Annotated in this window: 51 protein-coding genes and 1 tRNA gene; 22 read left to right on the forward strand and 30 right to left on the reverse strand. The window is 39.3% G+C overall.

Translation table 11 applies throughout. The features are described from left to right. Window positions 1-94: 94 nt before the first annotated feature. Window positions 95-787 (reverse strand): SprT family zinc-dependent metalloprotease, encoded by a 693-nt coding sequence (locus tag QL984_RS06520; RefSeq protein ID WP_036954315.1) that lies wholly within the window; start codon window positions 785-787, stop codon window positions 95-97. Between the two features lie 245 nt (window positions 788-1,032). On the opposite strand from QL984_RS06520, the gene QL984_RS06525 reads away from it, so the two are divergent. Then, window positions 1,033-4,344, forward strand: coding sequence for a PAS domain S-box protein (locus tag QL984_RS06525; RefSeq protein WP_036954312.1), 3,312 nt, complete (start codon window positions 1,033-1,035; stop codon window positions 4,342-4,344). A 17-nt stretch (window positions 4,345-4,361) separates the two neighbouring features. Continuing rightward, on the forward strand, window positions 4,362-5,357 hold the full coding sequence (locus tag QL984_RS06530) for a two-component system response regulator (RefSeq protein WP_036954309.1): 996 nt from the start codon (window positions 4,362-4,364) through the stop codon (window positions 5,355-5,357). A gap of 47 nt (window positions 5,358-5,404) precedes the next feature. Here the strand turns inward: QL984_RS06530 and QL984_RS06535 are convergent, their stop codons facing one another. Beyond that, on the reverse strand, window positions 5,405-5,833 hold the full coding sequence (locus QL984_RS06535) for a VOC family protein (protein WP_232311316.1): 429 nt from the start codon (window positions 5,831-5,833) through the stop codon (window positions 5,405-5,407). A 4-nt stretch (window positions 5,834-5,837) separates the two neighbouring features. Next, on the reverse strand, window positions 5,838-6,494 hold the full coding sequence (locus QL984_RS06540) for an HD domain-containing protein (protein WP_028835036.1): 657 nt from the start codon (window positions 6,492-6,494) through the stop codon (window positions 5,838-5,840). A gap of 139 nt (window positions 6,495-6,633) precedes the next feature. Here QL984_RS06540 and QL984_RS06545 point away from each other — a divergent pair, with 139 nt between their 5' ends. Continuing rightward, a complete protein-coding gene (locus tag QL984_RS06545) occupies window positions 6,634-7,824 on the forward strand; it encodes a class I SAM-dependent methyltransferase (RefSeq protein WP_013465236.1) in 1,191 nt (396 codons plus the stop codon). A gap of 9 nt (window positions 7,825-7,833) precedes the next feature. Here QL984_RS06545 and QL984_RS06550 read toward each other — a convergent pair whose 3' ends face one another. From QL984_RS06550 to QL984_RS06570, 5 genes are all read right to left on the reverse strand, one after another. Continuing rightward, window positions 7,834-8,130: a PilZ domain-containing protein gene (locus tag QL984_RS06550; protein WP_013465237.1), complete on the reverse strand. Its 297-nt coding sequence runs from the start codon at window positions 8,128-8,130 to the stop codon at window positions 7,834-7,836. An 8-nt stretch (window positions 8,131-8,138) separates the two neighbouring features. Continuing rightward, on the reverse strand, window positions 8,139-8,519 hold the full coding sequence (locus tag QL984_RS06555) for a response regulator (RefSeq protein WP_036954303.1): 381 nt from the start codon (window positions 8,517-8,519) through the stop codon (window positions 8,139-8,141). Window positions 8,520-8,745: 226 nt separating this feature from the next. Further along, window positions 8,746-12,633, reverse strand: a complete 3,888-nt coding sequence (gene hrpA / locus QL984_RS06560; RefSeq protein WP_171046525.1) for an ATP-dependent RNA helicase HrpA — start codon at window positions 12,631-12,633, stop codon at window positions 8,746-8,748. A 128-nt stretch (window positions 12,634-12,761) separates the two neighbouring features. Continuing rightward, window positions 12,762-13,796, reverse strand: coding sequence for an isoaspartyl peptidase/L-asparaginase (locus tag QL984_RS06565; RefSeq protein ID WP_036954298.1), 1,035 nt, complete (start codon window positions 13,794-13,796; stop codon window positions 12,762-12,764). 124 nt (window positions 13,797-13,920) lie between these two features. Beyond that, on the reverse strand, window positions 13,921-14,625 hold the full coding sequence (locus QL984_RS06570) for a SapC family protein (protein WP_138764060.1): 705 nt from the start codon (window positions 14,623-14,625) through the stop codon (window positions 13,921-13,923). A 296-nt stretch (window positions 14,626-14,921) separates the two neighbouring features. Between QL984_RS06570 and QL984_RS06575 the strand changes: the two genes are divergently transcribed. Further along, on the forward strand, window positions 14,922-15,632 hold the full coding sequence (locus QL984_RS06575) for a DUF6445 family protein (protein WP_036954296.1): 711 nt from the start codon (window positions 14,922-14,924) through the stop codon (window positions 15,630-15,632). A 37-nt stretch (window positions 15,633-15,669) separates the two neighbouring features. On the opposite strand, the gene QL984_RS06580 is transcribed toward QL984_RS06575, so the two are convergent. From QL984_RS06580 to QL984_RS06615, 8 genes are all read right to left on the reverse strand, one after another. Next, the gene (locus tag QL984_RS06580; RefSeq protein ID WP_036954294.1) at window positions 15,670-17,205 is read right to left on the reverse strand and encodes a tryptophan halogenase family protein; all 1,536 of its coding nucleotides are present in this window, start codon (window positions 17,203-17,205) and stop codon (window positions 15,670-15,672) included. A gap of 76 nt (window positions 17,206-17,281) precedes the next feature. Then, window positions 17,282-19,900 carry a TonB-dependent receptor gene (locus QL984_RS06585; protein ID WP_033104402.1) on the reverse strand — a complete coding sequence of 873 codons (2,619 nt, stop codon included), beginning with the start codon at window positions 19,898-19,900 and terminating at the stop codon, window positions 17,282-17,284. A 579-nt stretch (window positions 19,901-20,479) separates the two neighbouring features. Continuing rightward, window positions 20,480-21,190, reverse strand: coding sequence for a 6-phosphogluconolactonase (gene pgl / locus QL984_RS06590; protein WP_013465246.1), 711 nt, complete (start codon window positions 21,188-21,190; stop codon window positions 20,480-20,482). Window positions 21,191-21,193: 3 nt separating this feature from the next. Beyond that, entirely contained in the window at window positions 21,194-22,666 is a 1,473-nt protein-coding gene (zwf, locus tag QL984_RS06595) for a glucose-6-phosphate dehydrogenase (RefSeq protein WP_013465247.1), read from the reverse strand. A 234-nt stretch (window positions 22,667-22,900) separates the two neighbouring features. After that, window positions 22,901-24,547, reverse strand: a complete 1,647-nt coding sequence (pgi, locus tag QL984_RS06600; RefSeq protein WP_036954292.1) for a glucose-6-phosphate isomerase — start codon at window positions 24,545-24,547, stop codon at window positions 22,901-22,903. A gap of 319 nt (window positions 24,548-24,866) precedes the next feature. After that, window positions 24,867-27,122: an aminotransferase class V-fold PLP-dependent enzyme gene (locus QL984_RS06605; RefSeq protein WP_036954289.1), complete on the reverse strand. Its 2,256-nt coding sequence runs from the start codon at window positions 27,120-27,122 to the stop codon at window positions 24,867-24,869. Window positions 27,123-27,229: 107 nt separating this feature from the next. Next, complete coding sequence (locus tag QL984_RS06610) at window positions 27,230-28,306, reverse strand: AI-2E family transporter (RefSeq protein ID WP_016900418.1); 1,077 nt, start codon at window positions 28,304-28,306, stop codon at window positions 27,230-27,232. Further along, complete coding sequence (locus tag QL984_RS06615; RefSeq protein ID WP_013465251.1) at window positions 28,299-28,517, reverse strand: hypothetical protein; 219 nt, start codon at window positions 28,515-28,517, stop codon at window positions 28,299-28,301. Before QL984_RS06615 ends, QL984_RS06610 begins: the two co-directional genes overlap by 8 nt. Before the next feature lie 143 nt (window positions 28,518-28,660). Here QL984_RS06615 and QL984_RS06620 point away from each other — a divergent pair, with 143 nt between their 5' ends. From QL984_RS06620 to QL984_RS06640, 5 genes are read left to right on the forward strand one after another with little or no spacing between them, the layout of a single operon-like run. Beyond that, window positions 28,661-29,311 carry a hypothetical protein gene (locus QL984_RS06620; protein ID WP_016900419.1) on the forward strand — a complete coding sequence of 217 codons (651 nt, stop codon included), beginning with the start codon at window positions 28,661-28,663 and terminating at the stop codon, window positions 29,309-29,311. Between the two features lie 12 nt (window positions 29,312-29,323). After that, on the forward strand, window positions 29,324-30,781 hold the full coding sequence (locus QL984_RS06625; protein ID WP_013465253.1) for a M48 family metalloprotease: 1,458 nt from the start codon (window positions 29,324-29,326) through the stop codon (window positions 30,779-30,781). 54 nt (window positions 30,782-30,835) lie between these two features. Next, complete coding sequence (gene arsC / locus QL984_RS06630) at window positions 30,836-31,183, forward strand: arsenate reductase (glutaredoxin) (RefSeq protein WP_013465254.1); 348 nt, start codon at window positions 30,836-30,838, stop codon at window positions 31,181-31,183. Next, window positions 31,183-31,737 (forward strand): NAD(P)H:quinone oxidoreductase, encoded by a 555-nt coding sequence (gene wrbA / locus QL984_RS06635; protein ID WP_013465255.1) that lies wholly within the window; start codon window positions 31,183-31,185, stop codon window positions 31,735-31,737. Before arsC ends, wrbA begins: the two co-directional genes overlap by 1 nt. After that, window positions 31,734-32,186: a DUF2069 domain-containing protein gene (locus tag QL984_RS06640; RefSeq protein ID WP_013465256.1), complete on the forward strand. Its 453-nt coding sequence runs from the start codon at window positions 31,734-31,736 to the stop codon at window positions 32,184-32,186. Before wrbA ends, QL984_RS06640 begins: the two co-directional genes overlap by 4 nt. A gap of 63 nt (window positions 32,187-32,249) precedes the next feature. Here the strand turns inward: QL984_RS06640 and QL984_RS06645 are convergent, their stop codons facing one another. Continuing rightward, window positions 32,250-33,587 (reverse strand): ankyrin repeat domain-containing protein, encoded by a 1,338-nt coding sequence (locus QL984_RS06645; protein WP_138764059.1) that lies wholly within the window; start codon window positions 33,585-33,587, stop codon window positions 32,250-32,252. Between the two features lie 209 nt (window positions 33,588-33,796). Next, window positions 33,797-34,390 carry an ABC transporter substrate-binding protein gene (locus QL984_RS06650; protein ID WP_013465258.1) on the reverse strand — a complete coding sequence of 198 codons (594 nt, stop codon included), beginning with the start codon at window positions 34,388-34,390 and terminating at the stop codon, window positions 33,797-33,799. Between the two features lie 246 nt (window positions 34,391-34,636). On the opposite strand from QL984_RS06650, the gene QL984_RS06655 reads away from it, so the two are divergent. Together QL984_RS06655 and QL984_RS06660 are read left to right on the forward strand one after the other, a co-directional pair. After that, a complete protein-coding gene (locus tag QL984_RS06655) occupies window positions 34,637-35,173 on the forward strand; it encodes an acyloxyacyl hydrolase (RefSeq protein WP_036954276.1) in 537 nt (178 codons plus the stop codon). Window positions 35,174-35,258: 85 nt separating this feature from the next. Beyond that, window positions 35,259-35,408: a DUF2897 family protein gene (locus QL984_RS06660; RefSeq protein WP_076916055.1), complete on the forward strand. Its 150-nt coding sequence runs from the start codon at window positions 35,259-35,261 to the stop codon at window positions 35,406-35,408. 34 nt (window positions 35,409-35,442) lie between these two features. Here the strand turns inward: QL984_RS06660 and QL984_RS06665 are convergent, their stop codons facing one another. Together QL984_RS06665 and bamC are read right to left on the reverse strand one after the other, a co-directional pair. Then, complete coding sequence (locus QL984_RS06665; protein ID WP_024601116.1) at window positions 35,443-36,831, reverse strand: YjiH family protein; 1,389 nt, start codon at window positions 36,829-36,831, stop codon at window positions 35,443-35,445. A gap of 65 nt (window positions 36,832-36,896) precedes the next feature. Beyond that, window positions 36,897-37,955: an outer membrane protein assembly factor BamC gene (bamC, locus tag QL984_RS06670; RefSeq protein WP_033104412.1), complete on the reverse strand. Its 1,059-nt coding sequence runs from the start codon at window positions 37,953-37,955 to the stop codon at window positions 36,897-36,899. Window positions 37,956-38,310: 355 nt separating this feature from the next. Between bamC and QL984_RS06675 the strand changes: the two genes are divergently transcribed. After that, window positions 38,311-38,844, forward strand: coding sequence for an ACT domain-containing protein (locus QL984_RS06675; protein ID WP_013465263.1), 534 nt, complete (start codon window positions 38,311-38,313; stop codon window positions 38,842-38,844). Between the two features lie 10 nt (window positions 38,845-38,854). After that, the gene (gene bcp, locus QL984_RS06680) at window positions 38,855-39,334 is read left to right on the forward strand and encodes a thioredoxin-dependent thiol peroxidase (protein WP_024601114.1); all 480 of its coding nucleotides are present in this window, start codon (window positions 38,855-38,857) and stop codon (window positions 39,332-39,334) included. Between the two features lie 132 nt (window positions 39,335-39,466). On the opposite strand, the gene QL984_RS06685 is transcribed toward bcp, so the two are convergent. Both QL984_RS06685 and QL984_RS06690 read right to left on the reverse strand, forming a co-directional pair. Then, window positions 39,467-41,071: a M56 family metallopeptidase gene (locus QL984_RS06685; protein ID WP_138764058.1), complete on the reverse strand. Its 1,605-nt coding sequence runs from the start codon at window positions 41,069-41,071 to the stop codon at window positions 39,467-39,469. 11 nt (window positions 41,072-41,082) lie between these two features. After that, complete coding sequence (locus tag QL984_RS06690) at window positions 41,083-41,463, reverse strand: BlaI/MecI/CopY family transcriptional regulator (RefSeq protein ID WP_036982191.1); 381 nt, start codon at window positions 41,461-41,463, stop codon at window positions 41,083-41,085. A 248-nt stretch (window positions 41,464-41,711) separates the two neighbouring features. Between QL984_RS06690 and QL984_RS06695 the strand changes: the two genes are divergently transcribed. Beyond that, a complete protein-coding gene (locus QL984_RS06695) occupies window positions 41,712-42,158 on the forward strand; it encodes a hypothetical protein (RefSeq protein WP_138764057.1) in 447 nt (148 codons plus the stop codon). 133 nt (window positions 42,159-42,291) lie between these two features. On the opposite strand, the gene QL984_RS06700 is transcribed toward QL984_RS06695, so the two are convergent. Continuing rightward, entirely contained in the window at window positions 42,292-43,770 is a 1,479-nt protein-coding gene (locus QL984_RS06700; RefSeq protein ID WP_138764056.1) for a transporter substrate-binding domain-containing protein, read from the reverse strand. A 307-nt stretch (window positions 43,771-44,077) separates the two neighbouring features. On the opposite strand from QL984_RS06700, the gene QL984_RS06705 reads away from it, so the two are divergent. Genes QL984_RS06705 through QL984_RS06720 form a run of 4 tightly spaced genes read left to right on the forward strand, consistent with a single transcriptional unit; the run spans window position 44,078 to window position 45,817 of the window. Further along, window positions 44,078-44,758, forward strand: a complete 681-nt coding sequence (locus QL984_RS06705) for a hypothetical protein (RefSeq protein ID WP_138764233.1) — start codon at window positions 44,078-44,080, stop codon at window positions 44,756-44,758. Window positions 44,759-44,794: 36 nt separating this feature from the next. Further along, on the forward strand, window positions 44,795-45,205 hold the full coding sequence (locus QL984_RS06710; RefSeq protein WP_236613509.1) for a hypothetical protein: 411 nt from the start codon (window positions 44,795-44,797) through the stop codon (window positions 45,203-45,205). Between the two features lie 21 nt (window positions 45,206-45,226). Then, window positions 45,227-45,529, forward strand: a complete 303-nt coding sequence (locus QL984_RS06715) for a hypothetical protein (RefSeq protein ID WP_138764234.1) — start codon at window positions 45,227-45,229, stop codon at window positions 45,527-45,529. A gap of 15 nt (window positions 45,530-45,544) precedes the next feature. Next, complete coding sequence (locus QL984_RS06720) at window positions 45,545-45,817, forward strand: hypothetical protein (RefSeq protein WP_138764235.1); 273 nt, start codon at window positions 45,545-45,547, stop codon at window positions 45,815-45,817. 107 nt (window positions 45,818-45,924) lie between these two features. Here the strand turns inward: QL984_RS06720 and queE are convergent, their stop codons facing one another. Then, complete coding sequence (queE, locus tag QL984_RS06725) at window positions 45,925-46,590, reverse strand: 7-carboxy-7-deazaguanine synthase QueE (RefSeq protein WP_138764275.1); 666 nt, start codon at window positions 46,588-46,590, stop codon at window positions 45,925-45,927. 145 nt (window positions 46,591-46,735) lie between these two features. Here queE and queC point away from each other — a divergent pair, with 145 nt between their 5' ends. Then, on the forward strand, window positions 46,736-47,392 hold the full coding sequence (queC, locus tag QL984_RS06730; RefSeq protein ID WP_013465272.1) for a 7-cyano-7-deazaguanine synthase QueC: 657 nt from the start codon (window positions 46,736-46,738) through the stop codon (window positions 47,390-47,392). 60 nt (window positions 47,393-47,452) lie between these two features. On the opposite strand, the gene QL984_RS06735 is transcribed toward queC, so the two are convergent. Beyond that, entirely contained in the window at window positions 47,453-47,902 is a 450-nt protein-coding gene (locus QL984_RS06735) for an isoprenylcysteine carboxylmethyltransferase family protein (protein ID WP_013465273.1), read from the reverse strand. Between the two features lie 165 nt (window positions 47,903-48,067). Between QL984_RS06735 and QL984_RS06740 the strand changes: the two genes are divergently transcribed. Further along, window positions 48,068-48,310, forward strand: coding sequence for a hypothetical protein (locus QL984_RS06740; RefSeq protein WP_013465274.1), 243 nt, complete (start codon window positions 48,068-48,070; stop codon window positions 48,308-48,310). An 11-nt stretch (window positions 48,311-48,321) separates the two neighbouring features. Here the strand turns inward: QL984_RS06740 and QL984_RS06745 are convergent, their stop codons facing one another. The 5 genes from QL984_RS06745 to QL984_RS06765 form a co-directional block, all read right to left on the reverse strand. Continuing rightward, the gene (locus QL984_RS06745; protein WP_138764236.1) at window positions 48,322-49,335 is read right to left on the reverse strand and encodes a hypothetical protein; all 1,014 of its coding nucleotides are present in this window, start codon (window positions 49,333-49,335) and stop codon (window positions 48,322-48,324) included. A gap of 94 nt (window positions 49,336-49,429) precedes the next feature. After that, on the reverse strand, window positions 49,430-50,095 hold the full coding sequence (locus tag QL984_RS06750; protein ID WP_033104420.1) for a tRNA (adenine(22)-N(1))-methyltransferase TrmK: 666 nt from the start codon (window positions 50,093-50,095) through the stop codon (window positions 49,430-49,432). An 8-nt stretch (window positions 50,096-50,103) separates the two neighbouring features. After that, window positions 50,104-51,033: a class I SAM-dependent methyltransferase gene (locus QL984_RS06755; protein ID WP_138764237.1), complete on the reverse strand. Its 930-nt coding sequence runs from the start codon at window positions 51,031-51,033 to the stop codon at window positions 50,104-50,106. After that, complete coding sequence (gene uvrB / locus QL984_RS06760; protein WP_013465278.1) at window positions 51,034-53,028, reverse strand: excinuclease ABC subunit UvrB; 1,995 nt, start codon at window positions 53,026-53,028, stop codon at window positions 51,034-51,036. After that, the gene (locus QL984_RS06765; protein ID WP_290172198.1) at window positions 53,025-54,404 is read right to left on the reverse strand and encodes an MATE family efflux transporter; all 1,380 of its coding nucleotides are present in this window, start codon (window positions 54,402-54,404) and stop codon (window positions 53,025-53,027) included. The genes uvrB and QL984_RS06765 overlap by 4 nt, the downstream gene beginning before the upstream one ends. Window positions 54,405-55,442: 1,038 nt before the next feature. Here QL984_RS06765 and QL984_RS06770 point away from each other — a divergent pair. Next, a tRNA-Asn gene (locus QL984_RS06770) sits at window positions 55,443-55,519 on the forward strand. A gap of 173 nt (window positions 55,520-55,692) precedes the next feature. Then, window positions 55,693-57,636, forward strand: coding sequence for a GGDEF domain-containing protein (locus QL984_RS06775; RefSeq protein WP_013465281.1), 1,944 nt, complete (start codon window positions 55,693-55,695; stop codon window positions 57,634-57,636). The last annotated feature ends 35 nt before the right edge of the window (window positions 57,637-57,671 follow it).

Below are 57,671 nucleotides of genomic sequence, written 5' to 3' on the forward strand. Positions count from 1 at the left end.
CGAGCGGCCAAAGGGATCAGACTGTAAATCTGACGGCTCAGCCTTCGCTGGTTCGAATCCAGCTCCCTCCACCACTTCTCTACCTTATTTCTTTTTATTCAAATACCCACTGTAAACTCATACCATGATTGTTTAACCAGTTACTTGCTTGTTTATAATCTGAATAAAATAATTCCACACGTTGCCAAAATTGAGCGCTGTGATTTAAATATTTTAAATGTGCTAATTCATGAACAATCACGTAGTCAATGACCCATGTCGGTGCACTTGCCAAGTGTAAGTTGAAGGTTACTTCACGCCTGCGATTACAACTACCCCAGCGACGTTTATACAATTGAATACGAATATTACTCGGTAGCTTTTCACCCATCAGCTGACAATAATCGTTAACTCGCATTTCAATATAACTTTCTAATTTCTCATGCAAAAACTGCTCTAGCAAACTTTGATACATTTGCGTTTGATGCTTTACACGTGAAGAAATACTCAGTAACAGCGTTTGGCTTTCATTGTGCTGCTGCCATTGAGTGCGTGCTGCGTTTTCAAATTGCACATTAACAGCTTCATTAAATAATTTAATACTCTGGGTTTTGAGTGGAAACTGTCGTGTATCGGCTTGAATTTGTTGCTTATGTAACTGAGCATCAATCCAGTTCTGTTTACTTAACAGCCATTCATTAATTTGTGTTTTCGTTACAAAATGGGGCGCATATACCGTAAGCTCACGTTGTGCGACTTTGATAGCCACTGTTTTTCTTTGCTTACTTCGCTTTAAAGTGTAATCCAACAATGAATGCTGCCTATTTATAATTAACCACTGGGTTTTATTTTACCTTGTACCATAACGGCTGATCTATAAATAATCCCCACTAAATGCCATTTTAATAACAATGCATTTAGTGCTACTCAATAAATAGTATGGTTTAGAGCTTAAAACACTTACGTTGCTTTTGTAATTTATAACTCAATACCTTGTGATTATTATTGTATTTTATATTAGACTGAATTTAAGAGTTATTATGTGAATGATTGATGTTAGCTAATTTTTTTATAAACGAACCAGATCCAAGCCTAATTATTAATGGTGTATACGACCCAAGTTTAGTGACACTATCTATACTCACCGCAATTTTTGCAGCTTATTTTTCTTTGCACGTTATCGATTTAGCAAATAATACACATTTTAAATCTTATCGAAAGTTAGCCAATATAACCGCAGCCTTAGTCCTTGCCGGAGGGGTCTGGAGCATGCACTTTATTGCTATGCTCGCATTTTCTTTGTGCACTACAATTGAATACGACCCCACACTCACTTTTGTGTCGTTTATACCGGCGTTACTGGCATGTACCATTGCTTTTTCTTGTTTGAAAACATATAGCTCTCACCCTCGTATTATCAATTTAATTCTAAGCTCTCTTTTATTTGGCGCGGGTGTTGGCACCATGCATTACAGCGGTATGGCAGCGATGCAATTAAGTCCTTTACTTCGTTATGATCCAATATGGTTTGGCGCTTCAATTGTTGTTGCAGTGCTGCTGTCTTTTATAAGTCTCTATGCACGTTTTCATTTACCAGCACACTTTAAAAAATTAACGCCTGTGCATAATCGTATTATTTGCGCCCTTATTCTTGGCCTTGCCGTGGCTGGTATGCATTATATGGGCATGGCTGCTACGCGATTTATTGCAACAAGCCCGATAATTAACGAGCAAACAAACCAATCACATCTAACCTTTATTGCTATTAGTGTGTCGTTCGCCACGCTTTTATTAACAGCGGTGGTTGTGATCATCAATGGCATGATCCGTTACAGAATGCTGTTGGGGAAAAAATCAGCTGAAGAGTCTCGCCTTGATGCTATTTTATCAACTGCCATTGACGGCATCGTTACTATCAATATTAAAGGCACTATTTTGAGCTTTAATAAAGCCGCAGAAACAATTTTTGGCTGGCAAGATAATGAGGTCATTGGCCAGAATGTAAAAATATTAATGGCTGATGATATTGCTAATCAACACGATGCTTTTTTAAAAAATACAACAAACCATGAGGTAAAACGTGTTATTGGTGTTAATCGCGATGTGTGGGCAAAACATAAAAATGGTCATCAATTTCCAATTCGCTTAGGGATTGGTGAAGTAAAGCAATTACAAACTGAAACATTGTTTGTGGGCTTTATTACCGATTTAACTGAGCAAAAAGCATTACAACAAAGCTTAATTGAAAAAGAGCGACAATATCGTACCTTGATGAACAATATGCCCGGTGTTGTATTTCGCTGCTTGTTAGATGAACACTGGAGTATGTTGTTTATAAGCCCAAGCGTCTATGAACTAACGGGTTATCGCGCTGAAGAGTTTACTGAGCAGCGTATTACCTTTGCCGAGCTGATTGTTAAAGAAGATGAAGCGGCTATTTCTTTAGCCATTGATCAAGCGGTTGCATCAACCAATCAATACTCAATTGAATACCGCATTCGCCATCGCAACGGCAATATTATTTGGGTACTGGATCAAGCAAGTATTGTCACAGGCTCTAAAAATGATGCCCGCTGGGTTGATGGCGTTTTGGTTGATATAACCAAACGCTATGAATATGAGCAAAGCTTAAAACAAGCTAAATACGAGGCTGAAGTAGCCGCGCAAGCTAAACAGTCTTTTATGGCAAATATGAGTCATGAGATACGTACCCCCATGAATGCAATTATTGGCTTTAGTGATATTTTGATAGATAGCCCGCTTAATAAAGATCAACAGAAGCAAATAATTACTGTTAATAACGCCGCGCGTTCTTTGTTGCACTTACTTAACGATATCCTCGACTCAGCAAAGTTAGAAAAAGGTAAACTCGAAATTCAAAATGTACATTTTAACTTGCAAGAATTACTCGACAATATTGTGTCGACATTTTGGCTGGATGCAAAACGTAAAGACCTAAAACTCAATTTAAAAATAGCTGACAATGTGAATCCATTTTATTTTGGTGACGATACGCGTTTACGCCAAGTGCTAACCAATTTAATCGGCAATGCGATAAAGTTTACCGAACGAGGCCATGTTACTTTGTCGGTTACTCATAACCCCAATCATCCTATTTTATTTGAAGTACAAGACACAGGTATAGGTATTGAAAAAGATCGTCTTGAGGCTATCTTTAAACCTTTTGAGCAAGCAGACGGCACCACAACTCGCCGATTTGGTGGCACAGGGCTTGGAACAACGATTAGTAAACAGCTGGTTGAGTTAATGGGTGGCCATATATATGCACAAAGTACCCTTGGCCAAGGTAGCTGCTTTTGCTTTACTGTCGCGCTTGAAAAAGGCGAGAAAAGTCAGGTACAGACCATTAGTAAAAACGTATTTAATTTACCAACATTAAAAATCTTAGTGGTCGATGACATTGAACAAAATATTGAGCTACTCACCATTATGCTCTCACAAGCTGGGCATCAGGTAAGAAAGGCTAATAATGGCTTTGAGGCCATTGAAATATTTAATCAACATCGCTTTGATATTATTTTAATGGATATTCATATGCCTAAATGCGATGGGATCAGTGCTACGGCATCAATTCGCTCTTTAGAGCAGCAAAAGCAACTAGAGCAAACCCCAATAATTGCTTTAACGGCCAGTGTGCTACAGCAAGACAAGCTAACAGCCAAACAAGCGGGTATGAATGGATTTACAACTAAACCCGTTGACATAAACCAGCTCAACTACGAAATAGCAAGAGTGCTTGGGCTTGCTATAAGCCAGTTAGAAACTGCAGATCCGATTAACTCAAAACTCCGTATAGATTTAGCTAAAGGTGAGAAAATGTGGGGCAGTAAAGAAAAGCACCTCAAAGAAGTCGCGCTCTTTTTAGCTCAGCATCAAAATAGTATGCAAACCTTAGCGGCCATTAAGCTAAACGATAAACATCATGCTCATATTTTGCATAATTTAAAAGGTCTTGCCGGTAATTTAGCGCTCAATAATTTATCTTACTTAATTACGCAAGCTGAAAAACAACGTGATATAACAAGTTATACTCAGTGCATATTAAAATGTCAGCAAGAGTGGCAGCAGCTAGCAGATGAATTATCACACTTACACATTGCTTTTAAAGAGAATAAATTACAAAAAGTAACCGTGTCAAATGCTGAATTTATTCACCAATTAACGCTTTTACTTAGCCAAGCTAAACGAGCAGAGTTGGACGATACGTTATTAAGTTATATTGAGAAAATAACACCAGAACAGCATAAAAATGCTATTTTAAGCATTTGTGAACAGTTTAATGAATTTGAATTTGATAATGCAAAAATAGAGCTCAATGCATTATTAACCACACTTAATAATTAGCTCTTCTGAGGACGACGATGGCTCAATCTATAAATCAGGCGCGAATATTAATCGTCGATGATGAACCTGCAAATTTAAAAGTAATGCGCGAGGTTTTAGCGAGTAACTACCGTTTGTCGTTCGCTAAATCGGGGCCATTAGCACTGCAATTAATTGAAAACGATCCACCGAACCTCATTTTACTTGATGTTATGATGCCAGATATGAATGGCTTTGAAGTGTGCAAAATTTTAAAAGCTAATCCTAAAACCGCACACATTCCGGTCATTTTTGTCACCGCACTCACGCAAGAACAAGATGAATCGGAAGGGTTTTCGCTAGGTGCGGTTGACTATATAACCAAACCTATTAGCCCTGCGATAGTAAAGGCAAGGGTAAAAACTCATCTTTCTTTAGTACAAGCCGAGCAACTAAAACAAGCACATGTAGATTTAGTTGAGCGATTGGGTCGCGCGGCAGAGTACAAAGATACCGATACGGGTGAACATATTGCTCGAATGAGTCAATACAGCAAGGTACTTGCTTTAGCGCTAGGAATGAATGAACAACACGCTGAGTTATTACGCCAAGCTGCACCAATGCACGATGTCGGAAAAATAGGCATTCCTGATTCAATATTATTAAAACCAGGAAAATTAACTCCAGACGAATTTGCACACATGAAGGAGCATGCTGCTATAGGAGCTAAAATATTGGCCAACTCACCCTCCCCTTTGTTGCAACTTGCCCACGTACTGGCAATTGAACATCATGAGAAATGGGATGGCACAGGCTATCCTAATGGATTGAAAGGCGAAGAAATTTCGATTGAGGGACGGATTGTGGCGATTGCTGATGTATTTGATGCACTCACATCAAAACGTCCTTATAAAGAGCCGTGGAGCATTGAGCAAACAATAGAACATATGCAGCACCAAGCGGGAAAACATTTTGACCCACATCTAGTTGAGCTTTTTATTGGTCAGATAGACGCTGTTCTAGCGATAAAAAAGGCTCATCAAGAACGCGATTAAATCGTCTCTTTTTTGAACAAATATTACTGCACAAAGTTCAACAGGACCTAGCCTCTTTTGGCATTGTGAGAGCCTAACGCTACAGCTGGAAAATGCTGTTTTATAATGCGGTAGTCATGGGAAGTGATCTCATGGCTATTCCCACTGTTATCTTTAAAATACATAGAAAAAGTCACGCCATGATCAGCCAGTATCGTTTTAATTTCAAGCTGCTCAAAATGTGCTAACCACGCTATAAATTGCTCACCGGTTGCAGCAAAAGCGATTCCTTTACTTCGCCCTGGCGCCTCAAATAAAGCTAAACGTGTCGATCCGTTTTCATCTTCAAGCGTTAAAGGGCCTTTGCCTTCTTCATTCCAAAATGCTAATTCCTCTACTACAGTAAAACCAAGCACCTTTTCATACCAATCAACGGCTTGGGTGAGGCTTTGAACATTTAAATGACAATGATCAATACCGCTCAATTTTGGCCTCACTGTCTTACCCTCCAATTTCAGATTTTAACTGCTCTAAAAAGTCATACATATAATCTGTTCTTCTAAGTGCTTCAGCTTTAGCTGAAGGTGTATTCATACTTTTTGCAATATGCAGCAACTTTATAAAAAAATGATCTAAGGTGTACTGTTTATCATCAGGTTCACGCTCTAAACAAAATGGATCATTAGGATTGTATAAAAGTCGGCTTATTGAGCCCCCCACTTTCATACAACGACTAACACCAATAGCCCCTAAAGCATCCATTCTGTCAGCATCTTGTACAATCTGTGCTTCAACGGTTTTAATAGCAATATTGGCGCTAAAACTATGCGCGGCAATAGCATGGTGAATATCATCAAATAGCGCTTCATCATAGCCAATAGACGCTAAAAAACTAATCGCTTTATCGGCAGCCATCGTTGAAGCTTTTGCCCTATCGGGATGGTTTTTTGCTACGGCCACACAATCATGTAACCACGCAGCAGGTAAAACAACATTCATATTGGCTTTTTCAGCAGTGCATAATTTAACTGCGACACGGACAACGCGTTCAATATGAGTGATATCATGGGCTACATCAGCATGGATAAGCGCTGTTATAAATTCTCTGCATTGCTGATCAAGTTGCTTTAATGAAGGGCTAAGGGCTAAATTGTTCACCGAGCTTCCAAAAATCTATTTAAACGAGGTTATATCCCCTACTTTAACGCGATTTATAAGGCCCTTGCAAAACATTCATTGTATGTTGCGCGTGGCTTGACTAAAATACAGCGCTTATTTATTACTACAGAGAAGCCCTATGTCATCTGCCGTTTACCTGCAAGCTGGTCGCGATAAATCATTAAAAAGAAAACACCCTTGGTTATTTTCTAAAGCCATCAAAAAAATTAAAGGTAAACCTGGATTAGGTGACACGGTAACCATACACGACAGTGAAGGTAAGTTTTTAGCCACCGCGGCTTACAGCCCGCATTCACAAATTCGCGCGCGCGTATGGAGCTTTGATGAAAAAGAAGTCATAGATCAACATTTTTTCGAGCGTCGCCTACGTCGTGCTTTAGAAGCTCGCAGTCATGCGATTGAAGAAGGTGGACTGACCGGTTTTAGGCTTTGCGCCGCTGAATCAGATTATTTACCGGGTGTTACCATAGATAAATTTGATAACACCTTGGTTTGTCAGTTACTCAGTGCCGGTGCTGAGCGCCACAAAGGTGAAATTGTTGGCGCATTAATGGCTATTTTCCCAGGCTCAAATATTTATGAGCGCTCAGATGTAGATGTGCGCACTAAAGAAGGCTTGGAGCCAATTAAAGGAGTGCTTTGGGGTAATGAACCCACAGCGCCAGTTATCATTGAAGAAAATGGTTTAAAAATTGAAGTTGATATTCTTGAAGGCCATAAAACCGGCTTTTATTTAGATCAACGTGATAGCCGTGCTGCGCTGGAGCGTTTTTCAAAAGATAAAACCGTATTAAATTGCTTTAGTTATACGGGGACGTTTTCTCTTTATGCCCTGCGTGGTGGCTGTAAGCATGTAACCAATGTCGATGTTTCACAACCAGCTCTTGATACAGCAAAGCGCAATGTTGAACATAACAACCTTGATTTAAATAAAGTCGACTTTGTAAAACAAGATGTATTTAAGTTATTGCGCCAATACCGTGAAGACGGCGTGATGTTTGATACGATTGTGATGGATCCGCCTAAATTTGCTGATAATAAAGCGCAGTTAACTGGGGCGTGTCGGGGTTACAAAGATATTAATATGATTGCGATGCAAATATTAAAACCAGGCGGCACACTGCTTACTTTCTCATGCTCTGGTTTAATGGAACAAAATTTGTTTCAAAAAGTGGTTGCAGATGCAGCACTTGATGCAGGTAAAGATTTACTGATCATGGAGCGCTTAAATCAAGCAGCTGACCACCCTATTGCGGGCAGCTACCCTGAAGGCTTTTATCTTAAAGGCCTTATTTGTAAGGTTTACTAAACACTAATTTTAGTTAAACTCAATAATTTCTAGCCCTGCGGTTATCGTGCCATCCTCTTCTGTGCTGGCACGTATCACCTTTGCAGTGGCTTTTAACGGTGCAATGCTTGGATGGGTTGATGCAATATCAACCGATAAAATTGAGTTAAGCTCTAATAAATCATCGAGCTGCAAGGAGAGCCCTGTTGCACTTAAGTCAAGGCAGGTGCCTGTGTAACTTAGTCCTGCGACGGGCTCAATCGAGGTTAACTTAGCGGGTGTGTTAACCTGCATACGTCTGTAGTTTCGCTTATCTTCAGTAAACATAATTCCCTCTACACAATATTATTAATTTTTTCTCGTAGTACGGCGATAGAAAAAGGTTTTACAACGTAAGCATCACACCCTGAGTCAAAGCCTGCTTGTTGCTCAAGCTCTGACTCAAGTCCTGATATCATCACCACCGGAATGTGTTTTGTCTCTGGCGTATGTTTAAGTAGGCGACAGGTATCATAACCATCAAGCCCCGGCATACATACATCAAGCAAAATAATATCAGGCGGATTAGCAATGGCAGATGCTAAACAACTTTTACCAGAATCAGCATAGCTTAAATCAAATGTTGATGCTAACCCTGCTTTGAGTATTTCAAAATTGAAATACTCATCATCAACCACTAACAATTGTCGCGCTTGGTGTTTTAGTAATGAGGACATAGCAATGTCATTTCCTTCTCAAGTTAGTCCCTTAGGGTCTGTTGACCGTTCAAGGTTGAATTTGCAGTAGCCTGTTTGGTATTTAGGCAAGGCAGAGCCTATGTGGTGTGGTTTTTACTTAGCCCACTAGGTTACAAACCTCGCGCCGCGATTAAACCGCCCTTAGTTTGAACGAATTTTAATCCAAAAAGGTCAACAGACCCTAGCTTAATAGCGAATAAAGGGATTATTCAATTTCTTTTATCGCATTTAACACACGTTTTGTTGAAATTGGATAAGGTGTACCTAAGGTTTGCGCAAATAAGGATACGCGTAATTCTTGCTGCATCCAAAAAATAGCCTCAACATCATCAGGCAATGGCATTCCTTTAGGGGTTTTATTCGTCAGTTTTTTATATTCTTGCGCCACTTTTTCAAGCTCTAGTACACATAATCTATCACGATTTGGGTCAACGGGTAGCTTTTCTAGTCGTTTTTGAATCGCTTTTAAGTAACGAATTAAATCGCCGAGCTTATCCGCCCCATGCTGGCTCACAAAACCTTTAAAAATAAGCGATTCTAACTGAGATTTAATATCGCCATGGGCAGTGATCATGGTTAAATCTACTCGCCCTTTCATTTTTTTATGCAGCGCATGAGCAATACTCAGTACTTGCTCTACTTGGGTTGCAATTGCTACTACGGTGTCGCCTAATTCGCCGCGAATATGCTCTTTAACCGTTTCAAATGCATCACTTGTACGAATATCACCATATTTAACTAATAGGCTATCAACACCCGATGCAATGCAGTCATCTATTAAATCGGCAATTTTACCAAAAGGATTAAAGTACAACCCTAGCTTAGCCTTGTTTGGTAAATTTTGCTGCAGGTATTTAATGGGTGATGGCACGTTTAATAACACTAAACGACGCAACCCCTGCTGGTGCGCTAATTGCGCTTTAATTTCGTTATCGAATAACTCCACTGCCGCCGTTGATTTTTTATCCACCAGCGCAGGGTACGCTTTAATTTCGTACTGACCTTGCTTTTTCACATAGGATGTTGGTAACTCTCCAAAATCCCACTGTGTTAAATCGGTTTTTTCTATGCCTTTGTCGGCGACTTTAGATAAGGTGTCGGAGACCTTGCCTTGTAGCTGCGCTTTAAGTTTAGCTAAATCGAGTCCACGTGCCAGTAGCTTGTCGTGTTCATCGCGCACTTCAAATTGTAGCCTTAAATGCGGAGCAAGCGCAGTTAAATCCCACGCCTCAGGGTCTACACGGACGCCGGTCATACGCAGTAATCGATTGCTTAGCGAGTCGATTAACGAGCCTTGTAATGGCTCTATAGCCGCTAACACCGCATCGGCATAATTGGGCGCAGGGACAAAGTTACGACGCAATGACTTTGGTAATGACTTAATTAACCCACAAATTAACTCATGACGAAATGCCGGTATATGCCAATCAAAGCCACTTTCTTGCACTTGGTTTAACAGTGCAACGGGTATTTGTACGGCAACGCCATCAACCGCTTGGCCTGGATCAAAATGATAAGTAAGCGGCAACATTAAGTTATCTTGTTGCCATGTATCTGGATAGTCAAATTCGGTAATGCTACTTGCACCATGCTGCATGAGCTCTTCACGCGTCATGTGCAGATAGCGTTTGTCTTGCTGTTTTTGTGTTTTATACCACTTAATAAACGCAGCACGATTGTTAATATCGCTGGGTATTTTCTTCTCGTAAAACTCAAACAAGGTTTGCTCATCAACTAAAATATCGCGCCTACGAGATTTGTTCTCGAGCACTTGAATATCTTCAATTAATTCGCGGTTATACGCTAAAAATGCTTCATTGAGTCCCAGCTCTTGTTCAACCAGCGCTGTGCGAATAAATAACTCTCGGCTTACTTTAGGGTCAATATTGCTGTACACACAGCGGCGTTTATTAACAATTAATAAGCCATACAAAGTTTGCTGCTCAAAGGCAATCACTGCACCGGGCTTTTTCTCCCAATGAGGCTCTGTGTAGCTGCGTTTTACTAAATGCTGAGCAAACGGTTCTACCCAGTTCACATCTATTTTGGCATTAATACGGGCATAGAGTTTACTGGTTTCTACCAATTCAGCCGACATCATCCACTTGGGGCTCTTTTTAAACAAGCCTGATCCTGGAAAAATATGAAATTGGCTATTACGTGCGCCTTTATACAGCTGCTTTTCGTCTTTAAAACCGATATGACTGAGCATGCCACTTAACAGTGCTTTGTGAATAAGCTCGCTGTCTGCAACATTAGTGGTGGCTTTCATTTTCATTTCATTGCACACAGTGCTGATTTGATAAACGATGTCTTGCCATTCACGAATACGCATATAGGCTAAAAAGTCTTTTTGACATAGCTTTCTAAACTGGCTATTGGTCAGCTCACTTTGCTGCTCTTCGAGGTAATTCCACAAGTTTAAAAAGGCGATAAAGTCAGAGTCTGGATCGTCAAAGCGACCGTGTTTTTCATTCGCGGCTTGACGTTTTTCTTGTGGTCGCTCGCGGGGGTCTTGAATTGAAAGCGCGGCAACAATAACGATCACCTCACGCAATGCACCCAGTTTATGTGCAGTTAGCACCATTTTTGCTAAACGCGGATCAACCGGCAAACGACTTAGCTCTCGCCCAGATTGTGTTAGGCTGGTTTTTTGATGACGCTTAGCCGCTTTTACCGCTTCTAACTCTTCAAGCAATGTTAAACCATCATTAATATTTCGGCTATCTGGAGCTTGCACAAAAGGAAATTGCGCCATATCACCCAGCCCTAATGCCAGCATTTGTAAAATAACTGACGCTAAGTTAGTACGCAATATTTCAGGGTCGGTAAATTCAGGACGTGATAAAAAATCGTCCTCTGAATACAAGCGAATACAAATACCCGCTTCAACACGTCCACAACGCCCCATTCGCTGATTAGCACTGGCTTGCGAAATAGGCTCTATAGGTAAGCGTTGAACCTTTGTACGGTAACTGTAACGACTAATACGCGCCGTACCCGGGTCAATAACATAACGAATACCTGGCACCGTTAGCGATGTTTCAGCCACGTTGGTTGAGAGAATAATGTGGCGGCGCGAATGCGGCGCAAAAATACGATTTTGCTCAGCGTTCGATAGCCTTGAATACAAAGGTAATATATCGGTGTGTTTTAAATTACGCTTACTTAGCGCATCTGCGGTATCGCGTATTTCTCGCTCACCGTTTAAAAAGATCAGAATATCACCGGGGCCTTCAGCGCAAAGTTCATCGACCGCATCAAAAATCCCCTGTAACTGGTCGCCTTCGGCTTCCATGTCTTCTTTTTGGATATCACTGATGGGGTTATAGCGTACATCCACAGGGAATGTCCGGCCTGATACTTCAATAATTGGCGCATCATCAAAGTGCTTAGAAAAACGTTCTGGATCAATGGTCGCTGAGGTAATAATAACTTTTAAGTCAGGACGTTTAGGAAGTAAATTTTTAAGGTAACCTAAAATAAAATCAATGTTTAAACTGCGCTCATGCGCCTCATCAATAATAATGGTGTCGTATTGATTCAAAAAACGGTCTTGTTGTATTTCAGCTAATAAAATACCGTCGGTCATCAGTTTTATATAACTGTTATTAGAAACCTGATCGCTAAAGCGAATTTTAAAACCCACTTGCTGACCAAGCTCGCATTGCATTTCTTCTGCAATACGATTGGCAACGCTACGTGCAGCTAAACGTCTAGGTTGAGTATGGCCTATATACCCATCAACCCCACGTCCTAACTCTAAACACATTTTAGGAATTTGTGTGGTTTTACCTGAGCCGGTTTCACCAGCAATAATCACCACTTGATTATTAGCAATGGCCTCTTTAATGGTGTCTTTTTTTTGACTGACCGGTAATTGCTCAGGATAAGTAACTTTAGGTAGCCCAGCTAAACGCTGCTCGCGAAGCGATTGACTGCGACTGATATCAGCCGTAATTTTTTCAAGCGCACTGGTAAGTTTTGCCTCGTCGGTAATTTTTTTTACGCCATGAAGGCGCTTTTTAAAACTGAATTGATCTTTTTTTAAGCACGTTTTTAGCTCGCCAAACAACTGACCTAGGTTTACCACCTGCATACCTTATAAAAATTAGTCAAAGAGCCCCGATTGTAGCAAATTAAATGGCTGGGGTTAATCCTGTAAAGGACATAACAATCAGCAGATTATTATATAAACCTCCAGCCACTAAAGAAAAACGCTTATTCGTCGCTAAAAATACCTACATAAGTCGCTTGCGTATTCGATTTACTCGCACGGTACATGCCTGTGGTGTTAAACGGCAGGCTAATATTGCCTTTTGTATCAACAATAATAACACCGCCTGTGCCGCCAATCGGTTTAAGCACCCCATTTATTACTTCATCCCCAGCTTGAGCAATGGTTTTACCTTGATATTTTACTCGTGCGCAAATATCGCTTGCCACATTATAACGAATAAAATATTCGCCATGGCCGGTTGCCGATACCGCACACGAGGCGTTTTCTGCAAAGGTACCCGCGCCAATAACTGGTGCATCACCAATACGGCCAAAACGTTTTGCGGTCATTCCGCCAGTTGACGTACCCGCGGCTAAATTACCTTGTTTATCCAGTGCCACCGCACCCACAGTCCCCATTTTATAATTAGCGGGTAACGCCTTGTGCGCTGCTTGATAATCTTTATTGGTGCTTTTGCTCGCCTCTAGTTTTTCCTTTGCTTTTAATAAAGCTTCATAGCGATGCTTTGTATCAAATATATTATTCTCTACTAAGCTAACGCCTTGCTCTTTAGCAAACTCTTCTGCACCTTGGCCACTTAGCATCACATGCACCGATTTTTCCATCACTAAACGGGCAAGTTTAATTGGACTTTCTATGTGCTTAATGCCCGAAACTGCTCCAGCTTGGCGGTTACGACCATCCATAATAGAGGCATCTAACTCATGGCTACCATCATAGGTGTATACCGCGCCGCGTCCGGCGTTAAAATAAGGCGATTGCTCTAACACTTCAATGGCTGCTGTGACTGCATCAAGGCTTTCTCCGCCTTGTTCAAGTACCTTATACCCGGCCTCAACAGCTTGAGCTAATTTATCGCGGTAAGCTTGCTCTTGATCAGCCGTAAATTTACTTTTTTCGATTGTGCCCGCCCCGCCATGAATCGCAATAGCAAACGGCGTGCTCGCACTCAATGCAGATGAGCTCACACTCATTAAACTACCGCAAAGCAGTCCTAGTAATAGTGATTTTTTCATTGTGCGTTCTTTTGTTAGTTAATATTAAAACTAATGTGAATGGTTACGTGGGGTTTTTCAAGTGAACTGAGTTTAATGGCATAAAAAAAGCGCCCTGAGGCGCTTTTTAAATTCTGTTTAAAAATTACGCTTGTTGCGCTTTTAAACGTGCTAAACGTGCTACTTGGTGAGTAGACGTTAAGAAAGAATAGATAGGTGCTAAATAACCGCGTTTACGAAGCTCTAGAAAGTCTGCATCGCTTAGCTCATTTAGTTTTTTCTCATCGATAAGGTAAATACCGTTGATGTCTTTTTTCTCGCCTTTAATATCAACCGTTAGCGTTTGTGCTACTAGTAATTCTTTATCAGCAAGGAATTTAGTGAACGCATCAGTGACTTGTGAAAACTCAATGAACGATACTAACGCTTCTTTACGATGCTTAAGGTAATCAGTTTCTTCACCGTTTTCGAATAATGCATTACCCTCTTCTTCACCAACTAATGAGCTCGCTTCGTCAATTACAATACCAAATTGATCTTGCTCAGGGTGCTTTACTAAACCTAATGGGTAACGCGTTGTTGCCATAGGTGCAAACGCAGCTGTCCATTTGTCGCCATCAACAAATAAGTTTTCACCTGGCTCTAGGCCAAACATAGCAACCGCTTGAAAAGTACCTGTTTCGTTATTTTTAACAAAAGACATTGGAAACTCATTGGCGATACGCGCAAACTCGTGTGCTACAACTGGCACTAAGTGTTGAGTTTTCATAAATTCGATATTGATGCCATTTTTAATTTTAGTGTTGGCATGTTTTTCGTTGTGTAAAGGCTGTACTTGTTGCTCCGCCATGTTACTGCTCCGTTATTTATTAATTTGATTTATTACTGTTAGTGGCCTAAGGCTAATGGTTTTGGTGACAAAAAGGAAGTGAAAATTTTGTGTCATTTTGTACGTTAATAATTAACAAAAACATTATCGCTGATTATTTCAACAAATAACCAATAAAAGCCACTGAAGAAGAAATTCGTAAACACAATTAGCTCAAAAAGCGCCCTTTGACAACGCTGTCTTCGGTGGTATATTACTTTTGTGCCTAAATAAAAAGTTCTCACTTAAATAAGCCCATCAAAAATAGACATTAAATAATGAAAAATTTAACTGTAAACCCAAACTTAGTAATTAAAAAGGTGATGATCCCAGGCACTAAACTATCAGCCTTCGTTGTAGATGATTTTCTTTTAGATACCAAGAGTGTATTGAATTTTGCTCACAACATAGCCTACTTTAACCCTATGTTTTCAGACAACTCCTTCTACCCTGGTATTCGCGACAATATGCCGCAACCTTATTTAAGGGTTTTACATGCATTTTTTCAAAATGAAATACTGCCTAAAATAGACAATAAAGATTATCAGCAGTCTGTTCTACATAAAAGTTTACTTTCATTAGTTTCATGCAAACCTGCGAATTTAATTGTTGATCAAAAAGTACCGCATATTGATTCTTGTGATGAGAGAGATTACGCATTTGTACATTACTTATCGCCAGAGGAGCTTGGTGGAACAAGTATTTATAAGTATATACCTCAAAACATTATTGAATTTAAACAACAGCACAAACCACTGCTCGCAGATATAGTTAATGATGTTAAAAAAGCCCCTAATGAGCATCAAGGCTATTTAGCTGGCAGCACAAGTTTATTTGAACAGGTTTTTAAAGTTGATGCTAAATTTAACCGCCTTGTTATTTACCAAGGTAACTTATTACACAGTGCCAATATTTATTCTGAACAAAGCTGCTTAGCGGATGCTAAAAAAGGCCGTCTTTCGATAGCCTCTTTCGCAAGTGTGAGATGAGCTGTTTGAATATACCGCTTACGCCTTTCACAAATCATTAGATTGACTGCAGTCCATATTGTTTAATTTTATCTAAAAGCGCTCTGTGATTGGGTAGCTTATTTATTAAGTATTGATCTATCTCAGCTCGTTGTTGTAAACGTACTAAACAGTGTTCATGTTCTGCACTGGTACAAGGCGGTGCCTTAGTGTTGAAATGCATTCCATAAAGTACAAATAAAAAGTTTTCTAAGTAAAACACTTCAAACTGGCTGAAAAAGTCATCTCTAACCGGAATGAACTCTTCCCACAAACTAAGCTTTTCTTTTAATGACTCAGAAATAGTGTCATCACTTTTATTGGCCACCCAAAAAGCTGAATCTGTTCTATCTGAAATACAGTAGTGCAATTTAATAAAATCAATAGTACGTTCCCACGCATACCCCATAGCGTGATTAAACCGCGTTTCTAACTGTTCAAGCTGCTCAGTTGATGATGGGAAGCGCAACGTTAAAAATTTAGCTGAAAAGTCAGTTAATAATATTGACGTTGCCTCTAATGGTTCTAAAAAGCCTTGCGCTAAGCCAAGTACAATACAATTTTTATGCCAAAACTTTTTCCGGTAACCGACCCGCATTGGTATTTTTCTGTAGGTAAGATCTTGCTTACTGTCACCTAAATAACGGTCAAGTTTTTCATGTGCCTGTTCATCCGTCATATGCTTATCTGAATAAACAAAACCGACTCCACGCCTATTGGTGAGCGCTATATCCCAAATCCAGCCAGCTTGATGAGCGGTGGCAAGTGTGTAAGGAGGAATAGCATCATCGGCTTTGGTTGGTACTTGCACCACTAATGCGCTGTTAATTAATAAACTCTCAGATACATCAACAAAAGGAATCTTTAACGCTTTACTCATAAGTAAAGATTCAAAGCCTGAGCAGTCAATATAAAAATCAAACTCAAGCTCTTCATTGTTATCTGTAATAAGTGCAGCAATAGCGCCGTCATCGCCAAGCTTTACCTGTGTAACATGGGTGTGTATATGCTCTACAGAAAACTTTTCTTTTGCATTACAAGCGAGTAGCTGTGCAAACTTGCCTGCATTAAAATGATACGCGTAAGCCAACTCCCCTTCATATTGAGCATTAGTGATATTTTTAGGTGCTAAGCCTGCCTCACAAATAACATGCTGAGAAGATAAGCCCTGCGCATAACTTTGACTTTTCTCTTTGTTATTTAACCAATAAGAAGTTAAATGCTTGGCATCATAAGAGCTTGGCACATCAAATAAATGATGAAAAAAGTTGCCTTCGCCATGTTTTTTCTTATCCATCCAGTTAATAAACTTTATTGACTGCTTGAACGTTGCATCACATTGCCTAATAAATTCATCTTCACGAATACCAAAGCTTTTTAGGGTATTCCTTATATCGGGGACTGTGCCTTCACCGACACCAATTGGCGGTATATCTGGGGACTCTATTAAAGTAACAGATATACCTTTACGATTGAGCATCTCTTTGCCAATGTGGTTTGCAGCTAACCAACCGGCTGTTCCACCACCTACAATTGCAACTTTTTTTATATCCATAAATCACCAATAAAGTTTAACCTTGTAAAAAAGCCCAGCAATGCTGGGCCTAGGTTATTTTTACTCATTTAGCGTATTAAAAACGCATTGTTACACCAAGCTTGTAACGTGCTTCACCTTCAAAACTCCACACTGGGAAGTCATTCAGTAAATCAGGGTTTGGTAATGAGGTAGATGCATCATTGTTACCCAACTGAACGCTGTCTTCCTCTGTTAGGTTAATACCTTCGAAAGTAACATCTAAGTAATCAGTTACAGAGTATGTTGCACTGAAATCTAGCTGTCCGTAGTCTTGATGCTCGCGGTTACCGTACCAACCTGGTGCTTCACGAATAATAAACTCTGAACGCCAGTTATATGCTAAACGGGCAGAGAAATCATCATTTTCATAAAAACCAACTACGTTATAGCTGTTTTTCGATGAATCAGAGAATACCCCAACACGGTCTGGGTAGTTTTCTGCTGGTGCTTTCGCATCTGAATAGGTGTAGTTAAATGAATAACCAAAGCCGTTATCGAATGAATCTTGAATTTGGAACTCAATACCTTCGATTGAACCACCCGTACCATTTGTTGATGAGCTTACTGTCCAACAGTCATATTGCTGAGCACCACACGGTGGCTCGCCGGCATCTGGGTTAGTCGTATAAACTGGGATGTCGATACCAATTTGTTGGTTTGTTTGTTGTTGGGTAGAAATAAATGAGCTTACTTCTTTAGTGAAGTATGTGACGCTTAACATAGCATCGTCATCAAAATACCATTCAACACCAATGTCTGCTTGGAACGCTTTAAATGGACTTAAACCTACATTACCCGTATTTAACACTTCATTTAAAGGACGGTTATCTGTATAACCCGCTAGATTACGCGTTGCAAATAAATCTGCGTAATTAGGGCGAGAGATAACTTGTGCTGCTGAGGTACGTAAGATTAAGTCGTCAGCTAAGTCCATAACCACGTTTAAGCTTGGTAAGAACTCACTGTAATCGGCTTTGTCTGTAGATAACGTCGAGTCGTAAACACCTTCATCACTTAAATCATAGTAATCTGACGAAATATCAGTTGATATATAACGAACACCTAAATTACCGCGAATACCACCGGTGTCAAAATCAGCCATCGCATATAAAGCAAAATTTTCTTCTTCTATGGTGCCGTATGCTTGTGGACGCGCTGTATAACCTTCTGTCATTGCTAATGAATCAGCAATCATTAGATCCATATCAGGTTCAGGTATTACAAAACCACCACCCGCAGTCACAGTACCTGGGTAGTATTCATTAGCATTACGTACAGGTACTAAATCGGCATTCACATTAGCTGCATTACCATCTTGTACAACTTTGTGATCGGCATATCTTAAGCCCGTTTTAATTGCGGTAATAACACCAAGCTCAACAGGAATTTCAAAGTCTAAATTTAAGTAACTTTCTTCATCTGAATCAGGGTTGTATTCAGGCGCCCAAGTTTGTGGGCTGATGGTATCAGGTAAAATGCTAGCATCGTATGATTGGTTAGCTAAATTAAATCTAGTCACGTCGCCAGTCATATCAATAGACCCATTTAAGTCGCTATTGTTATTTGCAAACATACCATAGTTTGCCGTTGTTACATCACTGTCTGCGCTTGTTTTACCTACACGACCTTTAAAGGTGAATAACTCTGAGTCATATTTCCAATCTAAGTCAATAGTATCAGACTTCATGCTTGCTTTACGCGCCCATGTTTGGAAAAAAGCCGTGCCATTGCCGTCGATATTACGCGAAACACAGTTACCTGAGGCGTTCGTTTGTTCACATGAACCATCACCTGGGAATATAATGATTTGCGAGTTAGCATTGTTAGCATCTAGCTCTAAACTTGTATAAGTTAGACCTAAAACTAGCGAATCTGATGGCTGATATTGCATAGCTACGTTATACGCAGTACGCTCACGAGCTTGCTGGAAGGTTGTGGGTGCCATACCGCCACTCCAACCACCTGACGATTCAATACCGTTACGTTGATAATCTACTTCTGATAATGAACCCGCAGCTAAGATACCAAATGTTTCACCATCATTTTTCCAGCTGTACAAGCCTGAAAGCTCAGGATCTGTCTCTTCAGATACTGTACCGTAATCAGCTTTAACACTAGCAAATACAGTGTTTGCATCTAAATCTAGCGGTTTACGAGTTTTAACAATTACAGTACCGCCGATACCACCTTCAACTAGATTAGCTTGAGATGATTTATAAACTTCTAAGCCACCTACTAATTCAGAAGGTAGTAATGAATAATTAAAGCTACGATCAACCGCTTGTTGATCGAACCAGCTAGTTGAGGCAACAGTATGACCGTCAAGTAATGTGCGTGTTAATTGTGCTGATGCACCACGGATAGATACTTGCTGACCCTGTCCAAATTGACGAGATACACTGACACCAGAAATACGACCAAGAGATTCACCTACATCGCCATCAGGAAACTTACCAACGTCTTCAGCTGTTACAACATCAACAACGGCATTTGAAAAACGCTTGCCGTTTAAGTTTTCTTTATTTGAAGCGCGAATACCCGTAACTTGGATTACTTCAACATCTTCTTGAACTTTAGTTTCATCGGCTGCGAATGCAGCACCAGTGAACCCGGCTCCCATTACTAAGCCGATATTTACTGCTAATAAGCTTTTTTTAAAATTTTTAGCTAACACAGGATTCCCCTTGAATCATTTTGTTGGTTTTTGTTTATCATTTTGCCTACCGCCATGACAGCGCTGTCATAGTAGTAACAAACCATACATGCAAAATTACAATTTTGCTACATTTTTCCGCTCTTTTTGTACGAAAAATAGCCAATTCAACATTAAGCAAATGATTTTAAAGAAATTAATTATTGCATGAAAAAGCCGAATTAAATTTATTTAATTCGCTCACATTTCCAGCATGTACTTGAAGCATTTTTAAATTGATTTTGTTTAAAACGACGTGGTGAGTAGGAATTTTCAAACCGTAAAACATGCTTGTGAGTTAGTGTTTAATAAATTTAACCATTTGATTTTTTGGCTATAAGTAAAATTTATTCAGTATTTACAACCGGTGTAAAAGCCTATTTTATACTGCTAATTGTGGAGGCAATACTCAGCATTTCATCTTTATCTCTGCGCTGCTTTGTTTAATTCAGCAAAGAGTAAAACAGATCAGCAATAAAAAAGGTCAGTAGCAAAAGCGACTGACCTTTCATTAAACCATCAATACAAAGAGGTTTAGCGCACATCTAATTTATATTAAAATTAAGGCGCCCAATACACTTCAATGTTGATCTCAGGGTGATTTAATACCGCACGTAACGGCATGTCATTCACATCGCCCCCCGCTAAAGCTTGTTTATAAACAGCCAACTTTTCATCGCCACTAATTAGCAATTTAACCACTTTAGATTGTGCAATCGCATTTAACGTTAAGCTCATGCGCTCAGTAATACTGCCTGTTACGTCACTTTGTATCGCGTTGATAGCGCACACAAGTTGGCTTGAATCTAAGCCGTTTTTCAGGCCTTGTGCATGTGGGAATAATGACGCGGTGTGGCCATCTGGGCCCATGCCTAAAATAGTCACATCAAAAGGACGTTTTAATGCTTGAAACTGCGCTTCACAGGCATCAACCCCTTGCTCTGCAGTGGCTGCTGTATTTTTCATGCTAATAAAATTAGCCGCTGCACCATGGTTTTGTAACAAAGTACGCTTGATGAATGCTTCATTACTCTTTTCATGACTTGCCTCAACCCAGCGCTCATCAACCATAGCAACATCAATGTTTGCCCAGTTTAAATCAAGGGTCGATAAATGTTTATAAGCCGGCTCAGGTGAAGAACCGCCTGAAACCATTAATACTGCACGGCCATCACGTTCAATACCATCACGTAAAGCATGCTCTAACGACTGAGATAATTCATCAGTCAGCGCAGCTTTATCGTCAAAAAACTTTTCTACTATTGTTGCCATCACTTATGCCTTATCGCCAGTATTAAACCAAACATGATTATTCTCTGCTAATAATTCATCTGCATCTTCAGGGCCCCAACTACCGGCTCTATACAGTGCTGGTTTGCCTTTCTCTTGCCAACGTTCAATTATTGGATCAATCCACTTCCATGCTTGGCGTACTTCATCACGATGAATAAATAATGATGGATTATTCGCTGCAGCATCAAGCATTAAACGTTTGTAAGCATCTGAGTGAAAGCCATTACTATATGCTTGCGACAGCTCAATATTCATCGTTACAGGTTCAAGTTGCATGTCTAAATTATCTAAACGCTTCGACATCAGCGTTAATTGAATGCTTTCTTGTGGTTGTAAACGGATCACCAAACGGTTTGGCTCGATATTACCTACGCTGTCCTCATACACGTTATGAGATACTTTTTTATATTCAACCACAATTTCAGCGCAGCGCTTTGCCATACGTTTACCGGTACGCAGGTAAAAAGGCACACCGGCCCAACGCCAATTATCAATGTGCGCACGAATAGCCACGAAGGTTTCAGTTTTACTTGCCCCTTCGTTTAGCTCTTCTAAGTAACCTGGGACTATTTTACCGTTTAAATCACCCGGTACGTATTGCCCACGAATAATATTGTCATCAACATCGCTGCCCTCTAATGGGCGTAATGCTTCTAATACTTTTAACTTTTCATTGCGAATACTATTGGCTTTAAGTTTATGCGGTGACTCCATTGCGACTAAGCAAAGTAGCTGTAACAAGTGGTTTTGCACCATGTCACGCAAAGCACCGGCTTTATCATAAAAACCAGCGCGGCTCTCAAGCCCTACCGTTTCTGATAAGCTAATTTGGATGTTATCAATCGATTTAGCATCCCACATGTTTTCAAATAATGAATTTGAAAAACGCAATGCCATTAAGTTTTGAACGGTTTCTTTACCTAGGTAGTGGTCAATACGGAAGATTTGATCTTCGTCGAAGTACTGTGCAATTTTCGCATTAATAACTTCTGCAGACTCGCCACAATAGCCAATTGGTTTTTCTACAACAACACGTGAATTGGCTGTTATTAATTTTTTAGTAGATAGAATTTCACAACAAGTGCCATACACAGCTGGCGGAAGAGATAAGTAAAACACACGAGATTTATCGCTGTCGTCTTCATCAAGAATCTTTTTCAGTACATCCCAGTTATCATCCGCTTCGGTAACATTACTCACTACAGGCACTAAAAACGCTGAGAACGATTTCCAATCCTTAGCGTTATACTCGCCTTCGCTTAAAAATTCTTGTAATGCTTTGTGTGCGGTATCAATGTATTCATCACATTTACTTTGTTCGCGCACGGTAGGCAAAATACGTGAGCCTTGCGGTAAGTTACCTTCTTGATATGCTCGATACATTGCAGGAAGTAATTTGCGTAACGCAAGATCACCACCGCCCCCAAAAATTATAATATCAAAAGGATTAAGCATAGTTACTCTCTACGTTTATGCTACCTGCCACTACCGTATTGGTAATCAGTTATAGCGGTTTATTATCTGGATATGCAGGCCTTAGCACAAAGCCTACTAATGTTGTTCGTTATATGCGCCATAAAAAATGGGTCTAGGGACACTGTAATTCCTCTCACAAAAATACAGGCCCTAGGACTCCAGCGCTACCCGTTCAAAGGTATTTGGTTACTTATTGTGCAATAAGTGAATGTGTTACTGCGTACGGTGTTGTTTGTAGTACGCCATCAAGCCCTGTGTTGAGCTGTCGTGCTCATTAACCACGTTATCGTCGGTTAATTCAGCTTCAATTTTAGAGGCTAAACCTTTACCAAGCTCAACGCCCCACTGATCAAATGAACATATTTGTAAAAGAATACCGTGGCAAAAAATCTTATGTTCATACAGTGCAATTAAACGACCCACCGCTTTTGCATCAACCGTGTCTAATAATATAGACGTTGTTGGGCGGTTTCCTTGATGAATTTTATGCTTTAGTAGCATTTCAATTTGCGCAGGCGTTTTGCCTTTGGCTGTTAAATCAGCGGTTATCTGCTGCGCATCTACCCCGTTCATTAATGCTTCGGTTTGTGCAAAAAAGTTCGATAATAAAATATTGTGATGCTTATCAACGTTAACCTGTGGTTTTACAGAGCCAATAAAGTCCGCAGGGACAATTACATTGCCTTGGTGCAAACATTGATAAAACGCATGCTGGCCATTTATTCCCGTCATGCCCCAAATAATAGGCACGGTAGTGTAAGGTACGGTTTGCCCATCAAAAGTGACGTGCTTACCGTTACTTTCCATTTCACCTTGTTGTAAATACGCAGGCAACATATGCAATGCTTGGTCGTAAGGTAAAATAGCTTGCGAATCAAACCCTAAAAAGCTGGTATTCCATACACTCAACAGCGCCATAATTAAAGGAATATTCTGCTCAAGCGGTGCCGACTTAAAGTGCTCGTCAACTTCAAACGCCCCTTCTAAAATAGCTTCAAATGCTTCAAAGCCGGCATAAAGTGCAATAGGTAAACCAATGGCACTCCAAAGTGAAAAACGACCGCCAACCCAATCCCACATGGTAAATACGTTTTCGTCACTAATACCAAATGCCGCGGTTTTTTCTAAATTGGTGCTTACTGCCACAAAATGCTTTGCTATGGCGCTTTTATCTTTGGCGCTATTTAAAAACCAATCAACCGCTGTTTTTGAGTTGGTCATGGTTTCTGAGGTAGTAAAGGTTTTTGACGAAATAACAAATAACGTTGTTTCAGGGTCAACTTTATTCAATACTGACGCAATTTGTACGCCATCAGCATTAGAAACATAATGAACGCTTAACGGCTTATCAACCACTGCTTTAAGTGCTTCAGTCGCCGTTTGAGGGCCTAGGTTTGACCCCCCTACTCCAATACTCACTACATCTTTCACCGCTTTACCGGTGTAACCTAACCACTGCCCGCTGCGTACTTTTTCAACAAAGGTTTTAATTTTAGCAAGTTCGCTATCGACCGCCTCAGTAATATTTTCACCGTCAACAATAAGCGGTGTATGGGCGCGATTTCTAAGTGCGGTATGCAATACGGCACGGTCTTCGGTGATATTTATTTTCTCACCGGCAAACATTTTTTCACGCCACGCTTCAATATCACACTCTTTAGCTAATGAGATTAATTGAGCGAAAACTTTCTCATCAATACGTTGTTTTGAATAATCAAACAATACACCAGGAATGTGAGTAGAAAATTGAGAAAAACGAGAATCGTCTTGTGCAAATAAAGTTTTCAGATGTGTTTGTGCCATCTTTTGTGCACTATTTTCTAGTGCTTGCCAACTTACTAACTCAGAACGGCTCGCCATGTAAACATCCCCTAATTTATTAATCTATTGATTTAAAGCGCTTTATTTAATTTTTTACGACGCAAAATAACCGAATTTTGTAAAAAGCAAAGCCCAATATTATAGCTTAAAAAGTCTAATTTGCGTTATTTTTATAAGCTTCGATGCAGATAATAGCGCAATTTTTTGCTTTTGACACCGGTATCATAAAATTAAAAATTGAATTTAACAACTGATCAGCCCTTCTCTTTAATGAAGATTTTATTAATTTCTAACTGATCCAAATTAAAGCGAGCAAAAAAAAGGCCGACAAATGTCGGCCTTTCCTCTAAATAAATAATTAACCGGTTAACGCTAAACCACCCGATAAGTTATAAACACTGCTGTAACCAAGCTCAGTCAAATTTGCTGCCGCAATTTTTGAACGGTTACCACTGCGACACACTAAAATATACTGGTTGTTTTTGTCCAATTGGCCTTGCGTAAGTGCATGAGCCATTCGACTTAAAGGAATATTTAAGGTTTTAGCTATGGGTACGTTTAGCAATGCGCTTAAATTATTAGCGCCGTGTTCATAAGGTTCTCGGGTATCAATTAAATACGCATTGCCCTCTACCAGTATTTCTTTTGCTTGGTTAAAACTTAATTGCGAAGTTTCTACAGCAGGCTTAGCATTAACATAACCACAGAGCGTGTTGGCTTGTGTGTGTTGTTGTAAATCTGCTTGCTGTTTTTGTGCGGCAAATTCAGCGTCATCAATATCACCTTTAATTAGCTTTTGTAACAATGGCGTTTGCTGCTGTTGAACAGCCCAGTTCATTGCAAAGCACTGTTGGTAATCATGCCCTGAACACACCACACTTTGCGGATTCAGCTCTGCTGCTAAAATCGTCAAAGAATGCGCCATTTTCATTGCATCCCCGCCATCAAGCGCGGTATTTCCAAGCCCTGCAGGTAAAATTAAATCACCGCAAAAGCAATACTGAACATCTCCATTATTCGCTTTTAATAAATAACTCACGCTATCTTGGCTATGCCCGGGTGTGGCTAGCTTTTCGAGTACGTGAGTGGTTAATTGCAATTTGTCGCTATTAGTTGGCCAGCCTAATTTATCAACCTCTCCAGCGACTAAGTATTCTTTAAGTGCGCTGCGCATTAAATCAAGTGCGCAGTGACGTTCTTGATGCTCATGCGTATTTAAAATAGCGGTAATAGTTAAATTTTGCGTAGTTACTATTTTTTCAAAGCGAGGGATCAGTTCAATAATCGGATCGATAATAAATGCATGTTGATCATCTGTTACATACAACCAACTACATGCACCTTGGTGTCTAAATTGGGTAAGCCCTAAAGCACATACTTCTTGCAAAGGAAAACTGCTATCAGAAATCACTAAACAGTTAGCTTGTAATACCGTTTTAAGCGCTCTAATTTGTTCACATGCATCATCTATTTGCGCCATCGTAGCAGCAGGGCCAAATGATAAACGAATAGCGTTTTCACTTTGCCACTGTGAGGCTCCCATCGCATCAAGCACAAAGCTCTGCGTAGCTCCCGTGCTGCATGCAGAGCCACCGCTGACCCTAATACCTGCAGCGTCAAACAAATCAATAACTTCTTTACTAGTTAAATCGTTAACCGCAAAATTAAGCGTTGTGGGCACAGAGCAGGCAAAGTCATGATTAAAGGTAATACTTCCAAAAGTATCAACTAAGGCGCTATGCAGTTTATCCCGATACAAGTTAAGTACATCTATTGATTTAAAAGTCTCGTCTTGTTTATCTAGCAGCAAACTAAACAGCTTATTGAGCCCAGCTATACCGGGGAGATTTTCTGTACCAGAGCGCATGCCACTTTCTTGGCCGCCACCGGCTATAAAAGGCGTGTATGGGCTGCCTTGACGAATATACAATAAACCTATGCCTTTAGGTGCATAAAGTTTATGCCCTGAAAAAGGCGCATAATCAATCGTTGTTTCACTTAGGTTGAGCTGTTGTTTGCCAAGCGCTTGTACACAATCAACCATCCAAGTGACTTGGCTATTACGACTACGAATCACCTTTTCTATGGCGCTTAAATCTTGGTAAACACCGGTTTCATTATTAACGGCCATCGTGCAAATCATCAAAGCGTCATCAATATGTTGAGCAATAAAGTCTAAATCTAAAATACCATCACGATTAACCGGAATAGCAATAATGTCAGCGTTAATCTCAAGCACTGTATTCCAATGCTTTAGCGTATTAGGCACCGCTTTATGTTCGGTTGCCCCATACAATAAAACGGGATTTGGCTTTGTATGGTGTTTTGCATTAATGAGCGTCGATACGATGGCGGTTTGAATCCCCTCAGTGGCACCCGAGGTGAATAAAATATCACCTTGCTGCGCGCCAATGACGGTACGGGCTTTTTGCCTAGTTTGTTCTAATAAGTGTTTAGCTTGAATACCGGTTATATGAGGACTTGAGGGATTACCAAAACAAATTTGCATAGCATGGCACACCACCTCTGCAATACATGGCAATACAGGTGTGGTCGCATTTGCATCGAGATAAACTTGAGCTTTGGGTTCATCTGGCAATAAAAACTCTGACATTAAAAACGCACCTTATTACTAAAAAATATATCTTATTCCCAATAGTACATAGTTTTGACAGGAATGAGTAATAATCTTTCGTAATTAAAGTGCGTTTACTATACCTTTTAGTTACCGAGCTCTTGCGCGAGTTCTTCGTGTTTGGATGACCAAGCATTAATAAGTGCTTTGACTAATGATGCTAATGGAATGGCAAAAAACACTCCCCAAAAACCCCATAGCCCACCAAAAAATAGCACCGCAACAATAATAAATACCGGATTTAAATCAACCGCTTCAGAGAACAATAAAGGCACCAATACGTTGCCATCGAGCGCTTGAATAATGCCGTATATAATTAAAACGGTCCAAAATTGAGTTTCTAAACCAAACTGAAACAGCGCTACTGCGGCCACTGGTATAGTTACTAACGCTGCGCCCACAAACGGAATAAGCACCGAAAAGCCTACGAGAACGCCTAAAAGCGCGGCGTACCGTAAGTCCAGTATGGTAAAAGCAATAAACGACACAGAACCAACAATTAAAATTTCAAATACTTTGCCACGAATATAATTCATGATTTGCTGATTCATTTCATGCCACACTTGTAAAATTAAGCGGCGTTGGCGTGGGATCATTTTAGCAATGCTGGCACTGAGCTCTACTTTATCTTTGAGCATAAAAAACACCAGTAGCGGTACCAAAATAAGGTAAATTAACCATGCTACAGCGTCTTTTAATGAATTAAGCGACGCAGACAATACCACTTGGCCAAAGTCGAGAACTTTGGTTTCAACGGTTACTACAATCGATTGTACTTGCTCTGCGCTAATAAGGCTGGGGTATTTATCAGGCAGATCGAGTAAAAACGATTTACCTTGTTCGACCATATGCGGTGTTTCTTGGACTAGGTTACTGCTTTGCTGCCAAAGCACAGGGCCTATAACCAATATTAAAGTGAGCATAATGCCAATAAATATCAGCATTACTATGCTGGTGGCAGTAAAACGCTTAAGGCCAAACCGTTCTAAGTGAACCACAGGCCAATCTAATAAATAAGCTATGATCAGTGCCACTAACACAGGCACAATTAATGGGCCAAAAAAATACAACATGGCAACCAGTGCCAACAATAAAAAAAGTAAAGTGACTGAATCAGGATCAGAAAACTTTTTTTCATACCATGCTTTTACATATTCAAACACGTAACGGCTCCACTAATAACAACCCCTGTTGTTTATTTAACTTGTAATAATACGCTTTTTTTTGCAAATATCGTTCAATATCATCAGTGTTTTGTTCTTGTGAGATATTAAAGGTAATTGCTTGTTTTAACGATATTGCATCACGCAGCCCTAATTTAAACTGAATAAATTGCTGTGGGCATTTATAAGCGCGTAAATTTAGCTCTAGCATACTCGTTTCGCTACCTATTCACATTAATAATAAGTCCTATAACAGGGCCAATTGAGATTAACCGCAGTTAAATTTAACTTTTTCTTAAAACAACCTCTGCAATGGTTTATCCTTATAACATCGTTAGCTATCAGGATACGTTAATGCCTAATTCGCATAATAAAGCGCAATTGCCTAGCAATCCAACTCTCAAAGAAATTAATTGGTTTAAAAAGCAAATTAATTGGGGGGAGCTGCCGCATTTTTATCATTTAGTGGCTTCGTCGGTAAGTGAATGTGAAAGTATTTTAGATCACGGATTTGATAATGCCATTAAGCGTATTATCGACAAACGCAATTGGAATTTAGAAGCGCTGGGAATAGACCCCAACGAGCTTTATGAAAAAGAAAGCAATAACAAACCACGAATTTCACTGCATCAAGTGTTTACCGAGCGTGGTTTTGAATTACAAGCCTTCCCTTTTTCTAATGATACCGCCATCGATAGGTACGCACGACATGATGAATCGATGGAGTTTAGGTTATGGGATCCATTGACTATGAAAACCGTTATTCGCATTAATCAATTACATAAATTTATTGGCTTTTACTTAGACCAAGGTGATGAGGCAGATAAAGCGCTTATATTACATTCTCACAAAGTGGTTCATAAAATTATTGCTTTTTTACAAACTCAATTGAACATTGTTAAGGTTGATGGGGTCACAATAAAGGCGTTTTATCAACTATGTGAAAAGGACAGCCGTTTATACACAGATGATCCTTCAAGTGCTAGTGCCCCTGATAAAAAATAAACAAGGAATATAATGCAGCTAAAATCAGCCTTTATCACTTTATGCAGTGCAGCGCTTACGTTTAGCCTACTGATAAGTGAGCCGTTAAAGGCACAAACCAATCTTCAACTGCCCGACTTAGGCACTTCAGCCTTACAAGCATTGCCAATTGAAAAAGAAAAAGCGATTGGTGAAGTGATGATGATGCAGATCAGAGGCTCATCGCCTTTGATTAACGATCCGGTGCTTGATGAATACCTAACAACCTTAGGTAGAAAGTTAGTTGCTAACGCCAATGATGTGCGTTTTGGGTTTTCATTCTTTTGGTTAAATAATCCCGAAATCAATGCATTTGCATTTTATGGCGGCCATGTTGGTGTACACACCGGATTAATAGCCCAAGCCGATAACGAGAGTCAATTTGCATCGGTTCTTGGCCATGAAATTGCACACGTTACACAGCGCCACTTAGCAAGGCGCATTCAGCAGCAGCAAGATAATAGCGGGCTTACCATTGCAGGCATGATTGCTGGTATTTTAGCCGCGGTTGTAGCCCCTGATGCCGGTATGGCTATTATTTCAGCCAGCCAAACACAATCAGCTTTCAGTCAGCTGACACATAGCCGTTCTGCCGAGCAAGAAGCAGACAGAATGGGCATGCAAACCCTCAACAACGCAGGGTTTGATGCCAGAGCATCAAGTGAATTTTTAACTAAACTTGCCGCACAAATTCGTTATAAATATAAACCACCGGCGTTTTTACTCACTCACCCTCTTCCTGAAAGTCGTGTGTCAGATGTTCGCCTTCGCGCCGAGCAATACCCTAAACGCCAGGTAAGCTCGAGCCTTGATTTTGACTTAGCAAAAAGCCGAGTCCTAGCGCGTTACGATAACAAACCCGAAAACGCAGAAGCCTTATTTAGAAAGTTAATGCGCGAAAACACCTATAACAACGTAGCATTACAGTACGGCTTAGCTATTAGTTTGCTTGATCAAAAAAAGACGGATGAAGCACAGCCTATACTTGATAAGTTACTAGCAGACGATCCTAAAAACTTATTTTATATTGATACCAAAACAGATTTACTCATTGCACAAAAAAAAGCCGCAGAGGCTGTTAGTTACTTAAGCGAGCTAAATAATTATCGGCCAAATAACCAAGTGATCACCTTAAATTACGCCAACGCGGCACTAGAGGCTGAGCAATATGAGTTAGCTGAAAATATATTAAAGTCGTTTTTACTGGAAAAACCCGATCACAGTTTAGGCAAACAGCTTTTAACTGACGCCTACAAAAAACAAGAAAAATTGGCGGCCTACCATGAAGCCAATGCCGATGTATTATCTCAGTATGGTGCGTATTTAAAAGCGGCCGATGAAATACAAAAAGCGCTTAATTTTGTAGAGCCAAGTGAAAATGTTAAGCAACAGCGCTTAAAAGCGTTACTCACACAGTATCGGTTATTGCAAAAAGAGCTTGCGAGGCTTTAAGTCTTTAGTGAGTTCACCTAAAATAGCCACAATTTATACTTTGGATGTATTTTTATGTCAGTTACTATTTATCATAATCCGCGTTGTTCAAAATCACGCGAAACCCTTAACCTATTACAAAGTAAAAACATTGAACCGAGTGTTGTTGAATACTTAAAAACACCCCTTTCTCATGAGCAAATTAGTACCTTAGTTTCTCAACTTGGGTTTAATTCGGCACGAGATTTGATGCGCATCAAAGAAGAGCAGTACAAAGCGCTTAATTTAAAAGATGAAAACAGCGAGTCAGTGCTTATTGATGCCATGGTCAATCACCCAAAACTAATTGAGCGCCCTATTGTAGTAAATAACAATAAAGCCGCCCTAGGTCGCCCGCCTGAAAACGTATTAAGCGTTCTATAATGAGCACAACCATCGTGGTGCTGTATCACTCAAGCCATGGCTCAGTAGAGGCTATGGCGCATGAGATTGCAGAGTCAATAGAGCAACAAGGCGCAACCGCATTACTGCGTACTTTTGTGGCCAAAAACCCGCATGACATTGTGATCAGTAAAGATGATTTAGTTGCCTGCGACGGGCTTGCATTTGGTACGCCGACCCGCTTTGGCATGATGGCCTCACAAGCAAAAACGTTTTGGGAAACCACCAGCGATCTTTGGCTCAAAGGCCAACTTATTGATAAACCTGCCTGTGTGTTTTCATCATCAAGCAGTATGCATGGTGGCAATGAAGCAACCCTACTCAATTTGTCATTGCCTTTGTTACACCATGGGATGATGTTGATGGGCGTACCTTACGATGTACCTGAGTTGCTCGGCACCGAAACAGGAGGAACACCTTATGGCGCCTCTCACGTTGCAGGTAGCAATAACAGCTCAACCCTGAGTAAGGATGAAATTAAAATATGTCAAAGCGTAGGAAAACGCCTGACTCAAGTTGCGAGTAAACTTAAATGATTCAAGCAAGCGAGCCTGCTAAAAAACCGATTACCATTAAATTTCAGCGCCTAGCCTTATTTGGTTATATTGGTCTGCTTATTTTAATGCCGTTATGGATGTTTGTATTAGCCCCTAGAGACGGCCACAGTAACACCTTTCTTTTCTTAGTGTATGTATTGCCACTATTACTGCCATTAAAAGGCATATTACAAGATAAAACCTACACCTATGCGTGGGCTAATTTTATTGTTATGTTTTACTTTATTCATGGCTTTACATTGCTGTGGGTCGCACAAGATGAGCTTATATGGGTATTGCTTGAGTTATTATTTGCCTCATCTATGTTTATTGGCTGTACTTATTATGCGCGCCATAGAGGGCAAGAACTTGGGCTTAAAATTCGAAAGCTTAAAGATGAGCTCGCTGAAGAAAAAGCCGCACACGAGCACGATAAAAACAATCCGTAATAAATACCCTACAATGCAAAAACGCGCTAATTAGCGCGTTTTTTTGTAGCAAAACATTAACTTTTAAACTAACTCGCTTAAAGCTGCCAGCCCCACAATACAGGCTAAACCTAGTTGTGCAACAAGACTAAAAACAGACATCATTCGTATTAAAAACAATCCCCATGGGTGTTTTACATGCGGATACAATGAGCAACGCTTTAAGTTAGTTGCAAAGAAAAAACACACCACCGCCGTCATGGTCATAAAAAGAGTAAGCTCACTTTTTATAGTGATGTTTTCATCAAAAAAGAAAAATAACTGTAGCGGTAAAAATAAAGCCACAACCGCATGTAGCACATGCACCTTTTTAATTCGCTCTAGCTGCCCCTCTGGCGATAACTCTTTAATACCAAAGTCACGCTCAAGGCACTTAACTAAGTTGCTGGCTTTTATACTAACCGCTAATCGGTAACAACTTAACCCCTCGTTATTTCGCGCTCTAAAGTCATACCCTGCTTTGAGCAGTAAAATCATTAACGATTCGTTTTTACTTATCACCGCGTAATGCAGCGCCGTATTACCTTGGCCGTCTACCGCTTTTTTATCTTGGTACTGCAGGAGTGTTTCTACTACATTTACGTAGCCTTTTTCTGCCGCCCACATAAATGCTGTTTTATTATCTTCATCGGTTAAGGTGCCCGTGGCGCCTTGCTCAATAAAGCGCATTGCCATGGTTTGCTTAGCTTTTTTCTTGTTTAAATGCGCAAGTAAGGCATTTTCTAAAAGCACAATAGAGTCAACATCAGGAGACACCTGAGTTAACAAAGTAAAGTAATCTTTGCCAGCAGCCACTTTTTCGCTGGTCAGCTCTGCTAAGTGGTCAATATCAGCAATCGACTGGGGAATATGCGCACTTAAACGCTCTCTAAAATCGACCTCTTTCCAAATAGCTAAGGTATCTGCAGCAGAGAGCTTTGCACCTTGCTCTAGCGCATGCTCTATCAGAGTAAAAAAGCGTTTACTAAAAAATAAGCTAATTAAAGAAAGTGGCGTTTCAATGTTATTTTGTGCCGACACACTTGCATACTTTTCAAGTCGCTGACACAGCATTAGCACAATATTTTCTATGCTGTAATCATTGGCAAAATAATGCTCTTTCAGTGCAGCAATATACTCTTGTGCGTTTTCATCATATTCAGAAATATGCTGAAAATAACACTCTTCAAATGGCTCTAAGGGGGTTAACCAGGTTAAATAATAAATTGGGGGTAAAACAGTAGTGCATACACCATTATCTTCTTCAGTAGAGCGACAGGCGGGCCAAGCTTCTAAAGCATCTAAAATGAAGGCACCGTTTTGTTCAACCAGCCCTTTGACCAGTAACGGGTATTCCTTTGGCCAAATTAGTACATTTTCCATTAAAACAACACAACTCCAGTGTAGCTCGGGTGAGTAGTCAGTTATAACAGTATTTAGCTGACACCACGCTTAATCAAAGAAGCCAATATTCTACCACAGCTAGGTAGCCAAGCTAGCGTAAACTCATGCAATATAGGCCAAAATACAAAAGCAGCTAACGACATACGTCATTAGCTGCTTTTAGGTTGGAGCTGTTAATTGCAAAAGTACTAACTTTGCTGAAGTTCTGCTGTGACTTGGTCTAATCCCACATCAGAAATACGTTGAATGATCTCTTTTTGCTTAGCACTGAGCAACGAAATTCCCTCTGCAACAATATCGTATACCTTCCACTGATTGTTATTACCTAAACGCAATTTAAAGTGCAAATCAATGGTTGGCTTATTCGGTTCAATAATTTGCGTTTTAACCGTAGCAAATTTAGAGTCGCTTGCAGCAGCGTCTTGCTCAAATATTACATCCTGCCCTGTGTACTTCATAAGCGCACCGGCATAAGTCCCTGTTAAGTAATGCTCTACAGCATTAATAAACGCAACACCTTGGTCGCGGTTAATACCTTTAATATGCTTACCTAATAATTTAAAAGACACAAACTTAACATCAATATGTGGCATTAAACGCTGCTGAACAATTAACGACATGGCTTCTTTGCTGGCATCGCCTTTGGCATTTACCTGTCCAATATCGTTAAATAATGATTCTGCTACAGTTTGCAATAACTGCTTAGGTGATGGCTGCGTTTGTGCATACAAAGCGCTACTGAAAAAAACAGCAATAACCACTAAAAGCTTTATAAGTTTCATAAAAAATGCATAGTTTAAATAATTAATTTAAGCGTAATTTACGCAAATAACAGGCAATAAAAAAGGCATAAATAAGCAACTTATTAATGCCCAATTGGCACCAATTGAATTAATTAAATAAATTCAATTGGTTAAATAAATCAGTTAACAAGCCATATACAAGCGGCTTTTTGTCCTCATTGAAAACACCAATTCACCGCCCTTATTATCCCTTTACTATTTTGACTTAAACCCTAGTTGGCCGTTATGAAAACCTCATACAACAGACTTTTAGTTCTTGTTTTTACCCTGTTTATATTGGCTACCAAAGCCGCTTATGCATCCTCTAACCATGGTTATGCCGTCGATCTTTTAAAAGGAGAAGGCAATGTAACAGGGGCAAAGCTTGCGTATCAATATCACCCTCAAGGAATGCAAAACTTTGTCGGCGATGCTCGTTTTTATTTAGAAAGCAGCGTTAACGTGTGGCAATACCGCCATGATCAACAATCACAATCCAACGTAGTCTTGGCTGTGTCACCGGTGGTGCAATTTCCAGCATTTAGTGTATACAACACCCCCTTTTATGTAGAGGCTGGCATTGGTTTTTCATTACTTGATGAGCGCTATTTTGCTGGTAAAAACCTAAGTACTCACTATCAGTTTGAAGATAGGATAGGCCTAGTGGCAGATTTTGGTGAAACTAATGTAGCGCTGCGAATTATTCACTATTCAAACGCCGGGTTTAAAGCGCCAAACCCAGGCATTAACTTTTTAACGTTATCGGTGGCACAACGGTTTTAATTGCTTATTTACAGCCCTAGAGAGGATTGCAGCTTTTATTTAAAGTGGTCATAATTATCGCTTAATAAAAAATAAGAGCATCGCAATGCAAATTTGGCAAATCGTACTCGTTATCGTGATTGTACTGGCTATTGTTATCGGCAATTTAGTACTGCTGCGTTTAAGTGCAAAAAGCGAGTTTAAACCCTCAGCACCACGCTCATCTGCGCAAAGCAAAGAAACAAAAAAGCCCTGAATAATCAGGGCTTTTTTTCGTTTAAATGATTGTTCTAGCCAACTAACCAGTGTGCCATTAAGGCAATAACTGGCAAGGTTACTAAAGTTCTGAGAATAAAAATAACAAATAACTCAAAAATATTAACCGGTATTTTACTACCTAATAAAAGTGCGCCCACTTCAGACATATAAATAAGTTGCGTTACACTCATTGCCGCAATAATAAAACGTGTTACATCGCTTTCAATTGAGCCTGCGGCTAAAATAGACGGAATAAACATATCTGCAAATCCCACCATAATCGTTTGCGCCGCCATTTCGGCTTCAGGTATTTGTAGTAATTCTAAAAATGGAATAAACGGCATACCTAAATATTGAAATATTGGCGTGTACTCAGCAATAATTAAAGCAAATGTACCCACAGCCATTACCACAGGTAATACTGCAAACACCATATCAAATGCGTTGTGTAAGCCCTCTTCAATTGTGCCTTTTAAGCCTGGTGCTTTTTCTGCTTTAGTTAATGCAACATCAAGTGAATGCTTAAATAATGTTTTGCCTTCAGGAACCAATTCAGCGTTTCCATCGGGCTCTTCACCATCAATAAGCACGTCCTTTTTAAAACGCAGTGGCGGTAAACGCGGAACAATTATCGCAGCCACTACACCCGCTAAACACACGGTTAGGTAAAAAGGTGCAAATAAATATTCAAGCTTTACTTGGCCAATAACAACCAAACAAAAGGTAATTGATACAGCAGAGAAAGTGGTACCAATAATCGCAGCTTCACGTTGAGTGTAGTATTTATCTTCATACTGGCGTGCAGTCATCAAAATACCGACACTGCCATCACCTAACCACGAAGCAACACAGTTAACTGCACTGCGCCCCGGCACCCCAAACAATGGACGCATTACTTTAGTAAGTAAGGTACCCACCAGCTCAAGTAAACCAAAATTAAGTAATAACGGCAGTAACAAGCCCGCTAAAATAAACACCGAAAACAACACCGGTAGTAAATCTTTTAATACTAATAAACCGGTATTTTCTGAGGTAATAGCATGCGGCCCAACTTGAAAATAAGTTAAAAGCACAAACGCCATACCAAATAACCGTGTTACTAACCAAATCCAACTCACATTAAACAAATGATTTAATAAGCGAAATTTGGTTAAGCTTTTCGGTTTAAACACACTAAATATCAACGACATAACGCCAGTAATACAAATAATTGTCGCTATTAGCCCTAGTGCTATTTCACTAAATAAGGCTTGAATTGCTTTTGCCATTACCGCAATAGGGATCGTCATTATTTCGCCAGACGGTACTGGCGTCATGAACAAAAAAACACCGATTAAAGAAGGAATTAAAAAAACCAACCATACTTTCAAATCATAACTTTTTTGGACTGGTGCTGGGCGTGATGAATCTAACTGAGACATATTTTCAACCTGTAAAAACCACAAAAAGAGCTAAGTGCTCTTTTTGTGGGAAGTATTTATATTTATTAAATTTTAATACCGCGCTTGATTAACGCCGCTTCTAATGCTTGTTGTAACCCATTCATTGTACCTGGTTCAAGCGTTTCGCCTTTGTCATCCATCCACGTTAGACTGGTGCCACCTTGTTTGGTTTTGCTAACCAAAATTTGGTATTGACCTTCATCAATTGGAAGCTCTGTTGGTTCATCGCCCCAAATTGAATCCCACACACTGCTTTCTACTTTCGCATAATCTGCTGTAATTAAACCTGTCTCTTGGTTTACTTCAACAATTGTGAACGACAAACGCTCTAAAAATCCAGAAAAGCGATCGAATACGGTGTCATACGTTTGCTCAGTAACAAGTGCGGCATTGCCTTTGTTATCAAACCCGAGTTCTAACGAGATGATCCCTTGACGCTTACGCATATCAACTTCAAGCTGACGGTAGCGGTAATCAAACTCGCTCACTACTTGGTTAAGCGCACGCACTTCAAGCTGTTGTTTTAATAAATCAGTTAGCGGCTTATCACCTTTAAAATCAATAAGCTCAGCGGTTAAAGACGCTGTGCGTTGGTGTTCTTTTTCTTCAATGGTAAATTTAAAACGCTCTAAATCAACGCTTTCATCATTGCCCCATAACCAGCTTTCTTCAGGCTTTACAATAGCGTACCAATCGGTTACGAGTGTTCCTTGCGTTTTATCTTGCTGTGTTGCGTTAATGTTATTATCAGCAAGCACCGCTTGAATCGAATCCCAAATGAACACATCTAAATCTTCAATGCCGTCATTTTTATCAAAATAAATACGCGCTTGTTTATCTGCTTCCTCAACCCAACTGCCTTTAGCAATGGTTAAAACTTGCGCCGGCGGACGATAGTTTGTTGCCTCCGGATTATTATCATATTGACCCACATCCATTTTATAAACAGGATCTTGAGCGGGTTGAGATAACGATGCAGGCGCTTTAACCGGCTCATGGGCGCGGTAATTACGCTCATTATGAGCATCACTTGTAAATACACTACACCCTGACAAACTTACCAATACACTTACTGCTAGTGCTTTTGGGATCCAATACTGCACAGATAATTCTCCTTAGCATACCCTTAATTGTTTTAACAAATATATGAGTGGGTAATGCCGATTTGGTTCAATGTAAAATCAATATTAACTTTACATTTATAATTTGCTTGCCTAACTGCATTCAGCCTATGAGATAACAAACGGACTAGGCTACAAATAGACACATTTTTGCTATGGTACTTTCACAAGCTTGTAAAAACAAGAAACACTGCACTATTAACCGCCTAAAATTAACCGCTGCTATAGTTTAACGCGGGTTTTGTGTTAAACTTTGCCGCCGTGCAACGCTACGTGTTTATTTTTTTGTTGCCAAGTCGGTTGTTTTCATCCAAGTAACTTAGGTACTTTAAAACCCATGACTGCATTTTCAAATCATCAAATTGTTTTAACCGCAATTGGCGAGGATAGATCGGGCATCGTCAGTGAACTTACGCAACTCGTAAGCGATTGCCACTGTAATATTATAGATAGCCGTATTGCAATTTTAGGCAACGAATTCACCTTTATTATGCTACTTAGCGGTGATATGTCAGCCATTAGCCGCATAGAGCATACATTACCGACCAAAGGCATGGAGCTTGGACTGCTCACTATGATGAAGCGTACTTCAAGCCATAATCAAAGCGAGTTTTGTGCAGGCTATACCTTAGAATATACCGGCATAGACACCCCTGGCACATTAAGTAAAGTAACGCGTTTTTTTGCAGATAATAATATTAATATTTGCTCATTAAAATCAGACACCTACGAAGAGGAAACTGAGCTTAAAATGCGCTGTGAACTTGAATTTAATATTCCCGTTGACGTTGATATTGACCAATTTAAAATTAGTTTTGAAAACCTTTCGCACGTTTTAAACGTAGATTACATCTTTCGACGTATTCGCTAAGGAGTTTAGCATGAACAAAATTACCCCATTACAAAGTGGCGACACAGCACCGGCTTTTAGCTTACAAAACCAAAATGACGAAACCGTCGTGCTCAGCGAGTTATTAAAAGAAAAACAAGTACTGGTATACTTTTATCCTAAGGCGTCAACGCCTGGCTGTACCGTACAAGCCGAAAACCTGCGTGACCAACAAGCCGAGCTTGCTAAATTTAACACCCATGTTGTTGGCATAAGCCCAGATCCGATTAAGCGTCTTAAAAACTTTGAAACAAAAAAAGAGCTTAACTTTGACCTACTTTCAGATGAAGATCATGCCATTGCTGAGGCATTTGGGGTGTGGGGCTATAAAAAGTTTATGGGCAAAGAGTACGACGGTATCCACCGCCTCACTTTCTTAGTAGGCCAAGACGGTAAAATTAAACACTTGTTTGATAAATTCAAAACCAAAGATCATCACCAAGTGGTGTTGGACTATTTAGCCGCTGAATAAAGGCTAAAGGCTAAAGGCTAAAGGCTAAAGGCTAAAGGCTAAAGGCTAAAGGCTAAAGGCTAAAGGCTAAAGGCTAAACAAGATAAAAATAAAAGCGTTGCTCAAGGGCAACGCTTTTTTATATTTGCTTATTTATAATTTAGCTAATAACGGTGATTGTGGAATACCTATGCGAGGAAGTAGAGCCGGTGTTACCGCAAAGGCTGCTGGTAAACGTCCTTTCAATTCAGCCATTTTTATTTGATTATTTTGCTGATCGTAAATGTAGTATTTTAAAACATCACCATAAGCACTTCCCTCTAAATTACCTTGTTGCAGTGTATCTAATGCATTGTCGTAATTTGCTGCATAAATATAAGCTAATGCTAAGTTTCCAGCAGAACCTTCGTGTAAGTTACCGTCAAGCTCTCTAGACAACCCCTCTAATTCAGCTATAGCCAGTTCATAACGACCTAGTTGTATGTAGGCATTAGCAAGCGAGTTTTTCGTAAAATATGGCGGGTTGCTTCCTTCTGGATACCATGTTTCGTAAGCACTTAAGATATCTTCATATTGTTCAAGTTTAGAAAAAACATGAACGAGTAAAGTATAACTTTCTAATTTAATTTTTCCCTCTTCAAAACCTGATAGCACATCTCTATTTGCATACCATTTTTGAATATTTTTTGCCGTTTGTATTAGTTGTGTTGGTTGATCACTTTTTGCATCACCAGCTACCTCTAAAAGTTGCGCTAACTGTTGGTTATACTGATTACTAGCAGCGGGCTGTTTTTGCGCACTATGTTGTTCATTCTTTGGATTTTCATCAACAATTTGTGCTGCTGCCAACGCGCTAAAAGACAGTGCAGCCAAAGCCATTACCATATGTTTACTTTTCATTGTTTTTTCCTTGTTTAACATTTTGATCCTTTGAATATTAAAACTCTTTGAGTGTTCAATATTCAAAAGAGGGGGAGTGAAAAAGTTATATTTAGATTTTTTTTCATGCTCAGAGAGTAACAAACTGGCTAAATCTAACTGATACTTACCTTTGAGTTTTCGCATACATTTTTCGTCACAACTAAGCTCTAACTGCTCTTTTGCCAAACGCGCTAGTTTTGAGCATATTGGGTTCCACCAAAAAACACTTTCTATAAAGCAAATTAGCCATGTCCAATAAATATCACCTTGTTGTAAGTGCGTTAATTCGTGCTCAATAACAGAGTTTAATTCTTTTCGATTTTCCATTTCAGGAGTAAGCCAAACAACCGGATTGACTAACCCTGTTGCAAAAGCAGGCCCTCCAATTGAGGTGAATCTTATTGGGTATATACAGTTTTCTCGTTTTGAAGTGCTATATAAGCTTGAGTTAGCTTTTAAGTTTTTGACTAACTTTACATACATAGCAACACGCAATGTAAACAAGCCAATTCCACTAAGCAGCAATACACTAAAAATATGGTTTAATGATGGTAACCAACTCACTGGTGCAATAATGCTACTTTCTGATGTTATGACCTGCGCACCGGTAGGGGCTATTAACGTATTTAAAAAACTAAACTCAGCAACATTAACAGTATATTGCGATGTACTTTCAAATAATGGCAATTGAGAAAAGTATTGCCAAGGAACAAACCAGGCTATTAAAGCCAGCATTATTACGTAAAAATTTAATCTAGAAGGGGCACTTTTCATCCCTAATGATGCAAGCAAACAACACACACTAATAATTGTGCAAGTTACAAAATAATCCATCATAGCCTTCTCCTTTAATCTTGCTTTTTATTTTTCAATAACGATTGTAGGTACTCAATATCCTCGTCATTCAGCTTTTCTTCTTTAATAAAATGGGCAATTAAGCTGCGAGAGTTACCTTTAAAAAAACGCTGCATAAAGCTAGGCATTGCTTGTGCTGAAAATGCGCTTTGAGTGATCACTGATTTAAATACAATCGCTCTCCCCTCGTTCCCACAGCGTACTATCGCCTCTTTTTGCTCTAACCTATCAACGATTGTTTTTACTGTAGTGTAAGCTACTTGCTTATCTTTTTTTGTATCAGCAAGTAGGGCTTTATGTAACTGGCTAGCAGTACAAGGCTCGTGCTGCCAAAGCAACTGCATTATGTCTAATTCAAATTCACTAAGTTTCATTTTAACCTCTATTACTACAATTGTAGTTTTCACTGTTACAAATGTAGTAATAAGCGTTCAGTGTGTCAATATAAATTTTAAAATAAGAAAATAAATTTAGAGGTGGGTAAATACATTAGCGTTACAAGGCATCATTATCAAAGTGAACATATATAATGAGGTGTCATTTTTTGTATTTATTGCTTTAGCCCTTTAGCATCGTGGCCGATAGCTAAATTAGTAACCTATAACATTATGGATAATACGCAATGATACAGCTAAATAAACAATCAGCCTTTGAGGTTAAAATTACAGCCGATAAAGCTAATATGGCACAACAAACAAAAGAGGCTACAAAAAATCAGGACAACGCTGATTATCAGTTATCATACAAAGAGCGCAATGAACTCTCCTCAAAAGGTGCTGAGCAAAACGCTGAAAAAACAGCAAATTCAGAAATGCCTGAATATATCGCAAAAATGATAGAGCAACTTAAAGAGCTTAAACAGCAGCTTGAAGAACAAAAAGAACAACTCACTCAATTACAAGCTCAATTCGATCCGGAAGACGAGGTCATACAAGCACAAATTGAAGCACAGGCAAATATTGTTTCATCAACACAATCTCAAGTAGTCGCGCTGGTACAAATGATTAGCCAAGCCATGAAAGACGCCGGTATTACTGACGCAGGTGCACTTGTTAGTGCCATTGTTTGAATTTTCAGAGCCAAGTATTCAGCGTTATACAAATCTACCTTACAAAGGCGGCTTTATTTTTATCATCGGCTTATTATTTCAATGATAAATATGCCTACCCTAGCGGTTAAACAACCACGTTGTGTTTGCGTTCTCACTCTTCATCTAACAGTGCTTGCTGATAAATTTTATTAAACTGTTCAGCAGGTAAGTCTGCCGCAAAGTGGTAGATAAGCGCTTTATACTCATCGCTTTGAATTAATTTTGAGAGTGTATTATTAAAGTCCTGCATAAATTTTATATTTTCTTCACTGCGCTCACACATTAAATGCCCAACAGTAAACGATGTTTTTAATTTCAAATCAAAGGAGTGAATATCAGCGTCTGTTATATCGTGCCAATACGTGGCTACATCGCTGGGGTATTCAATAGACGCATCAAACTCTTGCAACTTCGCTAATTGTTGTAATCTAGAGAATATATTAGTAGGAGCTGGTTTTATTTTTGTTTTATCTACCTCTTCAAGTAGAGACATAATGTCTTCGGAGAATATTCTGAATTTTGATAACCCCAACCTTAATTCACTTTGTGACACCAACTCGTCTAAATTTTTTATATGTTTAAATTGAGCCAAGCTATTTGGAGAATAAAGTCGCGGTGCGAGATACAAAGAGAACGGCTTTGATATTAAATAGCGGCTTGCTCGTTCTGACGTGTTAATTTTATTGGCGAAACAATGACTAATGCCAAATTGCACCTCCGCATTGGTATCTGGCGCTTTTACAAACTCAATTCTGTAATCTCGCATTTCAGCCAAAATTAACTTATAAAGCTGCGCGTCGAGCGATTTTCCTTCGGTAACTGAGTTCAGTCGTAGCAAAGACTCATCGTTACTACTTAATACGATTTTTGTTTTATTTGCGTCAAACTCTGCAAAACGCGTATTTTCATAATCTGATTTATATAATGCCTGCAACCTTCCCGATGATTTTAATTTTGGCATTGTTTGGTCAAATCTTCGCGCCAAGGCTTTCCCTTTTTCATTATTCGAAAAGGCTAAATAAATAGGCCTTGCGGGCACAACCTCTACATAATTAAGCTTTGATTTGTACTCTTTGGGAATGTTGTAGTCAAAATCAACGAAAGCATCTATGCGTTTATTGAGTAACAGTGCCACTGCGTTTTCAATAGTAGAAGCCGGGTAATAATCGTGTGGGTATTCAATAAACTTATCGAAATTGTAGCCATCAAGCCAGCTTAATACTTTGTTGTTTAAATCAGACAGTTTATTAAACTTATGAGCAGAATCTACAAAATACGCATTAATTGGGTAATCGTAGTCTAAATACCAATTAGGATAATAAGCTAAAGGAATATCCTCTTTAGCAACACCAACAACAATATCATATTGTTTTTGTTCAAATAAATTGGTAATTCGTTTGTAAGTACTAAAATCAAACTCGAGCTGTTCATCCGCATAAACTTCTTTTAATAATTCAATATAAACGCCTGTTTCATCCGGATTAGTGTAATCAACCCAGTGAGTCACGCCTACTTTTACAGTAGCAAAAGCCGAGTTTATAAAAACATAAGAAAAAACAAACAACAGTAGTAGGTATTTAGCCAAGCGCATTCTCCCAATCACTTAGTTTAATATATGCACCACCAGTGTACTTTGCAAACTTGGGTTTTAGTTTGGTACTTTAAAAAGGTTCAAGGTTCAAGGTTCAAGGTTCAACAAAATAAAAACAAAAGCGCTGCTCAATAACAACGTTTTTTAGTATTAGCTTTGCTTAAAAGTCATAGAAAAGTTTGTGATAGTAATATCTTAGGTAATTTGTTAAAACTATATAAATTAAATAAATGAGCGTGACATAGTAGAAACCTGCGCGACGCGCGGACTAGAAAATAGTAAGGTGCAAGGAGTAAATATTAAGCGAATGAGCAATATTAATTTAATTGATTTACGCATTAAAATAATGCTAGAAGTTTTAAGCTTATGCTCAATAAACATCTCTGATGATTTTAATTCTCAAATTATTTCAATACTCGAATTAGACAATATCCGTGACTATGGATTTGTAATAGATTCTTTGTATCTGCTCGAAGATACTCAACTAGCTAAGGATGACTTCTACAATCATGGAATCAATATACATGAATCGAGAAACGAAAAATTTGGTGAAGCATACTTACGCATGTACGGAATATTCAATGCCTGTTATCTTCAGCTACAAGCTTTAATAGCACTATCTTCTAAATTAAAAATACCATTTTCAAAGAGTGAGGCGGACCAGTTACCAATCTTTCTATTTAGGACGTATTACGCTTCACACACCGTAAACACAGGATATAGCTCTGATAGACGTTCTTATATTCTCGACCGACATGCACTATTAAATGGTTCTGTTGAAGGCTATTCGTCAAATACAAATGGTGAAGATCATTTTGTAAAGGCAGACATCCTCGAACTCTTATATGAGTGGGATCATTTCCTAGCCAAAAATCTTAAATCCATGTCATCAAAGTTTACTGATAAAATTGAAATTATTCCTCACGATGCATTCGATTTATCTAAGATCTCGGAGCTTATTAAGTCAGAAGCTGAAATAGAATCATAATGCACCTAACAAGCAACTAATCAGGAGAAATAACTATTGGTTTTAGGTAAATCGATAATGCGATGTTTATTTTTATTATATCTGTTTAGATTTGGCTCTTCTGCTGCATCATGCATTCAAACTGATGATCAAGTTGCAGCATGGAACTTAAAATACAATCATTTATTTAATGTAAGTGTACAGCAAAATAATAGTTCATTTTCCGTTACAGTATATTTACCAGAGAAAATTAAAGAAGAGATGTTTAATTTTGTTTGGGTTGCAGTAGGTGAGCAAGATGACCCACTATTTGCCATACCAACAACTGTGGTCAAAGAAGAAGGAAAGACAAAAGCTTGGTTTATTGCTAAACCTCTTAATGGCGAAAAGTATGCATTTATTTTTAGCTATGGAAAAGGTTGCGGCATTGAAATTGAAGTACCTGTTGAGTTTAAAGAAAAAACATAACAACCATAATGGAGTTTGAAAATGAGAAAAGAGTTCGAATTCACGGTCAAGGGTCATAAAATTAAAATTGTTAACTTATGGTTTGGTGGTGTAAAACTATATGTTGATGGCGATTTTCGTGATCAACATTCTACTTTTATTGCTAATGGCAAAACGGCACTTCTTTCAGCTAAACTTGCTGATCTTGGTGTTTTAGAGATTTTCCCCATATCAGCTTTAATATCTGTAGAAATGGATGCATTTTTAATTACGGACGATGAAAGGTTGCAAGTATACAGCTCACATAAGCGTTTAAACTTAACACAGCAGCGATTAGCAAAATAAACACATAGGTAAAATATGAAACTATTAATGGCCCCTTTATTACTCATTATTGCTGGATGCAGTAGTGTTGCGCAAAAGGATGAAAAATATTCGCCGTGCTCTGAAGCATGGTTTAACCATGTTGAACAGCAAATTAATACCGGTGACGGTTATGGACATGGGCCAGACATTGGCTCTTTAGAATGGCGCTCTGTGATCATGTTTAAACTCGGTATTAGAGATAAGCCAAACGTACCAGAATTAAATACACCGCAGTGGTGCCAGTTTATTGATGAAAATTATATTTAAAGCCTGCTTGGCTTTATGAGCTGAAATTTGTTGAGTTAGGTTGGGTTTATAACCCAACCTTGTATCTACGTTATATAACTTAACGCAGAGCAGCTTACAGCTGCTCTTTAATTAATCCCCAAATACTTATGTACTTGAATTGATAAGCGCCAGTTTTTGGCGATACAAGTATCAATAGCTAATTTAGTGGCTGAGGCTTTTTGGCTGATTGGCTGCAAATATACCAGTTTTGGGTTTACACCGGTGGCGGCAAATAGCCCTTCCAATTCTTCTACGTGTTTTTGCATAGCAACTGGGTGTTTAATTTCATCGGCGCGTTGCATAGCACTACTGAGTACTTTGTAGCCACCGCGCATATTAATTTTTGGCGATACCGTGACCCACGTTTGTGCAGGGGCGAGTATTTCAAAGGTGCCACTGGTTTCTATTTGTGTGCTAAAGCCATGATCATGCAGTAAATTACATACTGGGTTCAAATCATACATGCAAGGTTCGCCACCGGTTATAACAACATGCTTGGCGGTATAGCCACGGGATTTAAATAACTCAAGTACCTGCGCTGCACTGGCCTCGGCCCAATGATCTGAGTCGGCTTTTTTTTCTACCGTGTCATCAAGTGATACTTTATATACGTTATCAACATCCCAGGTTTGCTTTGTGTCGCACCATGAACATCCCACAGGGCAACCTTGCAGGCGTAAAAAAATAGACGGCGTACCAGTAAAACTCGCTTCACCTTGAATGGTTTCAAACACTTCATTAATTTTGTACAAAAGAAATCTCACTTACAACCTGACGGCAAAATTGTTACTATTAGAAATCACAAAGCACGGTGCAAAAATTGTCATTTATGCCTTGGCCGTGTAGTATATCGCGCCCTGATATAAACCTCTATCAAAACTAAAGAGCAAACCACGTATGACGCAAAAAGTAGTTGTTATTTATTCCGGCGGTATGGACTCATTTACTGTATTAAATAAAGCCCTGCAGCAAGGCCATGATGTTTATGCCCTCTCGTTTGATTATGGTCAGCGTCATGTTAAAGAACTTAAAGTCGCCGCCAGCGTATGTGAAAAGCTAAATGTACCGCACAAAATTGTTGATATATCGGCAATTAATCAGCTTATTGGTGGTTCGTCGTTAACAGACGATATTGATGTGCCAGAAGGCCATTACGAAGAAGAAAGCATGAAAAGCACCATTGTGCCTAATCGCAACATGATTTTACTTTCTTTAGCGGTAGGTTATGCGGTGTCGCTTAAAGCAAGCAAAGTATATTACGGTGCGCATTCGGGCGATCATGCTATTTACCCAGATTGCCGCCCTGAGTTTGTTAAAAAGATGGATGATGTGTGTCGTATTGCTAATTACGATGCGGTAGAAATTTTTAGCCCGTATTTAAATAATACTAAAATCGATATTTTAACCGATGGTATTAAAATGGGCTTAGACTACAGCCAAACATGGACCTGTTATAACGGTCGTGATAAGGCCTGTGGCAAATGTGGCGCTTGCCAAGAACGTTTAGAAGCCTTTGAGCTGAACAACGTAACCGACCCGCTTGAATACGAGTAAAGTTTAAAATAAGCACACTATAAGGCTACCAAGGGTAGCCTTTTTTAGTATGAAAAAACATTAAAGCCAGCGTTTTACCCGCGATTTGTAATCCTCAAATTGCTCACCAAATAACTGATGTAACGCCCGCTCTTCGGGAATGATTTGAAACAGCGTTAAATAACCAACGTAGCCCACAATACCTAAAAAAGCCCAAATAGAGCTTAGCCACACGCCCCACCCCGCCAGTATAAAAGCAAAGCCTAAATACATAGGGTTACGTGAGAGTTTATATACCCCTGAGGTAACTAAGCTTGTTGCTTGCTCAGGTTTATTTGGTAGTACCGTGGTTTTGGCTAAACGAAAACTGACGACCCCAGCAATACAAAAGAAACAACCTATAGCGACTAATCCTAATGCTAGGTAAGTTATGAAGGCGGTAAAGTCTATTACTGTGTAATGCGCAATCAGTGCCATAACAGCAGCGAAAAATACCACAACGACAACCGGTGGAATTTTATTATTTAACATACCTATTCCTTGTATCGATTAAAAAAACTACATGGTTACTATATGGTGGCGGCACAAATAATAACAATGACTTTATAAATACAAATAAAGTTACAATTAATTAGCTTTATCGGCGCTTAATTATGGTTATAATTTAAACTTAAAATAAAATTAAAGGAAGTAATTATGTCTGGCACAACAATGATAGTTCTCATTGTACTTATTTCTGTAGGTTCGGGGGTTATTTACGATATGTATAAAAAGCACCTTGAGTTTAAACATAAAGTTCAAGACAACAATCAAGATGCTCATAAGCAACTAGCAGAAGTAACCGCGCAAGTGACTGAACTCAAACAGCGAGTACAAACACTTGAAGCCATTGTTACCGACTCAAGCTATAGCGTAAAACAAGAAATAAACAAACTATAGCCGTCCCTTAGTTATAAATAATTAGGGTATAAATGTGCATTTTCTGGCTGCTCTATACCATGGGCAGCTAAAAACCCGCCAATGGCTTGTCCACACCCTTGGGGTGCCCTGCCGCTGTCTATTTCAAAGTTTAACTGATTCGCCTCTTGCTTACCCATAGAACATAAACTAACTGAACTTGGTGAACGCATGGCAATGCTTAGCTCCCCGACCTGCTCTGCGTGTACATATTTACTAAAGCGCGCAAAGCCTTGGTATTTAAAATGCTCACTCACATACTCGTTACTTACAGCAACCAGTGCGGCAATAAAGCTATGTAAAAAGCTGTTGGTTGTTGCATCAGGTGCTAAAAATGACAAGGTTTTATTATTAAATTCGCTTAGCTGACAACTATCGCAATGAAGTTTAACCGTATACACCTGCTCGCCGGTGATTATGGCTTGGCAGTTAATTAGCGCAATTTTATTATCCGCAAACACCAGGCGCTCTATCAGGTCGTTCAATGGAATATTTTTAAACGATGTGCTTTTAACAAGCTCAGGGTTTTGCGCCATAACAGGTAAATCATGATGATTATTAAACGGCGTGCTGGTTGCGCCTTGATGCTGCAGCTGAAAAAGCTCTCTTACTTCATGCTCGCGTGCCACTTTCAATGCTAAAAATGCTGTTTGAATAAGCTCTGAGGTTGGCAAATTTTGCTCTACTGGCCAGCGACGACCAAACAGTAACTTTTTTGCTTTGTTCTCAGCACGGTAATTATCTGGACTAAGTACCGCCACTTGCAGATAAATATCACTGTTTTTTTCTGCAGCTAACACACTAAAGTGAGTAGAAAAACTAATGTCGTTAAGCACTTCATTAACGCTGGCTAGCGTATGTTTGTAACGTAAAAAATGCTGGGGAACAATCCAATTATTATTGGCCAGTTGTACTAACGGCGCATACGAAATCGGTTGCTCGTAACTGTGTTGCCACTTTTGCCCATCGCCTAATAATGGCTCAATTTTTATATTTTTATCTGACATATATAAACCAAATAAATCCGCCTGATGGCAAGATATTAACTATGAAGCACTTTACGTAGTTAATCACAAAAACCGATCACACTGACAGGAGTATTTAGCATTCAAATACTCGTTGATACTCTGTTATAACTTTTTGATAGTAAAGTCTATCTTTATTGAGCATTCGAGTATAATGGTTAAGCAATTGCTGCTGATATTGATGATGTTGTGGATTGTGTTTATCCCACATTTGAGCACCGGTTTGAGTGAGTGTTTGGCTAGCATTTACACTAACGTGTAATACTTCGTAAAAACGTTTGTTTTCAACAATAATTTGCTCGTTTTCGAGCTTTAAATTACAGGCTTTTAAACCTTCGCGCACTTTGTAAAGATGCTGAATGGGGCAAATAATAAAACTGAGTTGATGCAAGCTTTGCGGGTTGTTGGCAATAATTTGCTCAATAAGCTTTAAACATAAATCGCCCCCCACACCAGCAATAACCACCACTTGCTTTGCAGCTGTTGGCAATTTAATTTGCGCAACATCTTCGCAGCGCACTTGCCATGAAGGTAAAAATTTACCTTGCTCAAATTGTTGCAGCGACTGTTCGAGCGCTTCCATTAACGTTGGAATAATATCCACAAAATTTATATGTTTTGCTATACCGCGCTCAAGTAACGCCATCCCTAAAAAGCCATGATCGCAGCAACAATCCCAAACAATATCGTAAGGCTCTGTAATTAATGAATTGATGGCGTTTAAACGTTTACTCAGTTTCATTTAACTCACTATGTTTTTGTTTTGTACACCAATGCTTTTAAGCTTTTATCGCTATCAATTTCAATAAAGCGATCAGTCGGTTCTAGGCGTTTAACAAACTCAATAGCACCTTGAGTATGTTCTTGAATAAGTGCTTTAAAGTCGTTTTCTGAAAGCTCTGGGCTATTAGCGCATAACAACAGCTGTGTAGTATCGTTTAAAAGCTCAGGAAGTCTGCGCAGCACTTTTTGGTAGTCTTTTGTTAATATAAAACTGCCTTTTTGAAAGCTGGGTGGATCAACAATAATTAAATCAAACGGTGCGGCTTTTTTTAGCTTACCAAACGACTTTAAAATATCATGCGGTAAAAAACTGACGCCCCTATCAACATTGTTTAATTGATGGTTTTGCTTACCGACTTTTAACACGCCTTTGCTCATATCCATGTTCATCACATGATCGGCACCGCCGTGCATAGCCGCTACCGAAAAACCACAAGTATAAGAAAACAGATTAAGTACTTTGGCATGTTTACTATTGTGCATGACAAACTCACGGCCTTTTCGCATATCAGGAAAAATACCGGTGTTTTGCTTACTCATTAAATCAACCAAAAAACGCACACCATTTTCGGCTACGCTATGGCGCGCGGGCAATTGCCCATGCACTAGGGTGTTATGACTTTGTAGCCCCGCTCGCTGCTGATACACCAATGCAGTAATTAGCTCTGGATGATGTTGTTGTGCCCACTGCCATAACATATCGGTGAGCGTAGTGAGTGTTACCTCATCAATTTCACTGTATGACACCAAAAACAAACTCGGTGGATAAAAGTCTAAGTTAATATGGCTTAGCGCTTCTACGCTGTGGCCGCGACCATGAAATACACGGCATAATTCGTTATCTGCAAAAGGCGTGTCTGCTAATGCATTAATAAGAGGAGTAAAATCGATTGTCATTTAATTAATCAACTGTTGTTGTAGTTCATGTATTTCGTCGCGTACAGAGGCGGCTTTTTCAAATTCTAAATCACTGGCGTAGGCATGCATTTTGGTTTCAAGCTGCTTAATTTGCGTGGCAATTTCTTTCGCACTAAGAATTTTTTTAGACTCTTTACGAATAAGCTGTAAGTTATCTTGCGGTGAAGCATCTTCACCTACATCCATTACATCGAGTATCTTTTTGATCAGTGCTTTAGGCTCAATACCGTGCTTAACATTATAAGCATGCTGTATATCGCGGCGTCGCTGGGTTTCATCAATGGCTTTGGCCATCGACTTAGTGATTCTATCACCGTATAAAATAGCACGACCATCAAGGTGGCGCGCAGCACGGCCTATGGTTTGAATAAGCGAGCGAGCTGAACGTAAAAAGCCCTCTTTATCGGCATCTAAAATAGCAACTAGTGCCACTTCTGGCATATCTAAGCCTTCACGTAGTAAGTTAATGCCTACTAACACATCAAACACACCGGCTCGTAAATCACGAATAATTTCGACCCGCTCTACGGTGTCTATGTCAGAGTGTAAATAGCGTACTTTTACATTATGTTCGCTTAAATAATCAGTTAAATCCTCAGCCATGCGTTTGGTCAGTGTTGTTACTAACACGCGCTCGCCTTTTTCAACACTTTTATAAATTTCTGAGAGTAAGTCATCAACCTGATCGCCAACCGGACGCACTTCTATTAATGGGTCAAGTAAGCCGGTTGGACGAATAACTTGTTCAGCAACCTCGCCATTGCTGCGCTCTAATTCAAAATCACCCGGTGTGGCCGACACATAAATAGTTTGCGGTGCAATGGCTTCAAATTCTTCAAAACGCAGTGGGCGGTTATCCATGGCCGAGGGCATTCTAAAGCCATATTCAACGAGGTTTTCTTTACGACTTCTATCGCCTTTATACATAGCGCCAATTTGCGAGACAGTTACGTGCGATTCATCAATAATCATTAATGCATCGTCGGGTAAATAATCAAGTAATGTCGGCGGCGGATCGCCAGGTGTACGCCCCGATAAGTAACGGCTGTAGTTTTCAATGCCTGAGCAATAACCAAGCTCGGTCATCATTTCTATGTCGTATTGGGTACGCTGCGCAATACGTTGCTCTTCAACTAATTTATTAGCGCTGAGTAATTGTGCCCTGCGCTCTTTAAGCTCAACTTTTATTTTTTCGATGGCTTCGAGTATTTTTTCTCGTGGCGTTACATAGTGAGTTTTAGGGTAAATAGTAGCGCGCACTATGTGTTTTTCAACAGCACCAGTGAGGGGATCAAAAATACTCAAGCGTTCAACTTCATCATCAAACATTTCTACACGTACTGCGTAGGTATCTGATTCAGCGGGGAATATATCCACCACTTCGCCGCGAACACGATATGTACCACGACTAAAATCAATATCGTTACGGGTGTATTGCAGCTCTGCAAGGCGGCGCAGCATATCGCGCTGGTCGACTTTTTCGCCCACTTTTAAAAGCAGCATCATTTTCATGTATGAATCAGGATCGCCCAGACCATAAATCGCCGATACCGACGCAACGATTATGGTATCGCGACGCTCTAACAGCGCTTTAGTGGCGCTGAGCCGCATTTGCTCAATGTGTTCATTGATGGATGCATCTTTTTCAATAAAGGTGTCACTGGCTACCACGTAGGCTTCTGGTTGGTAGTAATCGTAGTAAGATACAAAGTACTCAACCGCATTATGCGGGAAAAATTCTTTCATCTCGCCGTATAATTGCGCCGCTAAGGTTTTATTGTGCGCCATAATAATAGTGGGGCGATTTAAATCACTAATGATGTTAGCCATTGTGAAGGTTTTTCCCGTCCCTGTTGCGCCCAATAAGGTTTGATGAGCAAGCCCTGCTTCTAAACCTTCGCACAACTGAGCGATAGCGGTCGGCTGATCCCCAGCGGGTTTAAATTTTGATTCTAACTGAAAATGATCGCTCAATGACTACACTCCTGTAATGCTTGACTGCTTAACGCTTCAATTTCTTTCATAAACCACTTATAGGCTACAAGGGCTGTGAATAAATTACCAATGGCCGCGCCAATAAACAAGCCGATTAAACCTGCCAGTTCATTCCCGATATACGCAAAGGGAACATAAAAAATAAATAACCGAATTACGCTCAAAACTAAGGCGTTCATGGGTTTGTGTAAAGCGTTAAACGAGGAGTTGGATAAAATGATCACTCCTTGCAAGCCATAACTTAATGGGATGGTATAAATAAACAGTTTTATGACATCAACAACGGCTTGCTCTTTACCAAATATTTCACTGATGACGCCTGAGAACATAATTAATAAAATATAAATAACAAACTGCCATAACATCACAAATTTTAAGGTTCCTAGGTAGGCATCCTTTACGCGAGAAAAATGACTGGCTCCAAAGTTTTGACTAATAAAAGGTGGCAAAGTCATCGATAATGCTAATACCACCAAACTCGCTATTGATTCTATTCGACTCCCTACTCCAAAAGCAGCCACAGCCTCTGGACCATGATGTGCAACCAATGCTGTCATTACTGCCATAGCAACCGGTGTTAGCATGTTAGCACCTGCTGCGGGTAAGCCTATTTTTAATATTTTACGAATTGCTCCAATAACCGTTTGCGACCCTGCTTTTAAACTCAATAAGCGCTTTTTAGCAATTAATAAGTATAAAATAATTGCCACAGCAACTGCCCATGCTATAACACTGGCGATGGCGGCTCCTTTAATGCCAAACGCAGGAATGGGGCCAAAACCAAAAATAAGTACAGGATCGAGTACCGCATTGATAAGCCCCGTTCCACCCATAATAATACTCGGTGTTTTAGTATCGCCACTGGCACGCAGTACAGAATTACCAATCATCGGGGTAATTAAAAATACACTGCCTAAAAACCAAATACTGATATATTCATGAATGAGCAGTAATACTTGCTCCCCAGCTCCGAGTAAAGTAAAAATAGGATCAATTAATAAATAGCCACACGCAGATAAAACCAACACTAATACCACCGCAATCAACAACGATATACTGGCATCAAAACGCGCTTCTTCAATATTGTTACTGCCTAATGCTTTTGCTATTACCGCTGAGGTACCTATGCCTAAACCAATCGCTAAACTAATAACGGTAAAGGTGACGGGAAATGTAAAGCTCACTGCAGCAAGCGGCTCAGTACCCAATAAGCTAATGAAAAAAGTATCAACTATGTTGAACATCATTAGGGTGATCATCCCAAAGATCATCGGAATGGTCATTTTCTTTAATGTAGGCAAGATTGGGGCGGTGAGTAAATCAGGGCGAGTATGTGATTGAGAATGTGCGCGCATAAAATAAATAAGCCTCTTTTACTGAACGGCATATTTTAAAGCATCCGAGCTGTTCAAGCCATGCTTTATTAAATCTAAACAATTAATTAAACGTTTAATCTACAAACTGTTATTTTTATGCCTTTGTAAACAAATTTTGCGCTAACACACTAAAAACCAAATAAAATACATTTATGTAACTTTTGCAACATTTATTTTTTAGGTTTTGTTGATTTATCACACAGTCAGAGACTGTGTTTTATCGTCACGAAAAATTTTATTTATCGATTAAGTGAGTAACTTAGCTGAATCGTAAGCTATTGTTTTTAAATGTATAAAAAAAAAGCTTTTAAATACTTGAAATCGTTGTAGCGCCCTACAATGCTGGGGGTGCTGATGTTCTTAAAGTTTCATAAACAGAGTTATCCACAGAAACCGTGGATAACTCAATCAACCCCACGTTTATAAAGGGCTACAACCGAGTGCTAAATTGTCTGATCATTTGGTTTTTTCCGTTACCAATATGCAAACAGCGTTGTATGCCCCTGTTATGTGTATGAAGGTGATTTTTTCTTAGACTAATATCAGTGAGTAACACACTCAAACAGGTAGCTAACTCATTGATTGTTTTATTTTTGTACAAAGCATTGCTGCTGCAGTCAAAATTTATATTATGTTTTAGCGCTAGTTTTAGTTTACGTAACTAATACGCATTTAGTTCAACCGTTTTAACGTACCAAAATAAAAAGGAGCCATTTATTTTAAATAAGTTAATTATCGCTTTATAAAAATACAGGAAATAGAACGCGTTTTTGCTATTAAAAGCCGTTTTCTTAAATTTTACTCATCACTTTATTAGCTCAAATTACAAACTTCATGCAAATATTGCCCTGTTTTTATAAAACAATATCACTGCGCTTTACTTAAATAGTGTTACAAAACGCGCAGATTGCACATAAAAACAACGAATAGACCTCTTTTTTGAATTTATGATCTTTTATATGTTGACACTTTGCTATGCGGTCATTAATATTTCGCCCCGTTGAAAGGCAAGACGCTTCCCCCTTAGCTCAGTTGGTTAGAGCGACGGACTGTTAATCCGCAGGTCCCCCGTTCGAGTCGGGGAGGGGGAGCCAATTTACTACAATCACATAGACATACCCTCCAATTTGCTCTACCATTCTTCTTTTAAAATAAAAACTTTTTTGCTTAAAAAACTAACCATTTGATAACTATTGATATCGAGCTATAATTAGTTTAATAATCATGAGGTTGTGTCCTCCCCCATTTGACATAAAAAGATTAAATAATGGCAGCTTTCAAAAAACTTATTCTTATACAACTGTTAGCTTGGCTGGTACTTGTGTCCGCTGGTAGTTATTTTATTAGCCAAAATTTTGATAATGCCATCGGCAACGCTCAAAAAAATGCACAAGCGACCGTTGAGCAATACATTAAAAATCTCTCTGCGACAGATATATCAGCAGAAAATCTTAAAAACACGCTTGCAACTAGTGAAACCTTTTCAAATTTTGTTTTACGTGACTATCAAGGCGTTGAAGTATTTTCGGTTAACAATGCAGTGCAATTACCTTTTATTGCTGAGCTTATTCAATCTAGTAGCAACTCAGTACGTCCTCAGTACGCCACAAATAATAACGCCGATATAAAAATTGAATTTAAATTAAACATTACTCACTTGGGTGAGCAGTTTCAAACCGCGTTTTTTGTTATTTTAATTGTTAGCACCCTACTCGCCCTAATACCTATTATATTGATGAAAACCATTGTTAAGCACATTAACGACAATATATGTACGGACGTTGCTGATGTTATTGATGTATATATCAATCAAAACCAACTAGGTGATGATTTTGCAACTAAAATTGATTCACCTGAGTTAGCTAAGTTAGGGAAAAGTTTAATTCCTAGCTTTAATCGTTTATCGCACTTTTTAAAAAGTAAAAACGACAATATAAAAAATGCAGCCCACGATATTAAACGTGAAGCCTACAAAGACGGCGTTACTGAATTAGGTAATCGCAATATGTTTGTTGATTACTACGAAAAAAATATAGAAAACACCGAAATAAGTACATTTGGCTCTTTAGCACTTGTCCGCTGTAGTGAGTTACAGTCAATTAATCAAAGTCGAGGCTATCAAAAAGGTGATGAGTACATTAAGTCGGTTGCAGATATCATAGTAAATATCAGTGGTACCTATTCCGGCAGTCAAGTTTTTAGAGTAAACAGCTCTGACTTTATAATTATATTGCCGAATACCCCGTTAAAAGAAGCTGAAAAATTTGGTGAAAACTTACAATCTCGCTTTACTCAATATATGCAAAACCAAGAGCTTAGCTCGGTTGCAAACACAGGTATTGTGGGGTACGAAAAAGCCAAACCTTTAGGTGAGTTGCTCTCTATCGTTGATAACGCAATGAGTATGGCGCAATCTAAGCAAGCTAATGCGTGGCATGTACAGCGCGATACTGATCTTGTTAATAATGTGAGCGCAGGGTTTGGTAACCAAAACTGGCGTAAAGTGATTAACGAAGTGATCGAGTCTAAAAGTGTCCATTTAGTGATCCAAAATATTATGCCATTAGGTAAAAGCATTAAAGCCTATGCTGAAATTCAAGCCCGCTTCAAAACAGAAGAAAATCAAGCTTTGCCTACCGCTTCATTTTTAGCAATGGCTGAAAAGCTCGATATGGCAATAGAAATTGATAAGTTAATTATAGAATCGTCATTAGAAAGAATAAAATCGAGTAATTTATCTGAAAAATACTTTGGCTTAAATATTACCCCTTCAAGTGCGCACAGTGACCAATTTATGATTTGGTTAGAGCGTCGTTTGCTTAAAGATACCCATATTGCTTCTAAGTTAATTTTTGAGGTGAGTGAATTTGGTCTGCAACAAAACATTAAAGCAAGCAAACGTTTTATTGATATGGTGCATCGCGTTGGAGCCAGAATTACTGTTGAACGCTTTGGTGTAGGACTCACATCATTTAAGTTTTTCAGAGATTTAAAACCAGACTTTATTAAAATGGATGCAAGTTATACCCGAGGCTTAGAGGATGATAAAAATAATCAGTATTTTATGCGTTTAATGGTCGACCTTGCACACCGAATTGGCGTCAGTGTTTTTGCTGAGGGCGTTGAAAGCCAAGAAGAAAAACACATTGTAGAAACGTTATGCCTAGATGGTGTTCAAGGTTACTACATTGAAAAGCCCAAAGACATCTAACGCCTCTACTCCAATTAACGTAAAAAAGAGCATGT

It is taken from the genome of Pseudoalteromonas sp. APC 3495 (genome assembly GCF_030407645.1).
GTDB lineage: Bacteria > Pseudomonadota > Gammaproteobacteria > Enterobacterales > Alteromonadaceae > Pseudoalteromonas > Pseudoalteromonas tetraodonis.

Bases quoted from the DNA above. Each gene is read 5' to 3' on its own strand.
- QL984_RS06525 (WP_036954312.1), top strand. From the start codon at position 1,033: ATGTTAGCTAATTTTTTTATAAACGAACCAGATCCAAGCCTAATTATT.
- QL984_RS06530 (WP_036954309.1), top strand. From the start codon at position 4,362: ATGGCTCAATCTATAAATCAGGCGCGAATATTAATCGTCGATGATGAA.
- QL984_RS06545 (WP_013465236.1), top strand. From the start codon at position 6,634: ATGTCATCTGCCGTTTACCTGCAAGCTGGTCGCGATAAATCATTAAAA.
- QL984_RS06550 (WP_013465237.1), bottom strand. From the start codon at position 8,130: ATGTTTACTGAAGATAAGCGAAACTACAGACGTATGCAGGTTAACACA.
- QL984_RS06555 (WP_036954303.1), bottom strand. From the start codon at position 8,519: ATGTCCTCATTACTAAAACACCAAGCGCGACAATTGTTAGTGGTTGAT.
- QL984_RS06565 (WP_036954298.1), bottom strand. From the start codon at position 13,796: ATGAAAAAATCACTATTACTAGGACTGCTTTGCGGTAGTTTAATGAGT.
- QL984_RS06570 (WP_138764060.1), bottom strand. From the start codon at position 14,625: ATGGCGGAGCAACAAGTACAGCCTTTACACAACGAAAAACATGCCAAC.
- QL984_RS06575 (WP_036954296.1), top strand. From the start codon at position 14,922: ATGAAAAATTTAACTGTAAACCCAAACTTAGTAATTAAAAAGGTGATG.
- QL984_RS06580 (WP_036954294.1), bottom strand. From the start codon at position 17,205: ATGGATATAAAAAAAGTTGCAATTGTAGGTGGTGGAACAGCCGGTTGG.
- pgl (WP_013465246.1), bottom strand. From the start codon at position 21,190: ATGGCAACAATAGTAGAAAAGTTTTTTGACGATAAAGCTGCGCTGACT.
- zwf (WP_013465247.1), bottom strand. From the start codon at position 22,666: ATGCTTAATCCTTTTGATATTATAATTTTTGGGGGCGGTGGTGATCTT.
- pgi (WP_036954292.1), bottom strand. From the start codon at position 24,547: ATGGCGAGCCGTTCTGAGTTAGTAAGTTGGCAAGCACTAGAAAATAGT.
- QL984_RS06605 (WP_036954289.1), bottom strand. From the start codon at position 27,122: ATGTCAGAGTTTTTATTGCCAGATGAACCCAAAGCTCAAGTTTATCTC.
- QL984_RS06615 (WP_013465251.1), bottom strand. From the start codon at position 28,517: ATGCTAGAGCTAAATTTACGCGCTTATAAATGCCCACAGCAATTTATT.
- QL984_RS06620 (WP_016900419.1), top strand. From the start codon at position 28,661: ATGCCTAATTCGCATAATAAAGCGCAATTGCCTAGCAATCCAACTCTC.
- QL984_RS06625 (WP_013465253.1), top strand. From the start codon at position 29,324: ATGCAGCTAAAATCAGCCTTTATCACTTTATGCAGTGCAGCGCTTACG.
- arsC (WP_013465254.1), top strand. From the start codon at position 30,836: ATGTCAGTTACTATTTATCATAATCCGCGTTGTTCAAAATCACGCGAA.
- wrbA (WP_013465255.1), top strand. From the start codon at position 31,183: ATGAGCACAACCATCGTGGTGCTGTATCACTCAAGCCATGGCTCAGTA.
- QL984_RS06640 (WP_013465256.1), top strand. From the start codon at position 31,734: ATGATTCAAGCAAGCGAGCCTGCTAAAAAACCGATTACCATTAAATTT.
- QL984_RS06645 (WP_138764059.1), bottom strand. From the start codon at position 33,587: ATGGAAAATGTACTAATTTGGCCAAAGGAATACCCGTTACTGGTCAAA.
- QL984_RS06650 (WP_013465258.1), bottom strand. From the start codon at position 34,390: ATGAAACTTATAAAGCTTTTAGTGGTTATTGCTGTTTTTTTCAGTAGC.
- QL984_RS06655 (WP_036954276.1), top strand. From the start codon at position 34,637: ATGAAAACCTCATACAACAGACTTTTAGTTCTTGTTTTTACCCTGTTT.
- QL984_RS06660 (WP_076916055.1), top strand. From the start codon at position 35,259: ATGCAAATTTGGCAAATCGTACTCGTTATCGTGATTGTACTGGCTATT.
- QL984_RS06665 (WP_024601116.1), bottom strand. From the start codon at position 36,831: ATGTCTCAGTTAGATTCATCACGCCCAGCACCAGTCCAAAAAAGTTAT.
- QL984_RS06675 (WP_013465263.1), top strand. From the start codon at position 38,311: ATGACTGCATTTTCAAATCATCAAATTGTTTTAACCGCAATTGGCGAG.
- bcp (WP_024601114.1), top strand. From the start codon at position 38,855: ATGAACAAAATTACCCCATTACAAAGTGGCGACACAGCACCGGCTTTT.
- QL984_RS06685 (WP_138764058.1), bottom strand. From the start codon at position 41,071: ATGATGGATTATTTTGTAACTTGCACAATTATTAGTGTGTGTTGTTTG.
- QL984_RS06690 (WP_036982191.1), bottom strand. From the start codon at position 41,463: ATGAAACTTAGTGAATTTGAATTAGACATAATGCAGTTGCTTTGGCAG.
- QL984_RS06695 (WP_138764057.1), top strand. From the start codon at position 41,712: ATGATACAGCTAAATAAACAATCAGCCTTTGAGGTTAAAATTACAGCC.
- QL984_RS06700 (WP_138764056.1), bottom strand. From the start codon at position 43,770: ATGCGCTTGGCTAAATACCTACTACTGTTGTTTGTTTTTTCTTATGTT.
- QL984_RS06705 (WP_138764233.1), top strand. From the start codon at position 44,078: ATGAGCAATATTAATTTAATTGATTTACGCATTAAAATAATGCTAGAA.
- QL984_RS06715 (WP_138764234.1), top strand. From the start codon at position 45,227: ATGAGAAAAGAGTTCGAATTCACGGTCAAGGGTCATAAAATTAAAATT.
- QL984_RS06720 (WP_138764235.1), top strand. From the start codon at position 45,545: ATGAAACTATTAATGGCCCCTTTATTACTCATTATTGCTGGATGCAGT.
- queC (WP_013465272.1), top strand. From the start codon at position 46,736: ATGACGCAAAAAGTAGTTGTTATTTATTCCGGCGGTATGGACTCATTT.
- QL984_RS06735 (WP_013465273.1), bottom strand. From the start codon at position 47,902: ATGTTAAATAATAAAATTCCACCGGTTGTCGTTGTGGTATTTTTCGCT.
- QL984_RS06740 (WP_013465274.1), top strand. From the start codon at position 48,068: ATGTCTGGCACAACAATGATAGTTCTCATTGTACTTATTTCTGTAGGT.
- QL984_RS06745 (WP_138764236.1), bottom strand. From the start codon at position 49,335: ATGTCAGATAAAAATATAAAAATTGAGCCATTATTAGGCGATGGGCAA.
- QL984_RS06750 (WP_033104420.1), bottom strand. From the start codon at position 50,095: ATGAAACTGAGTAAACGTTTAAACGCCATCAATTCATTAATTACAGAG.
- QL984_RS06755 (WP_138764237.1), bottom strand. From the start codon at position 51,033: ATGACAATCGATTTTACTCCTCTTATTAATGCATTAGCAGACACGCCT.
- QL984_RS06765 (WP_290172198.1), bottom strand. From the start codon at position 54,404: ATGCGCGCACATTCTCAATCACATACTCGCCCTGATTTACTCACCGCC.
- QL984_RS06775 (WP_013465281.1), top strand. From the start codon at position 55,693: ATGGCAGCTTTCAAAAAACTTATTCTTATACAACTGTTAGCTTGGCTG.